Genomic DNA, 57,671 nt, shown 5'->3' on the forward strand with positions numbered 1-57,671 from the left:
AAACTTTAGAAAGGGTGATTTTATGTCTAAATTTAAGTCATTAGTAGACAGTTCTGTAAAACAAGCAGAAGCAGAAGTTTCTAAGTATTGGAATGAAGTAAATATACTTGAGAAAACTTTAGAAAAAGGTAAAAATGATCCAAGTTTCGTATTTTATGAAGGACCTCCAACTGCAAACGGAAATCCTGGAATACACCATGTTATAGCTAGAACTTTAAAGGATTCTGTTTGTAGATATAAAACTATGAACGGGTATCAAGTAAAAAGAAAAGCTGGATGGGATACTCATGGTTTACCAGTAGAAATACAAGTAGAGAAAGAATTAGGATTATCAGATAAGCAACAAATAGAAGCTTATGGAATCGATAAGTTTAATGAAAAATGTAGAGATTCAGTATTCTCTTTTGAAAAGCAATGGAGAGAAATGACTGAAAGAATGGCTTATGAAATAGATTTAGATAATCCATACATAACTCTAGATAATAACTATATAGAATCTGTATGGTGGATACTAGATAAGTTTAATAAAGAAGGATATATCTATGAAGGTCATAAGATACTTCCATACTGCCCAAGATGTGGGACAGGACTAGCTTCACACGAAGTTGCTCAAGGATATAAAGAAGTTAAAAATAATACAGTAATAGCTAAATTCAAGAGAGTTGATGCAGATGAGTATTTCTTAGCATGGACAACTACTCCTTGGACTTTACCATCAAACGTTGCATTAACAGTAGGTCCAGAAGTTGATTATGTAAAAGTTAAGCAAAATGATGAAGTATACTATGTTGCTAAAGCCTTAGCTAACAAAGTATTAGGTGAAGACTATGAAGTATTAGCTGAAATGAAAGGTAAAGATTTAGAACATGTTGAGTATGAACAATTAATGCCTTTCGTTACAACTGAAGAAAAAGCATTCTTTGTAACTTGTGGTGATTATGTTACAACTGAAGATGGTACAGGTATAGTTCATACTGCACCAGCATTTGGTGAAGATGACTATAACTTAGGTAGAAAATATAACTTACCAGTTTTACAACCAGTTGATGAAAGTGGTAAATTTACAGCAACTCCATGGGAAGGTAAATTCGTTATGGAGGAAGGCGTAGACGTTGAGATAATAAAATGGTTAGCTCATGAAAATAAATTATTCTCTAAAGAAAAAGTAGCTCATAACTACCCACACTGCTGGAGATGTCAAACTCCACTTGTATACTATGCTAAGCCAAGCTGGTATATAGAAATGACTAGATTAAAAGACCAATTAATAGCTAACAATAACACTGTTGAATGGTATCCAAACTTCGTTGGTGAAGGTAGATTTGGTAACTGGTTAGAAAACTTAAATGACTGGGCTATATCTAGAAGTAGATATTGGGGAACTCCACTTAATATATGGAAGTGTGAATGTGGTCATAAGCAATCAGTTGGTTCTAGGGCAGAACTTGCAGAGAAGGCTATAGAAGATGTAAATCCAGAAACTGTAGAACTTCATAGACCATATGTTGATGATATACACTTAAAATGTGATTGCTGTGGAAAGCCAATGACAAGAGTAACAGAAGTTATAGACTGTTGGTTCGATAGTGGATCTATGCCATTTGCACAACACCACTACCCATTTGAAAATAAAGAAAACTTTGAAGAATTATTCCCAGCAGACTTTATATGTGAAGGAATAGATCAAACTAGAGGATGGTTCTACTCATTACTTGCTATATCTACATTCGTTATGGGTAAAGCTCCATATAAGAGAGTTTTAGTTAATGACCTTGTACTTGATAAAGAAGGTAAGAAAATGAGTAAGTCTAGAGGAAATACTGTTAACCCATTTGAGTTATTTGACCAATATGGAGCAGATGCTTTAAGATGGTACTTATTATACGTATCTCCACCATGGACTCCAACAAGATTTGATGTTGATGGATTAAAAGAAGTTCAAAGTAAGTTCTTAGGAACTATGAAAAACGTATATAACTTCTTTACGTTATACGCAAATACAGATGAAGTAAATCCTAAAGATTTCTTCGTTGATTACAAAAATAGACCGGAATTAGATAGATGGATATTATCTAAGTTTAACAACTTAAAGAAAGAAGTTGAAGAAAACTTAGAAATATTTGAATTAAATAAAACGGTAAGAATGATACAAGATTTCATAAATGAAGACTTATCTAACTGGTATATAAGACGTTCAAGAAGAAGATTCTGGGCTACTGAATTAACAGAAGATAAGAAATCAGTTTACAACACAACTTATGAAATATTAACAGAGCTTTGCCAACTTATAGCTCCATTTGCTCCTTATATATCAGAAGAAATATACAGAAACTTAACTGGTGAAGTATCTGTACATTTAAGTAATTATCCAAAAGCTAACTTAGAATTAATAAATCCAGAATTAGAAGAAAAAATGGATTTAGTTAAAAACTTAGTTACTTTAGGTAGAGCATCTAGAGAAGCTACAAGAATAAAAGTACGTCAACCAATACAAAAAGTATTAGTAGATGGTAAATTTAAAGATACTATAAGTGATGTAGTAGATCTTATAAAAGAAGAACTTAACGTTAAGGAAGTTGTATTTGCTAAAGATTTAGGTGAATATATGAACTTTAGCTTAAAGCCGAACTTCAAAGTATTAGGACCTGTACTTGGTGCTAAGATGAAATTCTTTGCTGGAGCTTTAAATAAATTAAATTCTAATGAAGTTGCTCCAAAGCTTGAAGCAGGAGAAACTTTAACTGTAGATATAGATGGAGAAAACTTTGAATTTAACAAAGATCATGTATTAGTAAATATATCTGCTAAAGAAGGATTTAATGTATCTATGGAAAATAACTTATTCGTTATATTAGATACTACATTAACTACAGAGTTAATAGAAGAAGGATATGCAAGAGAATTTATATCTAAAATACAACAAATAAGAAAAGCAAGTAACTTTGATGTATTAGATAATATCGATATAGATTTCTGCGGTGATGATGAAATAGCTCAAGCTGTAGAAAACTTTAAAGATTATATAAAATCAGAAACTTTAGCTTTAGAAATAAATAGAGTAGATGATGAATCTTTAGAAAAACACAATTTAAATGACCATATGACTGGCATAAAGGTTACTAGAAAATAATTTTATAAACACCTTATGGAAATTTCCATAAGGTGTTTTATTTTTTACCTTTAAGGGAATTATATAGCTTTTTAATAGCTAGGATAAGTTAGAAAATACAGTTATATAAATATATATTAATTTACATAAAATTAATTTAAAGAATTAATAAATTAAAGCAAATTTAATAATAAATTAAGAAGTTTTAGAAAGTATGTTAAAATACTATCAAAATATGATAAAATATATACAAAGGGAAAATTTAATAGATATTAGGAGGCAATATATGGACGTAGGAGTAAAGTCACAGTCGAAACAAAAAAAATCTAAAATCCAAGGATTTATGGATAAGATTGAAATGCTTGGAAATAAATTACCGCATCCAGTGTTAATGTTTATATACATTTCTATATTTGTATTATTAGCATCAGCAGTATTAGGTAGTTTAGGGGTTGTAGCACATACAACACTGGGGGATTTCCCAATAAATAACTTACTAGGTCAAGAACCAATAGAAGTTTTAAAAGTTGGAGCTAGTGGTGCTACTGTATCAGAAAGATATTCAAATGGTCTTTCTTACATAATAGGAACAGCTATAAATAACTTTATGGATATGAAAGCTATAGGTTCTATACTTATAATAATGTTAGCTATAGGTCTTATGGAACATAGTGGATACTTATCGATAGCAATGAAAAGTGTAGTTAAAGCAACACCAGTAAAACTTGTTACACCAGTTGTTATTTTCTTAGGAGTTATGTCAAATCTAGCATCAGATGCAGGGTATGTTGTTCTTATACCACTTGCAGCTTTAATGTATTATACCTTAGGTAGACATCCACTTGCAGGTCTTGCAGCAGGATTTGCTGGAGTTTCGGGAGGATTTAGTGCAAATCTTTTTGTAAGCTCAACTGATGCATTATTATTACCATTTACGCAAGCATCTGCTGAAACTGGGGATGCACTTGCAGGAACTAATTTAGCAGGAAGTCTATCAGTAACTAGTAACTGGTTCTTTATGATGGCATCTACTGCAGTTATAATGTTATTAGGTACTCTAGTTATAGATAAGTTTGTAGAACCAAGATTAGGTAAATACAATAAAAGTGAAGCTAGCATAGATCAAAATCACAATGAAACTGAAAAGGAAATAAAAGCTTTTAAATTTACTAATAAAGTAATGTTAGTAGTATTAGGACTTATAGTATTAGCAGCTTTACCTTTAGATAATGGAAATAAGATATTCTTATTAGGAGATTTATCAACTAATGTACCTTTATGGGGAACTAATGCTGAAGGATTACCAGCATTAGTAGAAGTAGATGGATTCTTAAATTCTATATTCTTCCAAGGTGACATAGTAATGATGATAATGTTCGTTATATTTGCTGCTAGTGGATTAGTTTATGGATTTAAGTCAGGTAAATTTGCTAAACCTGCAGATGTAGTTCCAGCAATGGTTAAAGCTATGGCAGATATGGCACCTATAATAGTTATATTATACTTTGTTGCACAGTTCTTAAATTATTTTAATGATTCTCACATAGGTATATTAATAGCATCAATGGGAGCTAAATTAGTTGAAATGATACCACAAGGTAATATGTTTATGACTATAGTACTAATGGTTGCATTTATATTTTTAACAGCATTTGTTAATCTATTTATGGGTGGAGCATCTTCTAAATGGGGCTTACTTGCACCAATATTTGTACCAATATTAATGGTTGCAGGATTTACACCAGCAGGTGTTCAGTTAATATATCGTATAGGAGATTCAGCTACAAATGTAATATCTCCACTTATGAGCTATTTAGGAGTTATAGTAGTATTTGGTCAAAAATATAAAAAAGAATTTGGTGTTGGTAACTTAATATCAACAATGATGCCAATATCTATGGCGTTCTTATTTGGATGGACTGCATTTGCTATAATTTGGGCATTATTAGGATTCCCAATAGGTCCTGGGACAACATTCTTTATATAATTAATATTGATAAATAAAAAATTATATTTATATAATTTAGAATATATATTATATAAATTGTATATAAAAATTGCGAATATAATTATTCGGCACGAGATTAGTAAATTAGTCTCGTGCTTTATTTTTGTAAAAAATTAAATTTAAAATATATTTATAAGTATGGTTGACAAAATATAAAATGGAACATAATATAAATAATATAAATTAATAATTAAATCCAGTGAAAAGGATTAGTAACTAAACAAACTTTAATACAGAGAGTTAAGAGTGCTGAGAACTTAACATAAAGAATTTAGTGAATGGACCTTGAAGGAGTTAGGTGAAATATAGTAGCCAAGACGTGTCTGCACGTTATAGCAGAATTAAGTGATATACATTAAATTGTATATAATTTAGGTGGTACCGCGGAATAATCCGTCCTATATTTTTATAGGACGTTTTTTTATTTCAATTAATATTAACTAAAATATAAATTGAAAATTTTATAAAATTATATTAAAACAAATGACAAATATAAAGTAGGAGGACGTTATGAATAGAATAGGAATAATAGGAGCAATGGACGAAGAAGTAGATATATTAGTTGAGCTTATGGATATTAAAGAAACTATAGAAAAAGCTAGCTTAAAATTCTACAAAGGAACATTAGAAGGAAAAGATATAGTATTAGTAAGATGTGGTATAGGTAAAGTTAACTCTGCACTTTGCGCACAAATATTAATAAGTGAATTTGATGTAGATGCAGTTGTTAACACTGGTGTTGCAGGTGCCCTACATTCAGAATTAGATGTTTTAGATATGGTAATTTCAACTGATGCTATACAATATGATGTAGATACAACTGCATTTGGAGACCCAAAAGGAACAATACCAAGAATGGAAAGTTCTGTATTTGTGGCAGATGAAAAACTTATAAATGCAGCGTATGAATCTTCTATAAAAGAAATGAAATCGAATAAAGTATTAAAAGGAAGAGTGGCTACAGGAGATATATTTATAAGCTCTAAAGAGTTAAAAGAAGAATTAGTAAATGATTTTAATGCTTATTGTGGGGAAATGGAAGGTGGAGCAATAGCTCACGTTTGTACTTTAAATAAAGTTCCATTTGTAATAATAAGAGCTATGTCAGATAAGGCTGATGGAAGTGCAGATGTTACTTATGATGAGTTTGTTAAAGTTGCAGCTCATAATTCTAAGGATATAGTATTAAATATGTTAAAAGCATTATAGGGGTGAAATAAATGAGTGAAAAGAAAATAATATTTAGTGGAGCTCAACCATCTGGAAAAATGACTTTAGGAAATTATCTAGGAGCTATACAAAACTGGACTAAGCTTCAAGATGAATATGATTGTTTTTACAGCGTAGTTGATTTACATGCAATAACAGTACCACAAGAATCAAAAAATCTAAGAGCAAATACAATGCAATTATTAGCTCAATACTTAGCTTGTGGACTAGATCCAGAAAAAAATACTATATTTATACAATCTCATGTAAGTGCTCATGCAGAACTTATGTGGATATTAAATACAATGACTTATATGGGTGAGTTAAGTAGAATGACTCAGTTTAAAGATAAATCACAAAAAAGTGAAGCAAACTTAAATGCAGGATTATTTACATATCCAGTATTAATGGCAGCAGATATATTATTATATCAAACAGACTTAGTACCAGTTGGAGAAGATCAAAAGCAACATTTAGAATTAGCTAGAGACTTAGCTGCTAGATTTAATAATAGATACTCACCTACATTTAAAATACCAGAGCCATATATACCAAAAGAAGTAGGTAGAGTAATGAGCTTACAAGAACCTACAAAGAAAATGAGTAAATCTGATGAAAATGAAAATGCATTTATACTTTTAGCAGATGATGCAGACACTATAAGAAGAAAAATAAAAAGAAGTGTTACAGATTCATTAGGAGTAATAAGTTATAATGATGAACAACCAGGAATAAAAAACTTATTAGAAATATATTCTAAATTAGGTAACAAATCTATAGAAGAATTAGTGGCTATGTATGAAGGTAAAGGATACGGAATATTCAAAGAAGATGTAGCCGAAGTTATAGTTGAAAGTTTAAGACCTATAAGGGAGCAGTATAATGATCTTTTAAATAATAAAGATTATTTAGAAAAAGTATATGCTATAGGTGCGGAAAAAGCTGAAAGACAAGCTAGAAAAACTTTAAGAAAAGTTTATAAAAAAGTTGGATTAATAGAAAGAAAATTTTTATAAGATGTGATAAAAGGGAGTTGAAATGATAATATTTCAACTCCTTTTTCTATTACATAAAAAGTTACTGAAAATATGAGCTAAGTGAATTTTTTACTCAGATGCACATACAATGATTAACTTTTTCACATAATATTTACGTATTATCTTTTTACAAAAAAGGAAGTGAGGCATATTAAATATAAAGAAGATAATAACCTAGAAAATCAAAATCCTATAAATATGAAAGACCTTGATAAAGTTATGAATGAATTAAATTTATGTGAAATAACATCAGAAGATTTAGGACTTATAAGAAGGTATTTAGAAAGATTAATTTTAATAATTGAGAGAAGTAGAATTAGAGAATATATGATGCTAACAGATAGTAAAAGAAGGTTATTTTTAATAAATTTTGTAGCAGGATTAGGGAAAGGATTTGGCCAAGCGATAGGTTTTACAGTCTTAGCAGCGTTAGTGCTTTACTTATTAAGTACATGGGTAGATTTGCCTGTAATAGGTGCATTTATAGCAAAACTTATAAATATAGTAGATCAATATAGAGAGGGTAGATAAATATGAATATAAATAAATATAAGGAAAAACTTTTAAAGGAAAAAGAAAAATTAACTGGATTAATAAGTGAAATGAGGGATAATACAGTTTTTGGGAATATAACTAATCATACTAGTGAAAGATATACTTCAGGTGAATTATCAAGCTATGATAATCATCCAGCAGATATAGGAACAGAGGTATATATGCAGGATATGCAAAATAGTCTAACTAATCATGAAGAAGGAAAGTTAAATAATATTGAAGACGCACTATACAAAATTGAAAATGGAACTTATGGTATATGTGATATTTGTCATCAGCAAATAGATAAAGATAGATTAGATATACTCCCTGAAACTAACTTATGCTCTAATTGTGCAAAAAATCAACCAGATTTACATTTAACAAGTAGAGAAGAAAATCAAAGATTAATAAATAAAGGATATATGTTTTATGATGAAACAGTTATGAAGTTAAATGAAATGAATAAAATGCCTAAAGATGAGTCAGATAGGGATTAGTCTGAAGAAAAGAGGTGTCTATCATGAAAAAGATTATTATTCAGTTTTCGGTAGCCTTACTTTTAATTACAGGTATTTATGTTTATAAATACAATAATGAGAAAGATTTAGAAGTTTCAAATATAAGTCAAGATATAATGAATGATTATGAAGATATAATTATAAAACATGGAAATGAAGATGAAAAAGTAATCGCATTAACTTTTGATGACGGTCCAGATAAAGATTTTACTCCACAAGTTTTAGATATATTAAAGAAAAATAATGTAAAAGCAACATTTTTTGTAGTAGGAGAAAATGTTGAATGGAATGCTGAAATTTTAAAAAGACAACATGAGGAAGGCCATGAAATAGGGAATCATACCTTTACACATATAAATGTTTCTAAAAAAGGATATAACGATATATATAAAGAAATAAATAATACACAGCAAGCAGTGAAAAAGGTTATAGGGGAAGAACCTAAACTATTTAGACCTCCATATAGAGCAATAAGCAAAGCTATGTGTAACATAGTAAAAGAAAAGGATATGAATATAGTTTTATGGTCTAATTTAGATCCAAGAGATTGGTCAAATCCAGGTGTTTATTACATTGTAGATACAATAACTTCTAAAGTTCAAAATGGGACTATAATACTTTTACATGATTACAATAACTTAAGAAATAAAAAATCTCAAACAGTACAAGCACTAGAGATTGTTATACCAAAGTTAAAAGAAATGGGATATAAGTTTGTTACAGTATCAGAGCTTATAGAAAACCTAGAGAAAGAGCAAACAATGCAAAAACAATAATAGAGGCTTCCAATTAGGAAGCTTTTTTTTGTATAATAATAATATATATTTATCAGGGAGGAAAAAATATTGATATATGAATTGATAATAATTTTATTAATAGGTATAGATCAAATATCTAAATTATTAGCACTAAATTACTTAAAAGATATAAGGAGTATACCTATAATACAAAATGTATTCCATCTTACATATGTAGAAAATAGAGGTGCAGCATTTGGAATGTTCCAAAATAACCAAATAATATTTATAATCGTAGCGCTTGTAGCATCTATATATGGATTATACTATTTACATACAAAAAAAGTAGATACAGTTGGAAAAGTTGGAATACTCCTTATAATATCCGGTGCTATAGGGAATCTAATAGATAGAGTAAGGCTTGGGTTTGTAGTTGATTATTTTGACTTTAGAATAATATGGGAGTACGTATTTAATATAGCAGATATATTTGTAGTTTTAGGTACAATACTTTTATGTATATACATATTATTTTATGATGACAATAAAGAAAAGCAGAAGTAGGTGTAAAAATGGATGAAGTAAAAGAGTTTATAGTAATAGAAGAGGAAGAAGGAGATAGATTAGATGTATATCTTTCCGAGCAATTAGGAGATATGTCTAGAAGTTATATACAAAAACTAATAAAAGATAAAAAAGTAACTGTTAATGATAAAATAGAAAAAGCAAAGTACTTAGTAAAAGAAGATGACAAAATAGTTATACAAATACCAGCACCGAAGCTTTTAGAGGTAATACCTCAAGATATACCGATAAACATAGTATATGAAGATAAAGATGTGCTTATAGTAAATAAACCTCAAGATATGGTAGTTCATCCTGCTCCAGGAAATTATGAGGGAACATTAGTAAATGCTATATTATATCATTGTAAAGAAAATTTATCATCTATAAATGGAGTAATAAGACCTGGAATAGTTCATAGAATAGACAAAGATACTTCTGGACTTTTAATGATAGCTAAGAATAATAATGCACATAATAGTTTAGCAGAACAGCTAAAAGAACATTCTATTACAAGAGAATACCAATTTATATGCCATGGTGTAGTTAAAGAAGATAAAATAACAGTAAATAAACCTATAGGAAGAAATCCTAAGGATAGATTAAAAATGGCAGTTGTTAAAGATGGTAAAAATGCAATAACTCATTTTGAAGTTATTAAAAGGTATGAAAACTTTACTCATATGAAGGCAAGGCTTGAAACAGGAAGAACTCATCAAATAAGAGTTCATGCATTATCAATAAATCATCCTTTATTAGGAGATGAAGTATATGGACCTAAAAATAATAAATTTAAGTTAAAAGGACAAACTTTACATGCTAAAAAATTAGGATTTATACATCCTACAACTAAAGAATATGTTGAATTTGATTCGGAGCTACCAAAGTATTTTCAAGATATATTAAATAAGTTGAAATAATGCTTGAAATATATATATGTTGAATATATAATGATTATAATGAAAGTATACCTTTAAATGATACAGAGATATCATAAGGCAAGAAAAAATACTATTAGTATTTTATTAAGCATATTTGTATATATAGCTTCTTGTCTTATGATAAGAAGCTTTTTAGATTTTACAAAAATTACTAGGAGGTCACAGATGAAAGAAAAGGCCCAATTAATGGATGAAAAAGCAATTGGAAGAGCTATAACTAGAATCAGTCATGAGATAATAGAAAGAAACAAAGGTATAGAAGATGTTGTTTTAGTAGGAATAAAAACTAGAGGTGTTCCTATAGCCGATCGAATAGGTAAAAAAATACAACAAATAGAAGGAGCATCAGTAAATACTGGCGAAGTAGATATAACTCTATATAGAGATGATTTAAAAAAGATAGATGTTGACCCAGTTATAAACGGTTCAAATGTACAATTTAGTATAGATGATAAAATAGTAATACTAGTTGATGATGTACTGTATACAGGAAGAACAGTGAGGAGTGCATTAGATGCTATTATAGATATAGGTAGACCTAAGGCTATACAGTTAGCGGTTTTAGTTGACAGAGGTCATAGAGAGTTACCAATAAGAGCTGATTATGTAGGAAAGAATGTTCCGACATCAAAAGGTGAAATTATATCAGTAAAGCTATCAGAAATTGATGGTGAAGATTCAGTAACAATTAATGAATAAGAGCATAAATTTATAAATATAGTGCCTTTTAATTCAGTACAGAGATGCTGAAAAAGGGAGAATAATTTCTCCCTAAAAAATTTACGGGAGGTTTTTTTATGCCTGAATTGTCAATTTAAATCAGACAAATTACTTATGAATCACTAAGCAAATGTAAGTAAGCTTTCAAATCCAGTTGCTTCTTTTATAACCTCATTTGGTGTTTTATAGTCTAGTGATTTTCTAGGTATAGAATTCCATTTATACGCAATCATATTTAATTCTTCTTGAGAATATGCAGATAAATCTGTAGACTTAGGTAAATCTTTTCTAACTATTCCATTTGAATTCTCATTTAGCCCTCTTTGACCTGGTGATCCAGGGTCTCCAAAGTAGATTTCAATATTAACTGAACTATCTTTTTCTATGTCTGACCATTTTGAAAACTCTTTACCTCTATCAAATGTAATAGTAGATATACACGACTTATGTAAAGATGATAGCCATTTGCAAATTGCTTCTTTAACATCCTCACTCTTTCTACTTGCTTTAAGTAATACAATATATTTTGAATACTTTTCTACTAAAGTAACTATAGCTGATTTTCTAGCTTTTCCTACAATAGTATCTCCCTCAAAATGGCCATATTCTATACTAGTTTTAGCATTAGGATACTTTTCATCTCTTTCATGAATTGTTTTACATGTATTAATTTTACCTCTTGTTTCGTTATGACCCTTCGGGTTATTTTTACCCTTACGTCTCAACTTATTTATATCTATTACACCTTGTTTTGCTAATTTGTATAATGTTTTTGTTGATATTTTTTCATCTTTTCCATCTATTTTATCTCTTCCTGCGATAGCATCTAAAGACCAATCATTTTCTAGCTTATTATTGATATCATCTAATTTTTCTTTGCTTAATACAATGGGCTTTCTTCCACATCTAGATTTATTTATTAGGTATTGATTATATATTTCTTGAACAGTAAGTCCTTGCATAAATAGCTTGTAATATCTGTAAACTTTATCTTTTCCAATTTTCATTCTTTGAGCGCAAGCTCTTGCTTTCACGCCTAAATAGTAATTTGCTTCTAGATTTGTTAGCTGATTTATGTTAATATGATTAAAAGACATTTTTGGTACTCCTTTTGTTGATTTTAGTAGGTTAACTAAGTATATCATAAGTGTCTTTTTTTGTTTATATATTTGTCTGATTTAATTATACAATTCAGGATGAAAAAAACAGTATTATCAATACAACATTTATTAGCAATGTTTGGAGCCACAGTATTAGTTCCAATATTAACAGGATTTAATCCTTCAGTTGCAATTTTTTGTGCAGGTATAGGTACATTAATATTCCATTTCTGTACAGAAGGAAAAGTACCAGTATTTTTAGGTTCAAGTTTTGCATTTATACCATTGATATTATCAGTTAAAGAAGCATTTAATGGTGACTTAGCTTATGCTCAAGGTGGTATAATGGTAGCTGGTTTAATTTATGTTATATTATCTTTTGTAATAAAGATGGTTGGAGTAGATAAGATAAAAAGATATTTCCCACCACAAGTTACAGGAGCAATGATAGCTGTTATAGGTCTTAATTTATTACCAACAGCATTTGATATGGCATCAAATAATATTATGATAGCAATGATAACATTAGCTATAGCGCTTATTATAAATAACTTTGGTAAAGGATTTATAAAGCAATTAGGGATATTAATCGCAGTTATTATAGGATATATATTAAGCTTAGTATTAGGAGTGGTAGATACAATTACTATAGCACAAGCTAGTTTATTTGAAATACCAAAGTTTACGTTACCAAAGTTCAGTTTAGAAGCAATTGTTATAATAGCGCCAGTTGTATTAGCAGTTTTTATGGAACATATAGGAGATATGACAACAAATGGAGCAGTAGTAGGTAAAAACTTCTTAGAAAATCCAGGTTTAAATAAAACATTACTTGGAGATGGATTAGCTACTATAGTAGCAGGGTTTCTAGGAGGTCCAGCAAATACTACTTATGGAGAAAATACAGCGGTACTTGCACTAACTAAAAACTATGATCCATCATTACTTAGACGTACAGCAGTATTTGCAATATGTTTATCTTGTATAGGAAAGTTTGGAGGATTTTTACAAAGTATACCAACCGCTGTTATGGGTGGTATAAGTATATTATTATTCTCTATGATAACTTTAGTTGGAGTAAAAACTGTAAAAGATAGTGGATGTATAAAAAACAAGAAAAATATAATTATAATATCAACAATAATGGTGATAGGTTTAGGAACTACTTACTTAAGTGATAAAGGTATAGTTATAGGTATACCAGTTACACAGGATGTAACAATAACAGGACTTAGCTTAGCAGCAATAGTAGGTATAGTATTAAACGTATTATTAAACAATTCAAATACAGATTCAAAAGAAGATGAAGAAGCAGTTAAAGTAAGAACAACAACTGCATAAATAAATTAAGATGCCTATGCATAGAATAAAATATTGATCTATGTATAGGTATTTTTTACGTATAATGAAATTATATAATGAAAAAAATGTGGATGACCTATGAATATGAGCAATATCAATAACTTTATAAAAGTAAAAAATGATATTTTGAGCAACGGATGTATCCATAGCGTAAGCAAGGATATATCGTTGGCGAAATGAGCGAAGCGAATTTTTTATTACAGGAAAACTATATTGTATAAAAATTCAAAGGAATTCATTATTTTTAAATAAACATATATTAGTAAGTAAAAATTTAATAAGAAAAATTAAGTAAAAAGTATAGACAAATTTAAATAAAAATTATAAAATAGAAATCTATTTGCGAACAAAAATAAAAAGTATATAAAAAAAGTTCACAAAAATTATAGGAGGGCAATTATGAAATTTAAAAAATTATTATCACTATCAACAGCCTTTTTAGTATCAGCATCTATATTAACTGGATGTGGATCAAATAAAGGTACAGAGAAAAATGATATTTCAGTAGGAATAGTATTAGGTGCTGGGAGTATAAATGATCAATCATTTAACCAATCAACTTGGGAAGGGTTACAAAAAGCTAAGGATGATTTTGGAATAGAAATAAAATATTTAGAATCAAAACAAGAAAGTGATTACATACAAAATATAGAAACACTTATGGATGAGGATACAGACCTAATAATAGGTGTTGGATATCAGTTAAAAGATTCTATAGAGGAATCAGCTAAGAATTATCCAGAACAAAAATTTGCAATATTAGATGAAACATATGATACAATACAAGAAAATGTCATTCCAGTTGTATTTAAAGAAGAAGAATCTGCATATTTAGTAGGTGTAATGGCTGCGAAGATGAGCAAAACTAATAAAGTTGGATTTATAGGTGGATTACCAGCACCATCAGTAGTTAGATATCAATATGGATATAAATATGGAGTTACAAACACAAATAAAGATACTCAGATATTAGAACAATATGTAAATTCATTTACAGATCAAGCAAAAGGAAAATCTATAGCTAAACAAATGCAATCATCAAATGCAGATATAATATTAGCTGCAGCAGGTGATTCGGGAACAGGGGCTATAGAAGCAGCAAAAGAAGCTAATAAATATGCTATAGGTGTAGATAGAGATCAAAGTGATCTAGCACAAGAGAATGTATTAACTTCAGCTGTTAAGAAACTAAATGTTGCATCTTATGACTTAGTTAAGGATTTAGTAGAAGGAACATTCAAAGGTGGAGAAGAGAAAGTATATGGACTTAAAGAAGGTGGAGTTGGAATAGTAGAAAATACTAAAAATTTAATACCACAAGATGTAATGGATTATGTTAATAAAGAAGCTGATAAAATAAAAAATGGTGAAATAAAGATACCTAAAACTGAAGAAGAATATAATCAACTTATAAAATAAATGTAAAAAGAGTTAATCTATATTATGAGATTAACTCTTTTTATATTATGAGATTTTATAATAATATATCTTAATTAATTTGATTATTTACTTATTATATATTAATTATCGAACTTAGATTTTAATTTAACTACTAATTCTTCTGTAGGAGTTACGTAGATAGTGTTGTTAGTATCATAAATAACCATTCCAGGTTTTGCTCCATTAGGTTTTTTAACATTTTTTTTCTTAGTATAATCGACTGGTACCTGTGAAGACATCTTTGATTTACTAAAGAATGCAGCAAGCATTGCACCTTCAAATATAGTTTCATCTGGAACTTCTTTTCCTTCGGTCTTTATGATAACATGTGAACCAGGTATATTTTTAGTATGCATCCAGATATCTTCATTAGAAGCTACTTTTAGAGTAAGATGATCATTTTGTTTATTATTTTTCCCTACTAAAATTTTAAAACCATTAGAACTAACAAATTCATGAGGTTTAGTAGTTAATTTAGTTTCTTTTTTACTATTATTTTTAGATCTTAGGTATCCAACTTTACCTAGTTCCTCTCTTATATCCATTAACTCAGCTAAGTTTTCACAGTTTTCTATACTAAGCATAATATTTTCTAAATAGTCTATTTCTTCTTTAGTTATTTCCATTTGAGAGGTAATTTCTTTTTTTGCAGTTTTTAATTTATTATATTTTTTAAAGTATTTTTGAGCATTTTCTGAAGGTGTAAAGTTTGTATTTAATGATATTTTTATATTTTTATATTCTGGATCATAGAAATTTGCAACCTCAACACTTTCCATACCTTTTTCAATCATATATATGTATGATGTAATAAGTTCGCCCTTTATTTTATATATGTCTGCATTTTCAGATTCTATTAATTCTTTTTCTTGTTTACTTAATTTATTATAAAGTCTATCAAGTTTTATAGATATACTTTTTCTAAGGTCTGAAGAACGTTGATGAATTCTATCTTTTATATCTTTAGTTGCATAGTAATTTTCTAATATTTTAGATATACTATCATCATTTATAATTGATAAATTACTGAATAAACTTAAATTTATACAACTAAAATCTAAAACCTTATCTATTGATGTATCTATAACCATACAAGGGTTATAAACATTGTCTTTTATATATTTAAATAAATTATGAAATTCTCTGTAAATTTTAGATATATCATCAGAAGAAATTTCACTTACCAATAAATTCTCATCTATATTAGCTCTAAAACATATTTCCTTTGCTATAACAGGGCTTATTCCTAAAAACTTAGAATATATAGCTTTAAAAATAGGACCATCAAAAGAACTTAAAGTATCTACAAATGAATTTAAACTTATATCAGTAATAGGATTTAATTTATCCTGTTTTGGTGGTAATACATAAGTTTGACCAGGAAGTATTTGACGAACTCTACTTACACTTGGAGGTATTCTTTTTGCAGAATCTATAATTTTATTATTAGATGAGTGAGTAAGTATTATATTACTATGTCTTCCCATTATTTCTATTATAATATCCTTAGTTGTTTTTTCTTTTAACTCATCAAAAGATTCAACGCTAATTTTTATTATCCTCTCAAAATCAACTTGAGAAACATTTACTATATTTCCTCCTTGTATATATTTTCTAAATAACATACAAAACATAGGAGCATTTATAGGATTTTCTTTTTTATAGTCACTAGCTAGGTAGACTCTAGGATTAGAAGCGCTACAACTTAAAACTAGCTTAAAATTTTCTTTATTATTTCTTATATGTAAAACTATTTCATCATTTTCAGGTTGATATACTTTATCAATTTTTCCACCTAAAAGTTTTTTATGTAATTCGTCTACTATAGAATGTATAACTAAACCATCTAAAGCCATAATATTTCTCCCTTCTATATAAACTTTTAATAAATTAATTATTACACAATATACATATATTGTGAATAGGAGGATTTAATTATATATTTATAATTTCCTTTTATTATTAAAATATTGTATAATTATAAGTTAGGAATTGAAATTTATAAGGGGGCTAAATTATGAAATTTTGGAAATTACATGGAATAGGAAATGATTTCGTAGCTATAGATGGAAGATTTGACAATAAAGATGCATCAGATTACTCTGAATATGCTAAAGCAGTATGTCATAGAAAATTTTCTGTAGGAGCAGATGGATTGCTTGTTGTTAAAAATTCTGATAACTGTGATGTAGAAATGGTCTATTATAATGCAGATGGAAGCAGAGCAGCTATGTGTGGAAATGGATTAAGATGTTTTGTTAAGTTCGTTTATGATAATAATATAGTTAGAAAAGAAGAATTTAGTGTTAATACATTAGATGGTGTAAAAAAAGTTAAAATAAATCTTAAAGGTGAAGAAATAGATACTATAAAAGTTAATATGGGAAATGGAAGTTTTTTATGTGAAGATATTCCTGCTATATCTAATAACAAAGTATTTATAGGTGAGAATATAGATGTCTTAGATAAAAACTTTGAAGTAAACGCTATGCTTATGGGTGTACCACATGTTGTTATATTAGTTGATGATATAAGTATAGAAGAAGTATGTAAATATGGACCTTTATTAGAAAAAAATAAAAATTTCCCAAAAGGAACTAATGTAAATTTTGTGAAAATAGAAGATAATAATAACATTATAGTTAGTACATGGGAAAGAGGATGTGGATACACATTAGGATGTGGAACTGGAATGACAGCATCAGCAATAATATGTAATTATTTAGGAAAAGTAAATAAAAGTGTAAATGCAAAATCTGAAGGTGGATGTGTGAAAATAGATATAGATGATTTTGTTTATATGACAGGACCTGCTGTTAAAATATGTGAAGGAACTTTGGAGGTATAGTAAATGGCAATAAGTATGACAGGATTCGGAAGAGGAGAGTATAAGGATGATAATTATCAGTTCTTAGTTGAATGTAAGACTATAAATCATAAGTATGCAGATATAAATATACGTCTTCCGAGAAAATTATCATTTTTAGAGGATAAGGCAAGGATATTAGTTAAAGACTATATAAAAAGAGGTAGAGTTGATTTATATATAAAGCTTGACTTATTAGGTAGTGAAGATGTAAACTTAAAGTTTGATAAAGAGCTAGCAACTCAATATGTATCAATACTAAAACAAATAAAAGACAAGTTTGACCTAGTTGATGATATAAGTGTAATGAATATTGCAAAGTTTCCTGATGTTATAAAAACTGAGGAAAAAGAAGATGATGAAGATAAGTTATGGTCAATGTTAAAAGTAGCTTTAGAAAATGCATTACTTAAGTTAAAAGAAATGAGAAGTGAAGAAGGTAAAAAGTTAGCAGAGGATATACAAAATAGATGTGATCTTCTTAAAAATTATATTGAAGATATTGAAAAATACTCATATAATGTTGTTATTGATTATAAAGAAAAATTAAAAAATAGAATAAGTGATATGTTAGAAGATCCTAGCATAATAGATGAAAGTAGATTAGCTCAAGAAGTTGCTATATATGCGGATAAAAGCAGCATAACAGAGGAAATAGTAAGGTTTAAAAGTCATATAGAACAATTAAAAAATACTGTTGTAAAAAATGAATCAATAGGTAGAAAAATAGACTTTTTAATCCAAGAGATGAATAGAGAAACAAATACTATAGGCTCTAAATCTTCTGATTTAAATATAACTAACTTAGTTGTGGAAGTAAAAAGTGAATTAGAGAAAATAAGAGAACAAATACAAAATATAGAATAATTATAAATTATTAAATAGATTTTAAGACATAATTATATGAACAAATAGAAAGGAAGAGATTGATGCTTAATAGAAAAGGTCTATTATTAGTTGTATCAGGTCCATCAGGTGCAGGAAAAGGTACGATATGTAAAGCGTTATTAAACAAAAATGATCAGATAAAATTATCAGTATCAGCTACAACTAGAAAACCAAGAAATGGAGAAGTTCATGGTGTTAACTATTTCTTCATAGAAAAAGAAGAATTTACTAAAATGATAGAAAATGGTGAATTCTTAGAATATGCTCAAATATATGATAACTTCTATGGAACTCCAAAAGCTGCTATAATAGAATGCTTAGAAAAAGGGCAAGATGTTATATTAGAAATAGAAATGCAAGGAGCAAGACAAATAAAAGAAGTTTATCCTGAAGGAGTATTTATATTTGTGCTTCCACCATCGTTAGAAGAACTAAAAAGTAGAATTGTTGGAAGAGGTACAGAAACTCAAGAAGAGATAGAAAAGAGATTTAGCTGTGCTTTTGAAGAAATAAATCAAATAGTTAACTATGATTACTTTATAGTTAATGAAGATATAGAAAAATCAGTTAGTGATGTTGAAGCTATAATATGTGCTGAGAAAAACAAAGTTACTAGATATAAAAATAACATTATAGATAAATTTAAGGAGGAATTATAAAATGTTAAAGCCATCAATAAATGAAGTATTAGATAAAATAGACAACAGATATTACTTAGTAGGAACTGTTGCAAAGAGAGCAAGAGAGATAATAGATGGAGCTGAAGTTTATGTTTCAGCTAAAAATAGAGATAATAATAAGCCAGTAACTATAGCTACTCAAGAAGTTGCTGATGAAAAAATAACATTTAGATTATTAACTCAAGAAGAAATAGATAAAAAAGAAGAAGTAATAATAGAAGAACATGCTACAGAAGAGGAGTAAGTTCTATGTTAAAGGATAAGACTGTTGTAATAGGAGTAAGTGGTGGTATAGCTGTATACAAAACTTTAGATGTTGTTAGTAGATTAAGAAAACTTGGCGTAAATGTTAATGTAATAATGACAAAATCTGCAACGGAATTTGTTACACCATTATCATTCCAATCATTAAGCCAAAATTATGTAGTTTGTGATATGTTTGAAGATCCTAAAACTTGGGATGTAGAACATATATCTCTAGCTAAAAGAGCTGATGTATTCTTAATAGCACCAGCTACAGCTAATGTTATAGGTAAAATTGCAAATGGAATAGCAGATGATATGCTTACTACAACAGTTATGGCTACAAAGGCAAAAGTATTAATAGCACCAGCTATGAATACTAATATGTATGAAAATCCAATATTACAAAGAAATATAAATACATTAAAAGAATTAGGATATAATTTTGTAGATCCTGAAAGTGGTAGACTTGCTTGTGGAGATACAGGTAAAGGAAAATTAGCATCTCCAGAAACTATAGTGGATGAAGTTGTTAAATTGCTTTCAAAAGGGCAAGATTTAAAGGGAAAAAGTATAATAGTAACAGCTGGACCAACAGTTGAGAGTATTGACCCAATGAGATACATAACTAATAGATCTACTGGAAAAATGGGTTACTCTATAGCTAAAGAAGCTATAGAACGAGGAGCAGATGTTACCCTTATAACAGGTCCAACAAATTTAACTCCACCACAAAATCTGAAAAAACTAGTAAAAATAGAATCTGCAAAAGATATGTACGAAGCTGTTTTAGCAAACTTGGATGAAAATGATGTGGTTATAAAAAGTGCAGCAGTAGCAGATTATAAACCTAAAAACTACTCTAATAAAAAAATAAAAAAATCAGATGATGATTTAGTTATAGAATTAGATAGAAATAAAGATATAGCACAAGAAATAGGAAAAATAAAAAATAATAAAATCTTAGTTGGATTTGCAGCTGAGACAAATGACCTTATAGAAAATGCAAGTCTTAAAATAAAAAAGAAAAATCTAGACTTCATAGTAGCTAATGATTTGACTAAAGAAGGTGCAGGATTTGGTGTAGACACTAATATAGTTAAAATCATAGACAAAGAAGGTAATATTACAGAATATCCTAAAATGAAAAAAGAAGAGGTAGCAAATATTATTTTAGATAAGATAAAAGAGCTACTTAGTGTATAAGCATCTATTAATATAGATGCTTATATTTTTACGTAACAGGATATAATTTAACTAAAAGATATAAATAAAAAATAGAGGTTAGAATATGGAAAAATACGCAAAAGTCATAGTAAGAAGTAATACTTTCCACACTGACAACTTATTTACATATAAAATACCGGAATTTTTAAAAAATCAGATATATGTTGGTCATAGGGTTTTAGTACCATTTGGAAAAGGAAATAAACCTACAGAGGCTTTTGTATTTAAAATATCTGATACTTTAGAAGAAGATATGAAGCTTAAGGAAGTAGTAGATGTATTAGATGAAGAACCTATTTTTAAATTAGAGGATTTAGAACTTGTAAACTGGATGAAAAATAGATATCTTTGTACTTATATAGATTGCATAAATTTAATATATCCTAAAGGATATAAAGTAAATAACTATAAAGTTGTAAGTTTAAGTGATGAAGTATTGAATTTAAATGAAAATGAGTTTACAGATTTATTATCATCATTAGATGATATACAAAAAGATATTATTAGTAAAATAAATATATCAAAGGGAAAATTAAAAACTGAAAAGTTAAAGAAAATACCTAATATAAATTATATATTAGATAAAATGAGTAAAAAAAATATAATTAATTTAAAATGGGAATATAAAAATCATAAGAATGAAAAAAACTTGTGTTATATATCACTTTCAATAGAAGCTGATGAAGTTGATGACTATTTAAAGAAAAATAAAATAAACTTAGGTGCAAAGCAAAAGGAAATAGTAAATTTCCTAAAAAATAATGATAGAGTAGAAATTAATGATTTGATTGATATATTAAAGGCATCTAAACAAAGTATATTATCACTTCAAAATAAGAATTTGATAGATATTAAATTAGAAGATTACTATAGAAATCCAGAAAATGCTTATACTTTAGAGCAAAAAGAAATATATTTAAATGAAGAACAAAAAAATGCATGTAACAAAGTTATATCGGAAATGTTTGACCAAAATAAAAAACCTTATATGTTACATGGAGTAACAGGTAGTGGAAAAACTGAAGTATATATGGAGATAATAGATTATGCTTTGAGTCAAGGGTTAGATAGCATAGTATTAGTTCCAGAGATCGCTTTAACACCACAGACTATAACTAGGTTTAAAAATAGGTTTGGAGACATTGTAGGTGTTTTTCATAGTCAATTATCTGAAGGACAAAAACATGATGTTTATAAAGCTATTAAAGCTGGTAATATAAGAATATTAATAGGAGCAAGATCTGCTTTATTTGCGCCTTTTAATAGTTTAGGAGTAATAATAATTGATGAGTTTCATGAAACTTCTTATAAATCAGAAAAGAATCCTAAATTTAGTGCAATAGAAGTTGCAAAATTTATTTCTAATAAAAATAATATATCATTAGTATTAGGTTCTGCAACTCCATCTATAGATGAATATTATAAAGCAAAAAATGGAGAATATAACCTTATTGAAATAAAGCAAAGGGCTAATAAAAATCCACTTCCTAAAATTGAAGTTGTAGATATGAAAGAAGAGTTAAATAAAGGAAATAAAAGTATCTTTAGTTTCAAGCTACAAGATGAAATAAAACAAGCTATTAAAAATAACAATCAAGTAATATTATTTTTAAATAGAAGAGGATATGCGAGTTTCGTATCATGTAGAAGTTGTGGATATGTGTTTCAATGTGAAAATTGTGATATATCTCTTACATATCACAAGGGCAAAAATATAGGAAGATGCCATTATTGTGGTTATGAAAGAGAGATACCAAAGGAATGTCCAGAGTGTAGTAGTATATATGTTAAGCCTTTTGGAGTAGGTACTCAAAAAATAGAAGAAGAATTAAAAGTAATTTTTCCAGAACTTAAGGTTCTTAGAATGGATAAGGATACAACTTCAAAAAAAGGATCTCTTGAAGAAATATTAAATAAATTTAAAAATAAAGAAGCAGATATATTAATCGGAACACAAATGTTAAGTAAAGGTCTAGATTTTGATAATGTAACTTTAGTAGGTATCTTATCTGCAGACATGATATTAAACTTCCCAGATTTTAAAAGTTTTGAAACTACATTTCAATTAATAACTCAGGTTTCAGGACGTGCTGGTAGATCAGATAAAGAAGGAAAAGTAGTGCTTCAGACATATGATACAGATCACTACTCAATAAGACGAGCTATTAATTATGACTTTGAAGGTTTTTATGAAGATGAAATAAAAATAAGGAAAGCATTTGGATATGCTCCATTTAACAATATGATAAGTGTAGTTGTAAGTGGAGAAAATGAAAACTTAGTAAAAAAGAATATTCAAAATATGTACGATTCTATTATATATTTACTAAAAGGAAGAGGTATAACTGATTTTGAATTTATACTAGGACCAAATCCTTGTTCAATTTCTAAGATAAATCAAAATTATAGATGGCAAATATTATTTAAAGATGATAATATTGAAATTAATTTATTAAAGGGTATAATAAAGTATATATGTATAACAAAAAGAGATGTTGTGTTTAGCAAAGAAATAAACATATCAATAGATATTAACCCAAATAGTGTATTATAGGAGGAATAAAAAATGGCATTAAGAGAAATAGTTCAAATAGGAGAACCAGTTTTAAGAAAGAAAGCAAAAAAAGTTGAAGTAATCGATGAAAAGATATTACAAATATTAGATGATATGGCAGATACAATGTATAATGCTGATGGAGTAGGACTTGCTGCACCTCAAGTTGGTATATTAAAAAGAATAGTAGTTATAGATATCGGAGATGGACTACTAGAACTTATAAATCCTGAAATAATAGAAACATCTGGAGAGCAAATAGGAGAAGAAGGATGTTTAAGTGTTATAGGAGAATCAGGAATAGTTAGAAGACCAAATATTGTAAAAGTAAGAGCTTATAATAGAAAAGGTCAATTATTTGAAATAGAAGGAGAAGAGCTTTTAGCTAGAGCATTCTGCCACGAGATAGATCATTTAGATGGTATACTATACGTAGATAAAGTAGAAAAATAATAGGAGATGATAAAATGAGAGTACTATTTATGGGAACGCCTGATATAGCTACAGGGTGTTTGCAAAAACTGATAGATGAAAAATATGACATAATAGGTGTTGTAACTCAACCTGACAAGCCACAAAATAGAGGTAAAAAATTAGGTATGCCACCTGTTAAAGAATTAGCTTTAAAATATGATATACCAGTATATCAACCAATAAAAGCTAGAGATGAAGAATTTGTAGCAACTTTAAAAGAACTAAATCCAGATATAATAGTAGTAGTTGCATTTGGTCAAATACTTCCAAAGTCAATATTAGATATACCTAAATTTGGATGTATAAATGTTCACGTTTCATTATTGCCTAAGTATAGAGGAGCAGCTCCAATAAACTGGGTAATAATAAATGGAGAAGAAAAGACTGGAGTTACTACTATGTATATGGATGAAGGTCTAGATACTGGAGATATGATATTAACAGAAGAATTTGATTTAGATGATGAAATAACAGCAGGTGAACTTCATGACAAAATGAAAGATAGAGGAGCGGATGTTTTAATAGAGACATTAAAACAAATAGAAAAAGGAACTGCCCCTAGAATACCTCAAAATCATGAAGAGTTTACATATGCTCCAATGATGAATAAAGCCTTAGGAGAAATAAACTGGTCAAAATCAGCAAGAGAAATACATAATCTTGTAAGAGGTGTAAATCCATGGCCAAGTGCTTATACAACTTATGAAGGATCGACTATGAAGGTATGGAAAACTGAAGTTTTAAATGAAACTAGTGATAAAGAGCCAGGAACAATACTTAAGGTTGATAAAGATGGTATAAGAATAAGTACTAAGGATAATGTAGTTTTAGTTAAAGAAATTCAAATGCCAGGAAAGAAAAGAGTACTTGTATCTGAATATATAAAAGGAAATAATATAAACACTAATACAATATTAGGTTAGGTATGAATATGATAGATATCAAAAAATACATAACTACGATAGGGATATTAATAGCAATACTTATTTTAGGTACTGCTATTATAAATATATTTATATCTAGTTTAGTTAATATATTTGGATTATTAATTAATATTTTAGTATTAACTATAATAATAATTATAATTTTTTCAACAATAGTTACTTATAATATAATTAAAGATAAAAAAGTTAATTCTAGTTTAATGAAAATTAACTTAAAAATTGCAAACTTATTATTTAATCCAGTTATTTTTATAGCTTCATCTATAGGTATACCTAAAAATGAAATGAGAAAAATATATGTAAAGTTAAATAATAGCTATATATATAGCAACAAATATAATTTTAATTCTAAAGATATAATGATACTTATACCTCATTGTGTACAAAAAAATAGTTGTAAATTAAAAGTAACTAATAAAATAGAAAATTGTGCAAAATGTGGGTTATGCAATGTAAGTGATTTAGTTAAACTAAAAGAAAAAACAGGAATAAACATATTCATAGCTACAGGTGGAACATTAGCTAGAAAAGTAATTATAGAAAATAAACCTAAAGCTGTTATAGCTGTAGCTTGTGAAAGAGATTTAACATCTGGTATTCAAGATATGAAGCATATACCAGTGTTAGGTATATTTAATAAAAGGCCAAATGGTCCGTGTGTAGATACTTTTATAGATATACACGAAGTTGAAGATGCAATAAATTTCTTAACTAATAAAAAATAAATACTAAGGGAGAGTGGTTTTAATGCCATATTATGGTTACGGAGGTTATGGATATTATGGATGGGATCCTACATTTATAATCTTAGTTCCAGCTATACTTTTTACTATTTATGCTCAGTTTAAAGTAAGTTCTACAACTAGTAGATTTTTAAGAGTTAATACTCAAAGAGGATTTACAGGAGAACAAGTTGCAAGAAGAATATTAGAATCAAATGGATTATATGATGTTAGAATTGAAATGGTAAGAGGTCATTTAAGTGACCATTATGACCCAAGAAATAAGGTATTAAGACTATCACAGGATATATACTATGGAACATCAGTAACATCAGTAGCTGTTGCTGCTCATGAATGTGGCCATGCGATTCAACATGCTAAAGGATATGTGCCTCTAAATTTAAGAAGTAGTTTAGTTCCGGTAGTAAACTTTGCATCAAATATATCATGGCTTTTAATCGCGTTAGGATTTATTATGAGAGGTCCATTTTTAGAAATAGGTATACTTTTATTTTCAGCATCAGTTTTATTCCAAATAATAACTTTGCCTGTTGAGTTTAATGCTTCTAGTAGAGCATTAGTTCAGCTTGGAAATTTAGGTATTGTAGAAGGTAAAGAGTTAAACCAAAGTAGAAAAGTACTTACAGCAGCAGCATTAACATATGTTGCAGCGGCTTTAACATCAGTACTTCAATTACTTAGATTAGTAGCAATAGCTAACAGAGATAATGATTAAATGGAGATTGTCCTAGAGTTTCTAGGACTTTTTCTGTGTAAAATAGAAGGAGACAACATATGAAGGCAAGAGAGATAGCATTTAAAATTCTTTGCGATATAGAAGAGAATAACAATTATTCTAATATAGCAATAAATAAACATTTTAAAAATTTAAAAATATCAAATCAAGATAGAGGACTAGCTACAGAAATTGTATATGGAGTAGTTGAAAATAAATACTATTTAGACTATGTTATAAATAAACTTTCAAAGATAAAGACGCAAAAATTATCAATCTGTGTTAAAATATTACTAAGAATGGGGATTTATCAGATTGCGTTTTTAAATAGTATTTCGGATTACGCAGCTGTAAATGAAACTGTTAACTTAGTTAAGAAGTATGATAAAAGATCTAGTGGATTTGTAAATGCCATACTTAGAAATATTATAAGAAATAAAGATGAGATATTAAATGTAGATATAGAAAATGACGATATAATGTATCTATCTACTAAATATTCATATAGTCCTTGGATGATAAAAAACTTTATTAATAGTTTTGGAAAAGATTTTACAGAAGACTTAATAGAAGCTAATAATGAAAAGCCTAGTATATATTTAAGAACGAATACATTAAAGATTAGCAGAGATGAGCTTATAGAAAAATTAAAAGAAAATGGTTTAAAAGCTTATAAAGTATCTATCATAGATGAAGCTATAAGGGTTGAAAATCTTAAAGATATAGAAAATAATGAATTATTTAAAGAAGGATTATTTACTATACAAGATATAAGCTCTATGATGGCATCAAAGGTATTAAATCCTAAAGAAAATTCAAATGCATTAGATGTATGTAGTGCTCCTGGAGGAAAAACTACTCACATAGCAACACTTATGAACAATACTGGTAAGGTTATTTCTAGAGATGTATTTGAACATAAATTAAAACTTATAAATAATACGGTAAATAGATTAGGTCTTACAAACGTAGAAGTTCAAAACTTTGATGCATCAATTTTAGATGAAAATAGCGTAGATAAATTTGATTATGTTCTAGCTGATGTTCCTTGCTCAGGTCTGGGTATAATAAGAAGGAAGCCAGAAATAAAATATAAATCAAAGGCAGAAATAAAAGATTTACCAGTTTTACAAAGAAAGATTTTAGAAAATGCATCTAAGTATGTTAAGGTAGGTGGAAGTCTTTTATACAGTACATGTACTATATTAGATAGTGAAAATATAGAAGTAATAAATAATTTCTTAAAAGAAAATGACAACTTTGAATTAGTACCTATCGATGAAGTAAATGTAGATTTAGATAATCAAGAAAAAGGATACTTAAAAATATATCCTAATATTCACGGTATGGATGGATTCTTTATAGCAAAATTAAAAAGAGTAAGGTAGTGATAATATGAGTCAAAATAAAGTAGCATTAAAAAACTTTACAGAAGAAGAATTAAAAGAATTTGTAAAATCCATAGGGGAGCCAGCATTTAGAGGTTCTCAAATATATTCTTGGATATACAAAGGAGCAAAGACTTTTGATGATATGAAAAATATACCAAAGTCTTTAAGAGAAAAGCTTGAAGAAGTTTCGTTTATTGGAAATTTAAAAATAGAATTAAGCTTAAAATCTAAGGTAGATAAAACTAGAAAATATCTATTTGAATTAAATGATGGTAATATAATAGAATCTGTAATGATGGATTATGAAGATAGAGTTACTGTTTGTATATCAAATCAAGTTGGTTGTAGAATGGGATGTAGATTCTGTGCATCTACATTAGAAGGATTAATAAGGAATCTAGAACCATGGGAAATTATAGATCAAATACTTAAGATACAAGAAGATATAGGAAAGAGAGTTTCAAATTTAGTTTTAATGGGCAGTGGAGAACCATTAGATAATTTTGAAAATACTAAGAAGTTCTTAAGAATTGTTAATGATAAAAATGGTTTAAATATAGGCTATAGACACATAACATTATCTACATGTGGAATAGCTCCGAAGATGAGGGAATTAGCTGATTTAGAAATTCCTATTAACTTAGCACTTTCTCTTCATTCTCCGTATGATGAAAAAAGAAAAGAAATAATGCCTATAGCAAATGCTTATCCAATAAAAGATATATTAGATGCATGTAAATACTATATTAAAAAAACAAATAGAAGGGTCACTATAGAATACTCTTTAATAAAAGGTGTAAATGATTCGGAAAAAGAAGCACAAGAACTTATAAGATTATTAAAGGGAATGTTGTGTCATGTAAATTTAATTCCTGTTAATAATGTTGAAGAAAGAGATTTTAAAAGACCAGATAAATCTCATATATACAGATTTAGAGATATACTAGAAAAAAATAATATACCAGCTACAGTTAGAATATCTATGGGCTCAGATATAGGTGGAGCTTGTGGACAATTGAGAAGAAAACATAAGTAGCTTTAAGGGGGTATTTTTGTGATTTATAACTGTGCATCCCATATAGGTAAAGTCAGAAAAAATAACGAAGACTACTGTAAGGGTGAGATAATAGACACAGATTTTGGATCTGTTGGAATATTCGCATTAGCTGATGGAATGGGTGGACATAACAAAGGTGAAGTAGCAAGTAAACTAGCAGTAGAAAATATAATTGAGTTTCTTAAAGAAAATTTATTACAAAGTAGTAATATAAAGATTGATTATATTGATGATATTATTAAGCAAGCTTATCATAATGTTAATAATATAATATATGAAAAATCTATGAGCAGTTTAGAATTTGAAGGTATGGGAACTACACTTGTAATAGCAATTATATATAAAAATAATTTATATGTTGCTAACGTAGGAGATAGTAGATGTTATTTACTTAATGAAAATGGCTTTAATAAAATAACAATAGATCATTCAGTTGTTGAAGAACTTGTAAAAGCAAATATTATTACTGAAGAAGAAGCAAAAACACATCCAAGAAGGAACCATATAACTAGAGCTATAGGAACAGATGAAATGGTTATAGTAGATATATTTAAGAAGCAAATAGATGCAGGTAACAAGATATTATTAACAAGTGATGGATTAACTGGATTTGTAGATGATAATACTATAAAAGATACACTATTAAAAGATGAGGATGTAAATGATTTAACAAAAGAATTGATAAACGCTGCAAATGACGTTTCTGGAAGGGATAATATTTCAGTTATATTGATAGAAGAGAAATAGGATGGTGATAAAGTGGGAGAGACTGTTTTAGGAAACAGATATGAAATCATCAAAAAAATTGGTGATGGAGGTATGGCTTTTGTATATAAAGCTAAAGATATTTTATTAAATAGAATAGTTGCAGTTAAAGTATTAAGGCCAGAATTTGTAGATGATGATGAATTCTTAGGTAAATTTAAAAGGGAAGCAGAGGCAGTTGCAAGTCTTTCACACCCTAATATAGTAAACGTATATGATGTAGGAGAAGATGGAAAAGTTCATTATATAGTAATGGAATACATTGATGGGCAAAATTTAAAGGAAATAATAAAGAATGAAGGAACATTAGATGAATATACAGCCCTTGATATAACAAAGCAAATAGCTATGGCTCTTAGTGCAGCTCATAAAAAGGGTATAATTCATAGGGACATAAAGCCTCATAATATACTTATATCTAATGAAGGTAGAGTAGTTAAGGTTGCTGACTTTGGTATAGCAAAAGCTGTTTCAAACTCAACTATGACTAATATTGGTAGCATAATAGGCTCTGTACATTATTTTTCACCAGAACAAGCAAAGGGTAAATTTGTAAGTAATAATGCAGATCTTTATTCGTTAGGAATAGTTTTATATGAGATGATAATCGGAAAAGTTCCTTTTAGAGGAGATAGTCCAATATCTATAGCATTACAACATATAAACGATGAAATTGAATTTACCTCAGAAGAACAGATAAATATACCTCAAAGTGTTAGAACTATAATCAAGAAACTAACTGAAAAATCTAGTGTTGATAGATATCAAAGTGCTGAGGAAGTTATAGAAGATATAGAGTATATAGAAAAGAACATAGATTTAGATTTTATAAAAGAGTATGATAACTATGTTACGAAAAATATAGATATTAAAGATTTAAATAAACAGATAAATATAGAAAAAAATAGACATGATGAAGAAGTCGTTTATGATGATGAAGACGATGATGATTACTATGAAGAAGAAAAGCCTAAGTATAAAAAGAAGCAAAAAAATAAAAAATCGCCTAACAAGAGTAGAAAAAGATTAAAGATAGCTTTAGCTATATTAATTTTAATTTTAGTTACTCAAATATTTATATTTGCTAAATTCTTTTTAGGTGGACCAGGGAATAAAGAAGGTCAGATAAGTGCACCAGATTTATACAATTTAACATTAGATGAAGCTCAAAGAAGTCTTGATAAGCTAAATCTAAATATAAGAGTTAATATAGAAGATGAATATAGTAATGAAGTTGAGAAAGGTAAAATAATATCTCAACAACCTATGTCAGGTGCTACTCTTCAAGAGGGTGATACAGTAACTTTAGTATTGAGTAAAGGTCCTATGAAAGGATATATACCTAATGTAGTAGGACTTACTTTAGGAGAAGCTGAAAATATTCTAAAAGAAAATAAGCTGTCTTTAGGTAATATAAAGTATGAATATAGTGATACATATAATAATGGAATCGTTATAGCTCAAGATCCTAAGTCAGGCAGTGAAAGTAACCAGGAGTGGGGAACTGTAAATGTAGTTGTTAGTAAAGGTAAGAAAGAAGAAGTAGTTCAACCGCCAGAAGAAGATGATGAAGAGGAAGAAGTTCAACCACCAAATGTAGCTCCTATTAATCCAGGTAGCCCTAATAGTGGAAATCAAAATGGAAGCAACGATAATCAATCACAGGATTCAAATACTGGGGGAAATGATAATCAACCAGGACAAGGAAATGGTGAACAAGACACAGAAATTGATGCAGGAGGAACAATAGAACCTCCACAAGCCGAAGTCCCTCAATCACAAGAGAATTAATTAAAAATAGTAAAATCTAAATATTTAGATTTTACTATTTTTTTACTAAAATACCGAACTAAAAGTTATATTTAAGGATAATATACTATTAGTAATATGAATTATTAATTAAATTTTATATAAATTTTAAAAAGTTATTAGGATATTGTTTAAAAATAGGATAAAATAGTTATATTAGTTAAAATTTTAAGGAGGCAATTAATGATAAATGGAAAAATTATAAAAGGAATAGGGGGATTTTACTACGTAGATACAGAAAAAGGGCTTTATGAATGTAGAGCTAGAGGGATATTTAGAAAAAATAAAATAACGCCTTTAGTTGGAGATAGAGTTAGTATAAGTGTAGTTGATGAAGAAAACAAAAAAGGTGTTGTAGAGGAAATTGAAAAAAGAGATACAGAACTTGTAAGACCACCTATAGCAAATGTAGATAAGGCTTTAATAGTATTTGCTATAAAAAATCCAGCACCAAATTTATCACTATTAGATAGATTTATAGTTTTAGCAGAAAAAGAAAATTTAGAAATAGTTATAGTATTTACTAAAGTTGATTTAGATGCTGATGGTGAACTTTTAGAGGAATTAAAAAGTATATATGAAGTAAGTGGATATAAGGTAATACCTGTTAGCAATAAACTTAAATTAAATATAGATAAAATAAAAGAAGAGTTAAAAGAAAATACTGTTGTTTTTGCTGGGCCATCTGGCGTAGGAAAATCTAGCTTATTAAATGAAGTAGATAAAAATTTTGAATTAAAAACTGGAGAAGTTAGTGATAAAATAAAAAGAGGTAAGCACACTACTCGCCATGCAGAGCTTTTAAAATTAGAGTGTGGAGGAATGGTTGCAGATACTCCTGGATTTAGTTCATTAACACTTGATGATATAGATGAAAGTGAATTAAAAGAATACTTTATAGAATTTGATAAGCACGATGATTGTAGATTTGGATCTAGATGTATTCATGAAAATGAACCAAGTTGTGCAGTAAAAGAAGCAGTAGAGAATGGGGAAATATCTAAAAAAAGATATGAAAGCTATATTCAATTATTAAACGAAATAAGATCAGGGAAGAGGAGATATTAAAATGATTAAATTAGCACCATCGATATTATCGGCAGATTTTGCAAGATTATTAGAAGATGTTAAAAAAGTAGAAAATGCAGGATGTGAATATTTACATATTGATGTTATGGATGGACATTTTGTTCCAAATATAACATTAGGACCTAACGTAGTTAAATCTTTAAGAAAAGATGTAGATATGGTATTTGATGCTCATCTTATGATAGAAAATCCAGACCAATATATAAAAGAATTTGTTGATGCAGGGTGTGATATAATAGTAGTTCATCAAGAAGCTTGTAGACACTTACATAGAACTATACAAAACATAAAATCATATGGAATAAAGGCTGGGGTTTCATTAAATCCTGCGACTCCAATAGAAACTATAAAACATATAATAAGAGATGTTGATATGGTACTTATTATGACTGTGAATCCTGGTTTTGGAGGTCAATCATTTATAGAAAGTATGATACCTAAAATAGAAGAATTAAAAATGCTTATAGATAGTGAAGGTTTAAATATAGACATACAAGTAGATGGTGGAATAAAACCTGACAATGTAGACAAAGTGGTAAGAGCTGGAGCAAACGTAATAGTGGCTGGATCTGCAATATTCAATAGTGATGACATAAAATCTACAGTAGATTTATTTAGAAAAAATGCATTTGCGGTGAAGTAGATATATGAAAATTTGTATTATATTAAATGGTGAAATTAAAAATTACGATTATATAAATAGCGTAGTAGTAACAGGTAGTTATGATTATATAATATGTTCAGATGGAGGCGCAAATCACGCTTATAGTATGAATATAGTACCAGATTATATAATAGGGGACCTAGATTCTGTAAATGAAAATATTATTGAGTACTATAAAAGTAAAAAAGTTAAATTTGAGAAATTTCCTACTAAAAAAGATGAAACAGATACAGAGTTGTGTATAGAGCTTTCAGATAAATTAAAAGCGAAAGAGATACATTTGATAGGAGTTCTAGGAGGAAGAATAGATCATACTATTGCAAATATAAACCTTCTTTATTATATAAGAAAAAGAGGTATTACACCTAAGATAATTTCTGATAAAGAAGAAATATATATAGCTATGGATGAAGAAATAACTATATATGGAGAAATAGGAGATATAATATCTATATTACCTATAAAAAATGATGCAAAGGGAGTAACTTTAAATAATTTAGAATATCCACTAGAAGATTATGATATGGAGTTTTCTAGACCATTAGGTATATCTAATGTTATGACTGATGTTAATTGTAGTATAAAAGTAAAAGAAGGAAGTCTGATTATAATAAAGAATATATAAAAGGTGGCTATTGCCATCTTTTTTTATATAAACTATTGAATAAATTAAATGAAGGATGTATGCAATTTAGGTTGTATATTTATAAAATTAATAAATGGGGGTATATTATGGAAAATAAGATTGCAGTTATATATAAATCTAAATATGGAGCCACAAAACGTTATGCTGGATGGATAGCATTAAAGCTAGATGCAGATTTATATGAAGTATCAGATATTAGGAGGAAAGATTTAAAGGCTTATGATACCATAATTTATGGAGGGCCATTATATATTGGAAAAATAAAAGGGATAAAATTTATAATAAATAACTATGAATATATAAAAGATAAAAAATTATCTGTATTTATGGTAGGTATGAGAGAATTTGATGAGGACTATATAAATTCTATTTTAGAAGATAATATACCTAAGCAAGTTATTAATAATATAAAAACATTTTATTTTAGGGGGAAAATGAATTATCAAGAGTTAAGTCTTAAGGATAAAATTTTAATGACTGGATTGAGAGTAAGTATATCAAATAAGAAACAATCAGATATATCTAATGATGAGAAAATGATTTTAGAAGTGATAGATAAGCCTATAGACTATATAGATAAAAAGTCTATAGATATATTGTTAAATAATGTATCTAGCAATGGTTAAGGATTATAAGATGTATGTATTACATCTTATTTTTTTACCTATAAAGAGAATTATTATGGATATGATATGTACCAAAGTAAGAATAATATATTGAATTAAAATAAGGATAAATCTTTAAGGAAGTGATTTAGCAGTATAGGAAGCAAGGATATATCGTTTTTGATATGAGTGAAGCGAAAATTTTTATTTAAATTATAGGACAGGTCTAATTATATAACATTTCGCATAAATTTAAATATAGAATGTAACTAGGAGATTAAATACATACTGGAGGTATTTATGAAAAATAGCAGCTTAAGAAGGTTATTTGGGATTCTATGCTTTTCTGTAGGTTTAGCTATAATACTATCTATGATATTACCTAACTGGATATGGACGTCTCTTATAGCATTTACCCTTATGGGATGCGGGGTTTTATTCTTTTTATACTAGTTATAAGGTTTTATAAATATAATATTAATATATGCATTAAAGAATCCTATATAAGTTAAATTCTATCGATAATAGAATGAATCTAAAATTAAATGTTAAAAAAGTAGGGGGGAGTACTTTATGAAGATGGTTACAATAAAATTGCCAAAATGGCTTTCTAATATAGTTTTAAGATTCATGAAAAGTTCTAAAAAAGGATAAAAGAAAAGCCTACTATTTAGTAGGCTTTTAAAAAGAACATATTAAGCTCTTTCTATTTTTCCAGAACGTAAACATCTAGTACAAACCTTAACTCTCTTAGGAGTACCATCTATTATAGCTCTAACGCTTCTTAAGTTAGCAGACCAAGTTCTTCTGCTGTGTCTATTTGAGTGTGATACTTGGTTTCCAGAAACCTTTCCTTTACCACATACGCTACATACCTTTGCCATTTACGTACACCTCCTTAAAATGATAACTATATTTAAAGACTAAAAACATATTTATATTAACATAAATATTAAAAACGTGCAACAGAAATATATATTTGCTTTACACATATTGAAGAATTTGTTGTTATCATATAAAATTATATATATAATTCTGTATAAAGTAAATATTAAAAAAAGAAATACTAAATTTTTTCTTTTTTTATATCCAAATTTTTATAATTTAAACTATAATAAATTTGGGTAGATTTAAATTATAACATATTTATAATATTATAGGATATACAAATTTGCATAATACTATAAATATATATAATATTAATTACACAGAAAAGTTAAATTAAAAAATAAATAAACTTAAGGGGGTCAACCATGAGTGCAAAAATAGTTAATCAATATGGAAGTATAGAAATAGATAAACAAGTTATATCACAAGTTGCGTATAGAGCAGCAATGGAAAGTTACGGACTAGTAGGATTAGGATATAAGTCTAAAGGTATAGTAGAACTATTAAAAGGTGAAAATGCTTTTAAAGGAGTAGTAGTCGAAGAATTAGAAGATAATACTATATCTATAGAATTATATGTTATATTACAATATGGGACAAATATATCAACAGTTGCTAACAACATAATAGATAGAGTAAAATATACAGTTGAGAAGATTACATCAATAAATGTAAGTAAGATAGATATAAACGTGCAAGGTATAAGAGTTAAGTAATTAGGAGGAAAAATATGATTCAATATATAGAAGGTAAGATGTTAAGAGATATGTTTGTATCAGGTGCAAACAATCTTCAAAATCATAAAGAATTAGTAGATAAGCTAAATGTATTCCCTGTTCCAGATGGAGATACAGGTACTAACATGTCGCTTACTATATCTTATGCTATGAAAGAATTAGCTAAAGTTGAAAATGATAGTATAACAGAGATAGGAAAGTCTTTATCAAAAGGTTCTTTAATGGGAGCTAGAGGTAACTCAGGAGTTATATTATCTCAAATAATAAGAGGATTCTCAAAGTCTATAGAAGGTAAAGAGCAAATAAGTACTGAAGATTTAGCGAAGGCTTTTAAAAATGGATCTGACACAGCTTATAAGGCTGTTATAAAGCCAATAGAAGGAACAATATTAACAGTAGTAAGAGAAAGTGGAGAGTACGCTATAAAAGCAGCTAAAAAAGAAAAAGATTTATTAAAGTTCTTAGAAATGGTTATAGATGAAGCTAATAAATCTTTAGAAAGAACTCCGGAACTACTTAAGAATTTAAAAGAGGCTGGTGTTGTAGACTCTGGAGGTAAAGGATTAGTTCTTATATATGAAGGAATGTATGAAGCATTAAAGGGGAACCCTATAAAAGCAAAAGACTTAAATGATTCTAATGTTTCTGAAGTTAAACAAGCTGGAACTTCTATAAATACAGAAGATATAAAATTCTGTTATTGTACAGAGTTTATACTAGAAAGTAACTCTATAAGTGATACTGAAATAAGAGATATAATGTTAAAGTACGGAGATAGTTTAGCAGTTGTTGGTGATGAAGGTATAATAAAAGTACATGTTCATACAAATGATCCAGGTCTTGTACTTCAAGATGCTTTAAAACACGGTCAATTAGTAACAATAAAAATAGAAAATATGAAACTTCAACATGAAAATACATTAGTAGGTGATACTGATGAAATAGCTCAATCAGTAGAAGAAAAAGAATATGGATTCATAGCAACATCTATGGGAGAAGGTCTTGCAAAAATATTTAAAGACTTTGGAGTTGACTATATAATTGAAGGTGGTCAAACTATGAACCCAAGTACAGAAGATTTTATGAAAGCTATAGACAGTATAAATGCTAAAAATATATTCATATTCCCAAATAACAGTAATATAATAATGGCAGCAAACCAAGCTAAAGAATTAAGTGATAAGAATATAATTGTAATACCAACTAAAAATACTCCACAAGGATTTACAGCTTTAGTTAACTTTAATGCCGATGCTAGTGTAGAAGAAAATGAACAAGCTCTTATGGAATCTTTAACTATGGTTAAATCAGGTCAAGTAACATTTGCAGTTAGAGACACTGTTATGAATGATGTTGAAGTTAAAGAAGGTAACATAATAGGTATAGCAGAAAGTAAACTTATGGATGCTGGAGATAGCGTAGATGAAATAACTACATCTTTAGTAGAAAAATTAGTTGATGAAGATAGTGCTATAATCACATTATTCTATGGTGAAGATGTAACTGAGGAAGATGCAAATAATCTTCGTGATGAATTAGAAGAAAAGTTTGAAGACCTAGATATAGAATTATATTACGGTGGTCAACCTCTTTACTATTACTTAATATCAGTTGAATAATTATCTAAGTAACGAACATATTTTAGTTCGTAGGATAGATTAATAAAGTTAATTTTTAAAGTCCTGTATAATAATATTATTTGTACAGGGCTTTATTTATAGGTGATAAAAATGATTGATTTAGAGAAAGACATACAATATGTAAAAGGTATAGGTCCTAAAAAAGCATATAAGCTTAATAAGTTAGGAATTTTTACATTAAAAGATTTATTATTTTATTTTCCAAGACAATTTGAGGATAGAAATAATTTAAAAAAGATAGCGCAGTTACAAAATGATGAAAAAGCTACTATAAAAGCTGTAATAGTATCGGTAAATACAACAAATCCTAAAAAAGGAATGACACTTACTAAAATAGATATAAAAGATGAAACAGGATATGCAAAACTTGCATTCTTTAATCAACCACATATAAAAAATTTATATAAATGTGGAGATACTGTATTAGTATTTGGTAAAGTTAAAAAAGAATTTAAAACTATAGAGTTAAGTTCTTGTGAGATAGAACATCTTACAAATGCTCCTAAAAGTACATGTAAAGTTATGCCTATATATCCATTGACTTATGGAGTAACTAACAAAGAAATAATAAGTATTATAAAGTCTGTTTTAAATAATGAAGAACTAAGAATAAAAGAATATTTACCTCAGAGAATAATAGAAAAGTATAAGTTATGTAGTATAGATTATGCTATAAGAAATATTCATAATCCTACTAGTAAAGAAGCATTAAAAATAGCTTTATATAGAATTGTATTTGAAGAATTTCTAATTCTTCAGTTAGGTTTATTTATGTTTAAAAATGGGACGACCGAGGTTGAGGGTATAAAATTTAATAGAGATGAGAATTTAGACAATATATTAAAGGCACTACCATTTAAACTTACTAATGCTCAAAATAGAGCCCTAAATGAAATAATAGAGGACATGCAATCTAATAAGGTTATGAATAGATTAGTACAAGGGGATGTAGGTTCTGGAAAAACTGTAGTAGCCCTTTTGGCACTAGCAAATTGTGTTTTAAATGGATATCAAGGTGCATTAATGGCACCAACAGAGATACTAGCAGAGCAACATTATATATCATTATCTGAAACGTTAAAGCCATTTGGTATGGAAATTGAATTATTAGTTGGAAGTCTTACTAAAAAACAAAAGGAGAAAGTTTTAGAAAGAGTAAAGAATAAAGAAATTGATATATTAATAGGAACACATGCATTAATAGAAGATAAAGTAGAATTTAATAATCTAGGTATAGTTATAACAGACGAACAGCATAGATTTGGTGTAAGACAAAGAAGTAAGCTTTCAGAAAAAGGTATAAATCCAGATATACTAGTAATGACTGCAACACCAATACCAAGAACATTGGCGCTTATACTTTATGGAGATTTGGATATATCTATAATAGATGAGCTTCCTCCAGGGAGACAGCCAATAGAAACACTAGCTGTAGATAAAGGAAAAAGAGATAAAGCTTACAACTCTTTAGTAAGAAGAGAGGTTGAAAAGGGTAGACAAGTATATATAGTATGTCCATTAGTTGAAGAAAGTGAAGCTATAGAAGCAAAAGCTGCCACTGAACTAGTAGAAGAATTAAAGTTGGAGTATTTTAGTGACCTGAGAGTAGGTCTTTTACATGGAAAAATGAAGGCTAGTGAAAAAGATGAAATAATGAAAAGTTTCAAAAATAAAGAAATAGACATATTAGTATCAACAACAGTTATAGAAGTAGGAGTAAATGTTCCAAATGCAACATTAATGATAATAGAAAATGCTGAAAGATTTGGACTTGCTCAACTTCACCAATTAAGAGGGCGTGTAGGTAGAGGAAGTCATAAGTCTTATTGTATTTTAATATATGCATCAAAGAGTGACGTTTGTAGACAAAGAATGTCTATAATGGAAGAAACGAATGATGGCTTTAAAATATCAGAAAAAGATTTAGAAATAAGAGGACCAGGGGAATTTTTTGGAACTAGACAACATGGACTTCCGGAACTTAAAGTTGCTAATATATTTAAGCATATGAAGATATTAAAGCTAGCTCAACAAGAGGCTAGATATATTATAGGATTAGATTATAAATTACAAAATAATGAGAATAAGATGCTGAAAAGAGAGATTATGACAAAATTTGAACATTCTATTAAAGAAATTTCATTAAATTAATTAAAATTATGTTAAAATATACAAAGAGGTGAAGTTTGTTGAGAGTAATATCAGGAAAAGTGAGAGGGCTAAAATTAGATACTCCCAAAAATGAAGATGTAAGACCTACTACAGATAGAGTTAAAGAGTCTTTATTTAATATAATAAATCCATATATAATAGATAGTAATGTATTAGACTTATTTGCAGGTACTGGTTCACTAGGGATAGAATGCTTATCTAGAGGTGCATTATCTGCTATATTTGTAGATGTTAGTAAAGAAAGTATAAATATAGTAAAATCTAATATAAAGAAAGCTCGTGTAGAAAATGAAAGTACTATTTTAAATTTAGACTTTAAAAATGCAATAGACAGATTAAAGATTCAAAATAAAAAATTTGATATAATTTTTATGGATCCTCCATACTATAAGAATATGTTTATAGATGCTCTTTCAAGTATAGACGAAGCAGATTTATTATGTGATGATGGGATAATAGTTGTTGAACATGATACAAAAGATAAATTTGTAGATAAAATAGGCAGACTAGAAAAAACTAGAGATAAAAAATATGGAAATACAACTTTGACATTTTATAAGCTGGAGGAATAAAATGAAAAGTAAAAAAAGAAAAGCTATATTTGCAGGAAGTTTTGATCCTATTACAAATGGTCATTTGGATATAATTTGTAGAGCATCAAAACTATTTGATGAATTACAAATAGGTGTACTTTATAACCCAAATAAAAAAGGTTTATTTAGTTTTGATGAAAGAGTAGAATTAATTAAATCTTGTACAAAGCACCTAAAAAATATAAAAGTAGTTAGTTTTGATGGACTTTTAGTAAATTATTGTCAAGATCATGGGATAGGTACTTTAATAAGAGGTGTGAGAACAGGCGCAGATATAGAGTATGAACTACAGATGGCTCATATGAATAGAGAGCTAAATTCAAATATAGAGACTATTATGCTACCTACAAAAACAGAATATTCATTTATAAGTTCATCACTAATAAAAGAAGTATTAACAGTTGGCGGAGATGTTAAAAATTTAGTGCCAAAAAATGTTTTAGATGAACTAGAAAGAAAAACTAATGGGGGGAACGAAAAATGTATGTAGATTTAGAAGTTATGGATAGATTTGAAGAATTAGAATGTATAATAAGCAATGCTTCTTCAATACCATTTTCACATAAGAGTGGTATTGATAAGGAAGAAGTATTAGAATTAATAAATAATATAAAAGCATCATTACCAGAAGAATTAAAACAAGCACATTGGGTTAATCAAGAAAGACATAAAATAATAAATGATTCTAAACAAGAAGCTCTTGAAATAGTTGAACAAGCTAAAAAAGAAGCTGAAAGAATAAAGGAAGAATATGAAAATAATATAGAAGAATTAAAGAAAAATTCTCAAGAAATATTAGATGCATATTTAGAAGCTAGTGAGCCAGTTGTTAAGGCTGAAGAAAAAGCAAATGAAATGATTTCAAGAGCTGAACTTCTTGCGAAAGAAATAAGACTTGGATCAATAGAATATGCAGAGGATGTATTAACTACTGTAGAGCATAACTTAAAAAGTATATTACAAGAGGTTGAAAGAAATAGAATTGAACTAAATCCTGGAAAATAAAAGAAAGCTAAGATTAGCTTTCTTTTTTTATATTATAACTAGTTTTTTCTAATATTAATAATATCATAAATATGTAAAGGATTATAAATATAGGCAGAAGTATAGTATAATTTCTTGAGTAAAAATTCCATATTGAATTATCATAAATTAAATTATACATTGCATTAAAATTAGATACAAATAAATCTGATTTTAATATTGGATATAATAAAAAAGTAAATATGCTGGCTAAAGAACCGTGTAAAAATTTACTAAAAATATATATTTTTGTACTTATATCGGTCTTAGCTATAAAATTACAACATTGAGCGAGTATAGATAATCCACTAAAGCCAATTAAAAAACTAGAAAGAGAAGCCCTTAAAACTTCAGGTGTTGATAATACAGAAGATATTCTATCGCATCCTATAGTAATTTCGAATAATCCACTTATGAATGCATGACAAAGTTCTTTGGTAACACCAAATAATGAAAGAGGAACATAAAGTATTGATGAAATTAAAGAAATTATATTAAAAAGTGAAAATATTTCAAAAACTACAGAAAATACAATTACAAATCCTCCAATAGAGAGCAACGTATTAACACCATTAAATACAGCACTTCCAAATAAAACAAAAAATCCTCTATCATCTTTGTATCTATTATTTATAGTATTTAATACATTTGTTTTTAATGAAGACTTTTTATTACTTAGAGATTCTTTACCATAATTTCGAAATAACAGTCCTACAGATATAGAGCCCAAGTAATGACAAATAAGCATTAAGTATCCTAATGAAGGATTTTTAAACATTCCTGTTGCTACAGATCCAACTATAAATAAAGGACCTGATGTAGAACAAAATGAAACTAATCGTTGACCTTCAAATTTAGATATTTGATTGTTATTTCTAAGTTCTGATGCTAGCTTTGCACCTACAGGGTAACCAGATACAGTAGAGATAACAAATACTAAAGCACTTTTACCTGATACATTAAAGATAAATTTAGTAATAGGATTAATTATATATCCAATTATATCTACAACCTTTAAGTCTACAACTAAATTTGCTCCTATTATAAAAGGTAAGAGTGAAGGTATTAATACATTAACCCAGATAGATAAACCTTTTTTGGCTGCTAAAATAGATTCGTTTGGAAAGCTTACAATACCAAATATTAAGGTAACAACAATTAAAATAGGAAAGAAAAAGTTGATAATTTGTTTTTTATTAATTTTGATCACCTACCATCCATCTAATATAGGATTATTATATTAGATGGGATAGGCATATATGATAAAAGGTTGTATACTTATTTTACATATTTAGGTGATATGTAAAAGTCCATAGGACCTTTTAATAGGTTTTTGTTATTTTTATAATAGATAAGGTTATATATATTACTTGCTTTTATATCATAATCTATTAATGTTTTGAATACCTCATCATCTTTAGAAAATGAAATATTAGAAAATTTATTTATAATATTTATATCAGAATTAGTTTTTATATTTTTTATTATTTCACGGCCTTTATCATTAAAAGCTAATATTCTTATATAAGGTATATTATTAACATTTTTTATTTTGTTCATATCATTCTTAGTAATTCCAAGTAATATGTTATTTAGAGTTCTTTTAATTTTTGTCATAGTGTATCTTTTAGATTTTATAGATTCTTTTAAATCATCTAGTGTTAAAGATGTAAAAACACTTTGATATATTTTATTTTCTATTCCTTCATTTACATCAAAGTATGTATTTAAAATATTTTTATCTCTAATTATTATTGATGATAGAATTTCAAAGTAATTATCATCGAACATAGGGTAGAAGTCATCATCAATTTTGCTTTTTAGCACATCGAATGTATTATTAGGCACAACTTTAGATATGGAAGAAATATCATTTAAATCTTTTAGCTGTTTTCTAATTGCAGTTGCAGAACAAATATTACTTTCTATAGTTTCGCTATTGTAATCTGATTGAACTCTAGTTATAGTGTAAGGTTTTATTTTACTATTTAACTTTAATATACTTTTAATATATTCTAAACCTAATATATTATTTGATGAATTTAATATATTTAAAAGTTTTTCTTTTGAAATATCTAAAAGTTTAAAATCATTAATATAGTCAAATAAAGCTAAGCTTCTAGCTGTTGGAAATAGCATTCCATCACTTAGATATTTCTTTAGAGAAATTTTAAATTCTTCAGGTTCATCTACTAATATTTTAGAGATTGTATAAAGGATATCAACATCTCCTTCTTCGCTTCCAAAACAAATGGCATCAACACAATTTAATGAATTTAGAGTAGTTATTGCGCCATGAGAAAATATTTCAGCACTTTGGCAAGCAAACATTGTAGGAAGCTCAATAACTAAATCAACTCCATTTTTAACTGCGGCATGAGCTCTTGTATATTTATCAAATAAAGCAGGTTCTCCTCTTTGCAGAAAATTACCACTCATAATAGCTATAGTATGAGTAGCTTTAGTTTTTTCTATGGATTTTTGTAAATGATATAAGTGACCATTGTGAAAAGGATTATATTCAACTATAAGTCCAAGTATCTTCATGAAAAATTCTCCTTTTGTATTTATATAATAAAGGTTATTAACAAATTATCAAGAAATATTATTTTATATTAGAAATAAATTTGTTAATTATATTATAATATTATAACAAATTGAGAAAAATAATGTAGGCTAATATAAATATCTTAAATTATATATACTTTTATGAAAAAAAGTGGTATATTAATTATTGTCAAAATGTTTAATGTATACAATATATATTTAGCATATTTTAAGCCTAAGGCTTATTACATATTATCTTTGAAATTTTAAGGAGGTATACTAATGAAAATATTAGTATTAAACTGTGGTAGTTCTTCATTAAAATATCAGTTAATAGATATGTCAAATGAAGAAGTTTTATGTGTAGGATTAGTTGAAAGAATAGGTATAGAAGGTTCTGTACTAAAGCAAGAAAAAGATGGTGTTGAAGGAAAACTTATAGTTGAACAACCAATGAAAAACCATCAAGATGCTATAAAGTTAGTATTAGACGCTGTAGTTGACCCACAATACGGTGGAGTTAAAGATATAAAAGAAGTTGAAGCTGTAGGACACAGAGTTGTTCACGGTGGAGAAAAGTTCGCTGGATCAGTATTAATAACTGATGAAGTTAAGGCTGCTTTAGAAGAGTGTATAGAATTAGCACCACTTCACAACCCAGCTAACATAATGGGAATAGAAGCTTGTGAAGCTATACTTCCAGGGGTACCAATGGTAGGAGTATTCGATACTGCTTTCCATCAAACAATGCCTAAATCATCTTACTTATATGGATTACCTCATGAGTTATACACTAAGTACGGTGTAAGAAGATACGGATTCCATGGAACTTCTCATAGATATGTATCTCAAAGAGCTGCTGCTATGTTAGGTAAAAACATAGAAGATTGTAAAATAATAACTTGTCACTTAGGAAATGGAGCTTCTGTAGCTGCAATTGATGGTGGTAAGTCAGTTGATACAAGTATGGGATTCACTCCACTTGAAGGATTAATAATGGGAACTAGATGTGGGGATATAGACGCAGCTATATTACCATTCTTAATGGAAAAAGAAGGATTAGATGCTAAAGGATTAAGCGACTTAATGAACAAAAAGTCAGGAGTATACGGAATGACTGGTATATCTTCAGACTTCAGAGATATAGAAGATGCTGCTGCTCAAAATAATGAATTAGCTCAAGTAGCTTTAGAATCATATGCTAAAAAAGTTAAGAAATATATAGGATCTTACGCTGCAGAAATGAACGGTGTTGACGCTGTTGTATTCACTGCTGGTGTTGGTGAAAATGGTATAGACATGAGAGCTGATATAATGGCTAACATGGACTTCTTAGGGATGAAGTTAGATGAAGAAGCTAACAAAGTAAGAGGTAAAGAAAGAGTAATATCTACTGAAGATTCAAAAGTTAAGATATTATTAATACCTACTAACGAAGAATTAATGATAGCTAGAGATACATTAGAATTAGTAAAATAATTATAAATGGATATAATATTTTATAAGGTAGGGTAAAACCTACCTTATATTTTGCAAATATACAATGTTAATGGCAAAAATATCTATCAAGTAAAAATACTTGACAAACAAAGGCCAAATTTGTATAATAAATTGGTAATGTATTGAGGTGAATCTGATGAAAATAAGTCTAGATAAACTAATTAGAAGAGAAACTAACAAATTAGACTTGAATTTTTCTCAAAAAATTGATACTATTAATTATTGTAATAATAATTATAAATTATCCTCACCTATAAATATAGAAGGTAAAGTATCTAACACTAATAAAGGTTTATACCTAGATGTAGATGTTGACTTTACACTTGTTGACAATTGTTCAAGATGTTTAGATGAGGTAGAAGTACCAATAGAATATTCTATACAAGGTTTTTTAGTTAAAGAAGGCTTTGATGAAGATGAGTTTGAAGAAGATGATGCAATAATATTTGATGGACAAGAGTTAGATCTTGTTGATATAATAGAGCAGACATTAGATTTCAAAATACCTGCAAGTGTTCTTTGTAAAGAAGATTGTAAAGGACTTTGTCAAGGATGCGGAGCAAACTTAAATATAGAAGCTTGTTCTTGTAATGAAAGTGCGAACGACGAGGAGATCATAGATCCCCGTTTTGCTAAATTAAAAGATATATTTAAAAATGACTAAGGAGGTGGCGTAAATGGCAGTACCAAAGCGTAAAACATCTAAATCAAAAACTAAAATGAGAAGAGCAGCTAACTCTAAAATGGTAGCAACTGGATTCGTAAGTTGTCCACAATGTCATGAGCCAAAATTACCACATAGAGTATGTCCAGATTGTGGATATTATAAAGGTAAAGAAGTTGTATCTGAATAATAACTTCTAAAACATGTAGAATATATTCTACATGTTTTTTTTGCATTAATACAAATAATATGTTGATAAATTTATAATAATATAGCATACTACTATTAGTATTTACCGATAATTAAAATATATTTTATAAAATAAATAGTTATTTGTATATAAATTTAGTTAGGAGGAATATCTATGAAAATTGTAGTAGATGGTATGGGTGGAGATAATGCACCAAAGTCAAATGTGGAAGGTGTAGTAAATGCTATAAAAGAATACAATGTAGATATAATAATAACTGGAGATAAGGATTTACTTGAAAAAGAATTTTCTAATTATGAATTTGATAAAAGTAAGTTAGAAATAGTACATACTACTGAAGTTATTGAAAATGAAGATAAGCCAGTAAAAGCAATTAGAAGCAAAAAAGACTCGTCTATGGTAGTTGGGCTTAAGCTTGTTAAAGAGGGTAAAGCACAGGCATTTATATCAGCTGGAAATACTGGTGCAGTACTTGCTGGTGGTGTATTTGTAGTAGGAAGAATTAAAGGTATAGATAGACCATGCTTATGTCCAGCAATACCAAATGTAAAAAGAGGTATGACTCTAATTGCAGATAGTGGTGCTAATGCAGATTGTAAACCTATAAACTTAGTTCAATTTGCAGGTATGAGTAATATATATGCAAGTAAAGTATTAGGAATAAATAATCCTAAAATAGCTCTAGCTAATATTGGTATAGAAGAAGGCAAAGGAAATGACTTAGTTAAAAAGTCTTATGAAGAATTAAAGAACTTGGATTTAAACTTTATCGGAAATGTAGAGGCAAGAGATGTTATAAATGCATATACTGATATAATAGTTTGTGATGGATTTACAGGAAATATACTTTTAAAATCAACAGAAGGTGTAGCTATGTCTGTAATGAATCTTATAAAAGAAACACTATTAGGTAGCACAAAAGGTAAATTAGGTGCAATGCTTATAAAAGACGATCTAAAAAAATTAAAGAGTTATATGGATTACTCTGAATATGGTGGAGCGCCACTTTTAGGAGTTAACGGTGGAGTAATAAAAGCTCATGGAAGTTCAGATTCAAAAGCTATAAAGAATGCTATAAATCAAGGTATAAAGTTTGCCAAAGGAAATGTAGTTAAAGAAATAGAAGAATTCTTAGAAAGAAATCAAACTGAAGATAAATAGTATATACTTAGACTAAGTAGTCAAATAATGTGCAATAAAGTAAAAGATTTAAATGAATATAATATAAATACTTAAATATAAAGAAAGCCTAGTAATTTGTCTAAATTACTAGGCTCAGAGCGTAGACAAAGTCTACGCTTTTTTATTTTTTAATACAATACTTATTTTGAATTTATTCAATGAGGAAAGTAATTAGATAATAAAAAGGAATATTTATAAAAAATATTTTATAAAACTCTTAAAGATATATGCATGTAATATATATAAACTTATAATCGAGTAAAATTTTATAAAAAAAGTAATATTTTACTTATATCATAAATACAATGATTATATAAACAAGAGAGGAGGACAAGATATGAGTAAAATTTCAGAAGAAGTTATAAACTCACTTTCGATTAACTTAAGAGAAATTATAAAAAGTATATCAAGAGATAATTTAAACATAGAAGAAATAAGACTAAGATCTTTAAAGCCATTAATAGTAAATTCAAATAATAAGGACTATTTTTATAACACTAAACTAAATAAGTTAGATTTAAATATGAATAATCCATATATAGTTAGTAAAGATGATATAGAGCAAACATTTCAAATAATGTGTAAATACTCAATTCATTCTTTTATTGATGATATAAAAAAAGGTTTTATAACTCTTAGAGGAGGTCACAGAGTCGGACTAGTTGGAAAAACGATTATAGAAGATGGACAAGTTAAGAATATAAAACATATATCATCGTTAAATATAAGAATTTCAAGAGAAGTTTTAGGATGCTCAGATAAAGTTTTAAGTCATATTATAAGAGGCAAGAATCAAATTAATAATACTTTAATAATATCACCTCCTCAATGTGGTAAAACAACTTTAATAAGAGATATTGTAAGAAATATAAGTAATGGAAATAAAGAATTTGCATTTAAAGGTATGAAGGTTGCTTTAATAGATGAACGTAATGAGATATCAGGATCTTACTTAGGGATACCTCAAATGGATGTAGGTATAAGAACTGATGTAATAGAAACATGTCCTAAGGATATAGGTATCATGATGCTTTTAAGGTCTATGTCTCCTAATGTTATAGTTACTGATGAAATAGGAAACATCGATGAAATAAAAGCTTTATATACAGCTTTAAATGGTGGTGTAAGTTTAATAACCACAGTCCATGGAGATTCAATTGAAGATATAAGAAATAGAAAAGAGTTAAGTAATTTATTAGATAGTGAATTATTTAAAAAAGTTATAATACTATCCGCTAAAAAAGGACCAGGAACAATTGAGAAAATATATGATTTAGAAGAAAAGAGATGGTATTTTGCAAATTAAAATTTTTATAATTGGTATTTTGATAGCCTGTAGCTATTTAATAGGAGAATATATACATAAAGCATATACAAAAAGGCATAAAGAGGTAAATGACCTCATAAGAATATTAGAGATAATGAGGATGGACTTGTCGTTTGGGTTATATACATTGGAAGAAATTTTTAAAAGGTTAGGGGATAAAGAAGAATTTTGTACTTCTAATTTTTTTAAAAGGTTAGAAAATGAATTACATAATAATACATATAAAGTTTTAGATGACGTATTAAATGATAGCATTCATATATTAATGAAGGAAACTTATTTACAAAATAAAGAGATTGATGAATTAAAAAAACTTATATTTACTCTGGGAAAAAGTGACATAGAGTCTCAATCAAGAATGATAGATTTATCTATTGAAAACTTAAAAAAAATAACTGGAGAGACTAAAGAAGATATAAATCAAAAGGGTATGGTATATAGAAAATTAGCGACTATTGTAGGGTTAATAATAGGAATAATTTTAATTTAGGAGGATGAGTATGGATATATCTTTGATAATAAAAGTTGCTGGAGTAGGAATATTAATATCTATTCTTAATATGCTTTTAGAAAAAACAGATAGAAAGGACTGGGCAACATTTACTACATTAGCAGGTGTAATAATAGTTTTAAGTATGGTATTAACTGAGATAAGCGCTTTATTTACTACAGTAAAAACTATGTTTCAACTTTACTAAAAAGGGGGAGATATATTGGAAGTAATGCAAATTATAGGTATTGCGATTATATCAACCGCACTTTGTTTAGTAATAAAGAAAGATAGACCAGAGATAGCTATGTTTATAGGCATACTTACAGGAGTAATTATATTAACATCGGTAATATTTAAACTAGGTTTTATAATTGAAAGTATAAATGATTTAGCAAATAAAGCTAATATACCAAGTGTATATATAACATTAATAATAAAACTAATAGGAATAGCATATCTTATGGAATTTGCAATACAGCTTTGTAAAGATTGTGGGGAAGGAAATATAGCATCTAAGCTTGAGTTTGGAGGGAAGATAATAGTAATGACAATGTCATTCCCTATACTTTTATCCATAGTAGAAATGGTGTTAAATATTATCCCATAGGAGAATGATAACTTATGAAAAAAATATATTTTAAAATACTAGTTATTATTTTAATAATAATAGGATCTTTTTCTGTATCTTTTGCAAACGAAGATGAGGACGCAGATTATAATGAAACTAAAAAAAGCATCGATTCATATATAGACAATCAGTTAGAGAAAATAGATTTAAAAGAAATACAAAAGTATATAAATGATTCATCTACTATAGATGATATAGATTTAAAAATATTTATGAAAGACTTGATAAAAGGTGAAAAGAATATATTAGACTTATTTGATAAAGAAAATATAAAGATGCTTTTCTTTGATGAGTTAAAGGGAAGTATAAAAGTAGCCATGACTATATTGGTTTTAGCATTACTATCATCTATTTTAAAAAGTTTAGATAATTCATTTTCATCAAATGCAGTAAGTCAGATAACAACGTACATAGTATTTATAACTATGGTTTCACTTACACTAATTGGGTTTAAAGATGTATTAGAAATTTGCAATAACACTATAGATTCAACCATAGGTATTATGCAGGTTATAATGCCTATACTAATAGCGTTACTTGCACTTATGGGATGCCCTATAACATCAGCCGTATTAAATCCTATATTTATAGGAGGAGTAGCATTTATAAATATTATTTTCAAAAAATTCATATTTGTATCAATATCTATTGCTTTTGCAATATTAGTAGTTAACAACATATCTAAACATATAAAGCTTAAAAAATTATCATCATTTATAAAGCAAATAAATTTAGTCTGTATAGGAGCTATGTTTACCATATATTTAGGATTAGTATCGATTCAGGGCCTATATGTAACTAGTGTTGATAATTTCACCGTAAAAACAGCTAAATTTGCAATAGGAAACTTTATTCCAGTAGTTGGAGGATTTGTATCAGATTCTGTAGATATTTTATTATCATCATCTCAGCTTATAAAAGGGGTATTCGGTGGAATAGGCTTAATAGTCTTAGTAGGAATATGCCTAGTTCCAGTTACAAAAATAGCATCAATAATATTAGTATATAAAGTATCAGCAATAGCTGTAGAGCCTATAGGTGAAGATAGTATATCAAGTTTTTTAAATGAAGTTGCAAATTTAATGATGATATTACTTGCATGCATAATAGCTATAACAATAATGTTTTTTGTAACATTAGCTATATTAACATCTATAAGTGTAGTTTCGGGAGGATAGGTGATAATTTGTTAGAAAGTATAAAAACATGGATTGTAACGGTTTTGATAGGAGCATTTATAGTCAATATAGTTGATATGATTTTACCTTCTTCTAAAATAAAACCATATATAAATTTAGTTGTTAATTTCATATTTGTATTTATAATTTTAACTCCAATAGCAAATTTTTTTTCTAAAGATATGTCTTTAGAAGATAAAATACTAAAATATATGAGTGAATATAATAAGCAATATGTAGACAGTGTGAATGGATTAGCAGATAAAACGGGAAATAACAGTTTATCTAAAGGGTATGAGGATGGACTAAAAGAAGTCTTAAAATTAAAATTAAATGAATACGGATATGAATTAGATGAAATAGAACTTGAAGGGAATAAAATTGGAAAAATAACTGTAAAGGACAAAAATAATAGTAATAAAAGTGAAAATGAGGACATACAATCTAAAGAAAATGAAAAATCAAAACAGGTATTCAATGAAAAAGATGAACAAAAAAATACTAAACATAGTCTGGACTTAAGCGAAGATAAACTAAAGGAGGATTTAGTAAAAATACTTGATGTATCAATTGAAACTATAGAAATTGATTAATAGGGGATGAGGAGATGTTTAAGAATCTAAACGAAAAAGATAAGAAAAAGATATACTCGCTATTAACCTTGGCAGTAATTTGTGGTATTGCACTTATAGCTATGTCAGGCTTAGAAGATAAGGCGATATCAAGTAAAGATGAAGTTAATAATAAAATAACTCAAGAAGAGTTAAGTAATGAATCATCAAAAGCTACATTGGAAGAAAAGCTTAAAAATATATTATCACAAATTGAAGGTGCTGGAGAAGTAGACGTTATGATTACATATGAATCAAGTGAAGAAATTCAACCAGCTTTTAATACTAATACAACAACAGAAGAAACAAAGGAAGTAGATCAACAAGGTGGAGAGAGAACAGTTACAACCTCTAGTGAAAATAAAACAATGATAACATCAAGTTCTAATGAGCCTATAGTAATAAAAACTAATCAACCTAAAATTAATGGTGTAATAGTAGTAGCAACTGGAGCTAAAGATCTTACTGTAAAAGAAACACTTTATAGCGCAGTACAAACAGCATTACAAGTACAAGGTCATCAAGTAGAGATATATACTAAATAAAAATATTAAAATAAACTTGGGGGGATAAAAATGAAATTTAATTATAAGGGAAGAGGATTTGTAGTAGTAACTTTAGCGGCAATGTTAGTTGTGGTAGGAACTGTAAATTACCAATTAAGTAGAAAATCTTTATTAGAAACTTCTAAAGAATTTACAGCCTATGAACAAGCTCAAAATGAGAAAAATACAGATACAGATGATAAAGAAGAGGTTAAAGTAGTTGATAGTAAAGAAAATCAAGTTGAAGAAAAAGTTACAGAAGCTAGTAAACAAATAGAAAAGCAACTTACATCAGAGAAGAATATGAAAAAAGCTACTTATATATTAGATATGAAAATGACTAGAGAAAAACAAAGAAATAGTTTAACTCAAGATTTAAACGAGATGATAAATAATCCATCTACATCTGAAGAAGCTAGAAAAGAAGCATCTGCAATGAAGTTACAATTAGTTAAAGATCAAGAAGCAGAATTAAAAATAGAAAATATATTAAGTACTAAAGGTTTTGAAAATGCTTTAGTGTACATAAGTGAAGGAAAGGTTAATGTAGTTGTAAGTGAAGAAAAATTAGATGAGTCAGATGCTGCTAAAATATTTGATTTAGTTGCAGAACAAGCTGATGTAAAATATGAAAATATAAAGTTAATGAATAATAATAAAAACTAAATGATATATTATACATAATAGCCTCAGAAAATAACTGAGGTTATTTTCTTGCAAAGTAGAGTTGTATTTGGTATTATTATATATATAAATATAAATATAGTTCCTTAAAATAAGGGGGTAGTATTTGCAATGGAAAATAACAATTTTGGACAAGTAAAAATATCTAATGATGTAGTTGCTACAATAGCAGGTCTTGCGGCTTTAGAAGTAGAAGGTGTAGAGACTAATACAACATTTACAGATAAAATACTTAAAAACAATGGTGTAAAGATACAAATAGAAGAAGAGGAAGTTAGCTTAGACGTAATGGTTATGATAGATTATGGTGTATCTATACCAGAGATAGCTTTAAAAATTCAAGAAAATGTAAAAAATACTGTTGAGACAATGACAGGTCTTAAAGTTTCTCAAGTAAATATACATGTTCAAGGAATCAGCTTTAAAAAAGAAAAAGCTGAAAAAGAAGAAGCTAAACAATCTAAAAAAAGTTAATAAAAAACCTCTGAAAAATCAGAGGTTTTTTTATTGTTTAATATGTGCATAATAAACCTGAAGGAGGATTACAACTAATGAAAAGTGATAAGGCGAGAAAAGTAACTAGTAGAGAATATATTATGAAATTAATATATCAAATAGAAATGAATAAAGAGGATATAGAAAATATAGAGGAAAGATTAGATATATTTTTAAATGATAACCTTGAATATATAATAAATAGATATGAAGAACTTAGATTACAATACTCAAATAACCCAAATATAGAATTAGATAACATAGAATTAGATGATGCGGTAGATAGAGAATATATGAATATCATATGTAAAAATTTAAAAGAAAATAAAGATAAGATAGATGAATTAATAAATAAATATGCAAAGAACTGGTCAGTAAATAGAATGCCTAAGGTAGATTTATCTATATTAAGACTTGCTATATGTGAACTAGTATTTATAGAAGAAATACCAAGTAAAGTTTCTATAAATGAAGCTATAGAATTAGCTAAGCTTTACTGCGATGACAAAGCTCCTAAGTTTATAAATGGAATATTAGGTAGTGTTGTAAATGAATTTGAAACAAAATAATATAATAATTGGAATTGATACTAGCTGCTATACAACTTCTATAGCAGCTATATCTTTAGAAAAAAGCATTATTTTAAATGAAAAAATAATGTTAAATGTTAAAGAAAATTCAAATGGATTAAGGCAAAGTGAGGGAGTATTTCAACACATAAATAACTTAGGAGAACTTAGCGAAAAATTAAATTATCTACATGATAATTATAATATAGTAGGAGTTTGTGTATCAAAAAAGCCAAGACCAATAGAAAATTCCTATATGCCAGTATTTACAGTAGGTTATAACTTTGGAAAATTTATGGCTAATTCATTAAATTGTAAATTTTATGAGACTACTCACCAAGAAAATCATATTGAAGCTAGTTTACTAAATAGTAAAATAAATAACAGAGATAGATTTTTATCTGTACATATGTCAGGTGGAACAACAGAAATACTATTATTAAATAGAAATAAAAATTCTACTGAATACAATATAGAAATAGTTGGAGGTACTAAAGATATAAGTTTTGGTCAACTTATAGATAGAATAGGTGTTAAATTAGGGTATAGATTTCCAGCAGGTAAGTATATAGATAAAAATGCTATATCTTGTGAAAGAAAGATTTTAAATGGACTTAAAACTTCAGTAAAAGATGGATATATGAATTTATCTGGACTTGAAAATCAAATAAATAAGATAATAGACTCCGAGGATTGTAAATATATATCTAAATTGCTTCTAGATGCGGTAGTTAGAAATATGTATAAGTCTTTAATTTATATAAGTAAGTTGTACAATATAAATGAAGTAGTATTTTGTGGAGGAGTTGCAGCAAGTGAGTATGTACGTACTAATTTAAGTATAAAATTAAGAAGAGAGAAGATATATTCACACTTTACAAAGTCAGAGTACTCAACAGATAATGCATGTGGATGTGCTATAATAGGGGTTGATAAATATGAAATTGAGAGCTTTAGAAATAAGTGAAGTTAACTCATATATAAAGAGAGTATTAACTAATGATGCAATTTTATATAACTTAAAGGTAAAAGGAGAAATATCAAACTTTAAGGTACATAGTAGTGGTAATGTTTATTTATCTTTAAAGGATGAAAAATCTAAGATAAATTGTGTTATATTTAAGAGCAATTATAATAAGGATTTACAAGTAGATAACGGTTCAAAGGTAATAGCTCATGGATATATATCACTTTATGAAAGAGATGGATCATATCAATTATATATAAATGATATTGAAATTGAAGGTTTAGGTGATTTATATATTGAATTCAATAAACTTAAAGAGCAATTATCTAAAGAAGGTTTATTTGATGTTAAATATAAAAAGACTATACCCAAAATACCTAAATCTATAGGAGTTATTACATCTGAAACAGGAGCAGTCATAAGAGATATTATTAATGTTATTAAAAGAAGATATCCAAAAGTAAATATAAAACTATATCCAGTTAAGGTACAAGGACAGCAATCAAAATACGATATATGTGAGGGTATTAAATTTTTTAATAAGGAAAAAAATGTAGATACAATTATAGTTGGTAGAGGTGGAGGTTCTATAGAAGAACTTTGGTCATTTAATGAGGAAATGGTAGCTAGAGAAGTTTTTAACTCTAAAATACCGATAATATCTGCAGTAGGACATGAAACAGATTTTACTATATGTGACTTTGTAGCAGATATGAGAGCTCCAACACCATCAGCCGGGGCTGAAATAGCTACACCAAATTTAGTTGACTTAGAATATAAACTTGAGAATATAAAAAATAGACTTACTAGGTCAATGATTAATCAAGTTAATTTTGATAAGAATAGAATTGATTATGTGTTTGAAAAGATAAACAACTATTTAAAATTATACACAATAAAAGATAAAATAACACAAATAGACAAGATATATGATAAAATAAATTTTGAAATAGAAAATACTATAGGTATAGAAAGTGAAAGATTAAAAAATATAGGAATAATACTACATAACTTAAGTCCTTTGGCCACATTAGACAGAGGCTATAGTATAGTTCATAAAAATAATGAAATTGTAAATAGTATAGAAAATATTAAATTAAAAGAAATTTTAGATATAAAATTAAAAGATGGAAATATAAAGTGTAGTGTAGAAAGTATAGAAGGTAAAGAGGTGTAAATATGAATTTGACATATGAAGAAGCCTATAATAAGCTAGAATCTATTTTAGAAAGATTAGAATCTAAAAATACTAGTTTAGATGAATCACTTAGTTTATATGAAGAAGGGATAAAGCTTTATAAACATTGTAATAAACTTTTAGAAAATGCAGAACTTAAAATAAGTAAATTTAGCCAGTTAGGTATAGAAGAAGATTTTAATACTATGGAGGAATAATTATGGAATTTAAACAAACCTTAAAACAAAGAGCAAATCAAGTTGAGAGTTTATTAAAAGAATATATGCCATCTGAAGAAGGTTACCAAAAAACTATAATGGAGTCTATGAATTATAGTCTAAGTGCAGGTGGAAAAAGATTAAGACCGATATTAACAATGGAGGCTTGTAAAGTAGTAGGTGGAAATGTAGAAGATGCCATACCTTTTGCTATGGCAATCGAAATGATACATACATATTCACTTATACATGATGACTTGCCAGCACTAGATAATGATGATTTAAGAAGAGGTAAAAAAACAAATCATATAGTATACGGAGAAGATATGGCAATACTTGCTGGAGATGCTCTTTTAAACTATGCTTTTGAGGTTATGTTATCAAATTCAATAGACAAAGAAAATCCAAATAAATATTTAAAGGCTATTAATGAAATTGCCAAAACTTCTGGTATATATGGTATGATAGGTGGACAAGTTGTTGATATTCAAAGTGAAAATAAACAAATATCAAAAGAAATGTTAGACTATATACATAATAATAAAACTGCAGCTATAATAATTGGATGTATGAGAGCAGGAGCTATAATAGGTGATGCTACACAAGAACAATTAGAAAAAATAACTAAGTATGCAAAAAACATAGGTTTATCATTTCAAATCGTAGATGATATATTAGATATAGTAGGAGATGAATCTAAATTGGGCAAAAAAGTAGGAAGTGATATAGAAAATCACAAATCTACATATCCATCATTAATTGGTTTAGATGAATCAAAGAATATAGCATATGAATTAATACAAGAAGCTAAAGAAAGTATAAATTCAATAAATAAAGAAACTAAGTTTTTAAGTGATTTAGCAGATTATATAATAGACAGAGAGTATTAAGGAGGAAAAATGAACTTTTTTTCGCAAATTTTTAGTAATAAAGTCCTAGGAATAAGTATGTTTGCTTGTTTTCTAGCACAATTTATTAAA

The 57,671-nt window shown here is 27.8% G+C and carries 61 protein-coding genes and 1 other annotated feature (1 of these 62 only partly in view); of the genes, 56 read left to right on the top strand and 5 right to left on the bottom strand.

What is annotated here, in order from left to right; translation table 11 throughout:
- Nucleotides 1–22: 22 nt before the first annotated feature.
- The 10 genes from ileS (at nt 23) to pyrR (ending at nt 11,359) form a co-directional block, all read left to right on the top strand.
- Nucleotides 23–3,130, top strand: coding sequence for an isoleucine--tRNA ligase (gene ileS, locus BN7997_RS04280; protein WP_071119632.1), 3,108 nt, complete (start codon nt 23–25; stop codon nt 3,128–3,130).
- 265 nt (nt 3,131–3,395) lie between these two features.
- Nucleotides 3,396–5,096 carry an AbgT family transporter gene (locus BN7997_RS04285; RefSeq protein WP_071119633.1) on the top strand — a complete coding sequence of 567 codons (1,701 nt, stop codon included), beginning with the start codon at nt 3,396–3,398 and terminating at the stop codon, nt 5,094–5,096.
- A 211-nt stretch (nt 5,097–5,307) separates the two neighbouring features.
- Nucleotides 5,308–5,521 (top strand) — a binding site (T-box leader).
- A 106-nt stretch (nt 5,522–5,627) separates the two neighbouring features.
- Nucleotides 5,628–6,326, top strand: a complete 699-nt coding sequence (locus BN7997_RS04290) for a 5'-methylthioadenosine/adenosylhomocysteine nucleosidase (RefSeq protein WP_071119634.1) — start codon at nt 5,628–5,630, stop codon at nt 6,324–6,326.
- A gap of 11 nt (nt 6,327–6,337) precedes the next feature.
- Entirely contained in the window at nt 6,338–7,342 is a 1,005-nt protein-coding gene (trpS, locus tag BN7997_RS04295; protein WP_071119635.1) for a tryptophan--tRNA ligase, read from the top strand.
- Between the two features lie 162 nt (nt 7,343–7,504).
- A complete protein-coding gene (locus tag BN7997_RS04300; RefSeq protein WP_083335009.1) occupies nt 7,505–7,894 on the top strand; it encodes a DUF5665 domain-containing protein in 390 nt (129 codons plus the stop codon).
- A 2-nt stretch (nt 7,895–7,896) separates the two neighbouring features.
- Complete coding sequence (locus BN7997_RS04305) at nt 7,897–8,397, top strand: TraR/DksA C4-type zinc finger protein (protein WP_071119636.1); 501 nt, start codon at nt 7,897–7,899, stop codon at nt 8,395–8,397.
- A 23-nt stretch (nt 8,398–8,420) separates the two neighbouring features.
- Nucleotides 8,421–9,194 carry a polysaccharide deacetylase family protein gene (locus tag BN7997_RS04310; protein ID WP_071119637.1) on the top strand — a complete coding sequence of 258 codons (774 nt, stop codon included), beginning with the start codon at nt 8,421–8,423 and terminating at the stop codon, nt 9,192–9,194.
- A 69-nt stretch (nt 9,195–9,263) separates the two neighbouring features.
- On the top strand, nt 9,264–9,719 hold the full coding sequence (lspA, locus tag BN7997_RS04315; RefSeq protein ID WP_143023164.1) for a signal peptidase II: 456 nt from the start codon (nt 9,264–9,266) through the stop codon (nt 9,717–9,719).
- A gap of 8 nt (nt 9,720–9,727) precedes the next feature.
- On the top strand, nt 9,728–10,639 hold the full coding sequence (locus BN7997_RS04320) for an RluA family pseudouridine synthase (protein ID WP_071119638.1): 912 nt from the start codon (nt 9,728–9,730) through the stop codon (nt 10,637–10,639).
- 186 nt (nt 10,640–10,825) lie between these two features.
- On the top strand, nt 10,826–11,359 hold the full coding sequence (gene pyrR, locus BN7997_RS04325; protein ID WP_071119639.1) for a bifunctional pyr operon transcriptional regulator/uracil phosphoribosyltransferase PyrR: 534 nt from the start codon (nt 10,826–10,828) through the stop codon (nt 11,357–11,359).
- 143 nt (nt 11,360–11,502) lie between these two features.
- Here pyrR and BN7997_RS04330 read toward each other — a convergent pair whose 3' ends face one another.
- Nucleotides 11,503–12,477 carry an IS30 family transposase gene (locus BN7997_RS04330; RefSeq protein ID WP_071119190.1) on the bottom strand — a complete coding sequence of 325 codons (975 nt, stop codon included), beginning with the start codon at nt 12,475–12,477 and terminating at the stop codon, nt 11,503–11,505.
- Between the two features lie 99 nt (nt 12,478–12,576).
- Here BN7997_RS04330 and BN7997_RS04335 point away from each other — a divergent pair, with 99 nt between their 5' ends.
- Both BN7997_RS04335 and BN7997_RS04340 read left to right on the top strand, forming a co-directional pair.
- Nucleotides 12,577–13,821: a uracil-xanthine permease family protein gene (locus BN7997_RS04335; protein WP_071121354.1), complete on the top strand. Its 1,245-nt coding sequence runs from the start codon at nt 12,577–12,579 to the stop codon at nt 13,819–13,821.
- A 420-nt stretch (nt 13,822–14,241) separates the two neighbouring features.
- A complete protein-coding gene (locus tag BN7997_RS04340) occupies nt 14,242–15,261 on the top strand; it encodes a BMP family lipoprotein (RefSeq protein WP_071119640.1) in 1,020 nt (339 codons plus the stop codon).
- 101 nt (nt 15,262–15,362) lie between these two features.
- Here BN7997_RS04340 and BN7997_RS04345 read toward each other — a convergent pair whose 3' ends face one another.
- The gene (locus tag BN7997_RS04345; protein WP_071119641.1) at nt 15,363–17,138 is read right to left on the bottom strand and encodes an Rqc2 family fibronectin-binding protein; all 1,776 of its coding nucleotides are present in this window, start codon (nt 17,136–17,138) and stop codon (nt 15,363–15,365) included.
- A gap of 161 nt (nt 17,139–17,299) precedes the next feature.
- Between BN7997_RS04345 and dapF the strand changes: the two genes are divergently transcribed.
- The 19 genes from dapF to BN7997_RS04440 all read left to right on the top strand — a co-directional run bounded on the left by dapF (nt 17,300) and on the right by BN7997_RS04440 (nt 35,095).
- Nucleotides 17,300–18,130 (top strand): diaminopimelate epimerase, encoded by an 831-nt coding sequence (dapF, locus tag BN7997_RS04350; protein ID WP_071119642.1) that lies wholly within the window; start codon nt 17,300–17,302, stop codon nt 18,128–18,130.
- 3 nt (nt 18,131–18,133) lie between these two features.
- Nucleotides 18,134–19,015: a YicC/YloC family endoribonuclease gene (locus BN7997_RS04355; protein ID WP_071119643.1), complete on the top strand. Its 882-nt coding sequence runs from the start codon at nt 18,134–18,136 to the stop codon at nt 19,013–19,015.
- A 62-nt stretch (nt 19,016–19,077) separates the two neighbouring features.
- The gene (gene gmk, locus BN7997_RS04360) at nt 19,078–19,695 is read left to right on the top strand and encodes a guanylate kinase (RefSeq protein ID WP_071119644.1); all 618 of its coding nucleotides are present in this window, start codon (nt 19,078–19,080) and stop codon (nt 19,693–19,695) included.
- 1 nt (nt 19,696) lies between these two features.
- Nucleotides 19,697–19,960 carry a DNA-directed RNA polymerase subunit omega gene (gene rpoZ / locus BN7997_RS04365; RefSeq protein WP_071119645.1) on the top strand — a complete coding sequence of 88 codons (264 nt, stop codon included), beginning with the start codon at nt 19,697–19,699 and terminating at the stop codon, nt 19,958–19,960.
- 5 nt (nt 19,961–19,965) lie between these two features.
- Nucleotides 19,966–21,165, top strand: coding sequence for a bifunctional phosphopantothenoylcysteine decarboxylase/phosphopantothenate--cysteine ligase CoaBC (gene coaBC, locus BN7997_RS04370; protein ID WP_071119646.1), 1,200 nt, complete (start codon nt 19,966–19,968; stop codon nt 21,163–21,165).
- An 85-nt stretch (nt 21,166–21,250) separates the two neighbouring features.
- Nucleotides 21,251–23,740 carry a primosomal protein N' gene (gene priA, locus BN7997_RS04375; RefSeq protein WP_071119647.1) on the top strand — a complete coding sequence of 830 codons (2,490 nt, stop codon included), beginning with the start codon at nt 21,251–21,253 and terminating at the stop codon, nt 23,738–23,740.
- 12 nt (nt 23,741–23,752) lie between these two features.
- Nucleotides 23,753–24,193 (top strand): peptide deformylase, encoded by a 441-nt coding sequence (def, locus tag BN7997_RS04380; protein ID WP_071119648.1) that lies wholly within the window; start codon nt 23,753–23,755, stop codon nt 24,191–24,193.
- 14 nt (nt 24,194–24,207) lie between these two features.
- Entirely contained in the window at nt 24,208–25,137 is a 930-nt protein-coding gene (gene fmt, locus BN7997_RS04385; RefSeq protein WP_071119649.1) for a methionyl-tRNA formyltransferase, read from the top strand.
- Between the two features lie 8 nt (nt 25,138–25,145).
- Nucleotides 25,146–25,883 (top strand): DUF116 domain-containing protein, encoded by a 738-nt coding sequence (locus BN7997_RS04390; RefSeq protein WP_071121355.1) that lies wholly within the window; start codon nt 25,146–25,148, stop codon nt 25,881–25,883.
- Nucleotides 25,884–25,905: 22 nt separating this feature from the next.
- Nucleotides 25,906–26,616: a zinc metallopeptidase gene (locus tag BN7997_RS04395; protein WP_071119650.1), complete on the top strand. Its 711-nt coding sequence runs from the start codon at nt 25,906–25,908 to the stop codon at nt 26,614–26,616.
- 59 nt (nt 26,617–26,675) lie between these two features.
- On the top strand, nt 26,676–28,004 hold the full coding sequence (rsmB, locus tag BN7997_RS04400; RefSeq protein ID WP_071119651.1) for a 16S rRNA (cytosine(967)-C(5))-methyltransferase RsmB: 1,329 nt from the start codon (nt 26,676–26,678) through the stop codon (nt 28,002–28,004).
- Between the two features lie 7 nt (nt 28,005–28,011).
- Nucleotides 28,012–29,043, top strand: a complete 1,032-nt coding sequence (gene rlmN / locus BN7997_RS04405; RefSeq protein WP_071119652.1) for a dual-specificity RNA methyltransferase RlmN — start codon at nt 28,012–28,014, stop codon at nt 29,041–29,043.
- An 18-nt stretch (nt 29,044–29,061) separates the two neighbouring features.
- A complete protein-coding gene (locus BN7997_RS04410) occupies nt 29,062–29,811 on the top strand; it encodes a Stp1/IreP family PP2C-type Ser/Thr phosphatase (RefSeq protein WP_071119653.1) in 750 nt (249 codons plus the stop codon).
- A 12-nt stretch (nt 29,812–29,823) separates the two neighbouring features.
- Nucleotides 29,824–31,620: a Stk1 family PASTA domain-containing Ser/Thr kinase gene (gene pknB, locus BN7997_RS04415; protein ID WP_071119654.1), complete on the top strand. Its 1,797-nt coding sequence runs from the start codon at nt 29,824–29,826 to the stop codon at nt 31,618–31,620.
- A gap of 201 nt (nt 31,621–31,821) precedes the next feature.
- Nucleotides 31,822–32,706, top strand: a complete 885-nt coding sequence (gene rsgA / locus BN7997_RS04420; protein ID WP_071119655.1) for a ribosome small subunit-dependent GTPase A — start codon at nt 31,822–31,824, stop codon at nt 32,704–32,706.
- A 1-nt stretch (nt 32,707) separates the two neighbouring features.
- On the top strand, nt 32,708–33,370 hold the full coding sequence (gene rpe, locus BN7997_RS04425; RefSeq protein WP_071119656.1) for a ribulose-phosphate 3-epimerase: 663 nt from the start codon (nt 32,708–32,710) through the stop codon (nt 33,368–33,370).
- Between the two features lie 4 nt (nt 33,371–33,374).
- Nucleotides 33,375–34,016 (top strand): thiamine diphosphokinase, encoded by a 642-nt coding sequence (locus tag BN7997_RS04430; protein ID WP_071119657.1) that lies wholly within the window; start codon nt 33,375–33,377, stop codon nt 34,014–34,016.
- A gap of 107 nt (nt 34,017–34,123) precedes the next feature.
- Entirely contained in the window at nt 34,124–34,663 is a 540-nt protein-coding gene (locus tag BN7997_RS04435; RefSeq protein WP_071119658.1) for a flavodoxin domain-containing protein, read from the top strand.
- 279 nt (nt 34,664–34,942) lie between these two features.
- Complete coding sequence (locus BN7997_RS04440; protein ID WP_071119659.1) at nt 34,943–35,095, top strand: 2-oxoglutarate translocator; 153 nt, start codon at nt 34,943–34,945, stop codon at nt 35,093–35,095.
- A gap of 242 nt (nt 35,096–35,337) precedes the next feature.
- Here BN7997_RS04440 and rpmB read toward each other — a convergent pair whose 3' ends face one another.
- The gene (gene rpmB, locus BN7997_RS04445) at nt 35,338–35,526 is read right to left on the bottom strand and encodes a 50S ribosomal protein L28 (RefSeq protein ID WP_071119660.1); all 189 of its coding nucleotides are present in this window, start codon (nt 35,524–35,526) and stop codon (nt 35,338–35,340) included.
- A gap of 369 nt (nt 35,527–35,895) precedes the next feature.
- Between rpmB and BN7997_RS04450 the strand changes: the two genes are divergently transcribed.
- The 6 genes from BN7997_RS04450 to BN7997_RS04475 all read left to right on the top strand — a co-directional run bounded on the left by BN7997_RS04450 (nt 35,896) and on the right by BN7997_RS04475 (nt 41,677).
- The gene (locus tag BN7997_RS04450; RefSeq protein ID WP_071119661.1) at nt 35,896–36,246 is read left to right on the top strand and encodes an Asp23/Gls24 family envelope stress response protein; all 351 of its coding nucleotides are present in this window, start codon (nt 35,896–35,898) and stop codon (nt 36,244–36,246) included.
- A 14-nt stretch (nt 36,247–36,260) separates the two neighbouring features.
- Entirely contained in the window at nt 36,261–37,886 is a 1,626-nt protein-coding gene (locus BN7997_RS04455) for a DAK2 domain-containing protein (RefSeq protein WP_071119662.1), read from the top strand.
- A gap of 111 nt (nt 37,887–37,997) precedes the next feature.
- Complete coding sequence (recG, locus tag BN7997_RS04460; RefSeq protein ID WP_071119663.1) at nt 37,998–40,058, top strand: ATP-dependent DNA helicase RecG; 2,061 nt, start codon at nt 37,998–38,000, stop codon at nt 40,056–40,058.
- Between the two features lie 38 nt (nt 40,059–40,096).
- Nucleotides 40,097–40,651 carry a 16S rRNA (guanine(966)-N(2))-methyltransferase RsmD gene (gene rsmD, locus BN7997_RS04465; protein ID WP_071119664.1) on the top strand — a complete coding sequence of 185 codons (555 nt, stop codon included), beginning with the start codon at nt 40,097–40,099 and terminating at the stop codon, nt 40,649–40,651.
- A 1-nt stretch (nt 40,652) separates the two neighbouring features.
- A complete protein-coding gene (coaD, locus tag BN7997_RS04470; protein ID WP_071119665.1) occupies nt 40,653–41,162 on the top strand; it encodes a pantetheine-phosphate adenylyltransferase in 510 nt (169 codons plus the stop codon).
- On the top strand, nt 41,153–41,677 hold the full coding sequence (locus BN7997_RS04475; protein WP_071119666.1) for a hypothetical protein: 525 nt from the start codon (nt 41,153–41,155) through the stop codon (nt 41,675–41,677). The genes coaD and BN7997_RS04475 overlap by 10 nt, the downstream gene beginning before the upstream one ends.
- A gap of 13 nt (nt 41,678–41,690) precedes the next feature.
- Here the strand turns inward: BN7997_RS04475 and BN7997_RS04480 are convergent, their stop codons facing one another.
- Complete coding sequence (locus BN7997_RS04480; RefSeq protein WP_242873384.1) at nt 41,691–42,905, bottom strand: sporulation integral membrane protein YlbJ; 1,215 nt, start codon at nt 42,903–42,905, stop codon at nt 41,691–41,693.
- A gap of 68 nt (nt 42,906–42,973) precedes the next feature.
- Nucleotides 42,974–44,242, bottom strand: a complete 1,269-nt coding sequence (locus BN7997_RS04485; RefSeq protein WP_071119667.1) for a nucleotidyltransferase — start codon at nt 44,240–44,242, stop codon at nt 42,974–42,976.
- 282 nt (nt 44,243–44,524) lie between these two features.
- On the opposite strand from BN7997_RS04485, the gene BN7997_RS04490 reads away from it, so the two are divergent.
- The 19 genes from BN7997_RS04490 to BN7997_RS04580 all read left to right on the top strand — a co-directional run.
- The gene (locus BN7997_RS04490; protein WP_071119668.1) at nt 44,525–45,721 is read left to right on the top strand and encodes an acetate/propionate family kinase; all 1,197 of its coding nucleotides are present in this window, start codon (nt 44,525–44,527) and stop codon (nt 45,719–45,721) included.
- A gap of 157 nt (nt 45,722–45,878) precedes the next feature.
- The gene (locus tag BN7997_RS04495) at nt 45,879–46,406 is read left to right on the top strand and encodes a YceD family protein (RefSeq protein WP_071119669.1); all 528 of its coding nucleotides are present in this window, start codon (nt 45,879–45,881) and stop codon (nt 46,404–46,406) included.
- A gap of 13 nt (nt 46,407–46,419) precedes the next feature.
- A complete protein-coding gene (gene rpmF, locus BN7997_RS04500; protein ID WP_071119670.1) occupies nt 46,420–46,596 on the top strand; it encodes a 50S ribosomal protein L32 in 177 nt (58 codons plus the stop codon).
- Nucleotides 46,597–46,770: 174 nt separating this feature from the next.
- Nucleotides 46,771–47,778 (top strand): phosphate acyltransferase PlsX, encoded by a 1,008-nt coding sequence (gene plsX, locus BN7997_RS04505; protein ID WP_071119671.1) that lies wholly within the window; start codon nt 46,771–46,773, stop codon nt 47,776–47,778.
- A gap of 358 nt (nt 47,779–48,136) precedes the next feature.
- Nucleotides 48,137–49,105 carry a stage III sporulation protein AA gene (gene spoIIIAA / locus BN7997_RS04510; RefSeq protein WP_071119672.1) on the top strand — a complete coding sequence of 323 codons (969 nt, stop codon included), beginning with the start codon at nt 48,137–48,139 and terminating at the stop codon, nt 49,103–49,105.
- A complete protein-coding gene (locus BN7997_RS04515) occupies nt 49,095–49,616 on the top strand; it encodes a stage III sporulation protein AB (RefSeq protein ID WP_071119673.1) in 522 nt (173 codons plus the stop codon). Before spoIIIAA ends, BN7997_RS04515 begins: the two co-directional genes overlap by 11 nt.
- 10 nt (nt 49,617–49,626) lie before the next feature.
- On the top strand, nt 49,627–49,824 hold the full coding sequence (spoIIIAC, locus tag BN7997_RS04520; protein WP_071119674.1) for a stage III sporulation protein AC: 198 nt from the start codon (nt 49,627–49,629) through the stop codon (nt 49,822–49,824).
- 24 nt (nt 49,825–49,848) lie between these two features.
- Nucleotides 49,849–50,226 (top strand): stage III sporulation protein AD, encoded by a 378-nt coding sequence (gene spoIIIAD, locus BN7997_RS04525; protein ID WP_242873430.1) that lies wholly within the window; start codon nt 49,849–49,851, stop codon nt 50,224–50,226.
- A gap of 14 nt (nt 50,227–50,240) precedes the next feature.
- Complete coding sequence (spoIIIAE, locus tag BN7997_RS04530) at nt 50,241–51,425, top strand: stage III sporulation protein AE (RefSeq protein ID WP_071119676.1); 1,185 nt, start codon at nt 50,241–50,243, stop codon at nt 51,423–51,425.
- Nucleotides 51,426–51,433: 8 nt separating this feature from the next.
- On the top strand, nt 51,434–52,018 hold the full coding sequence (locus BN7997_RS04535; RefSeq protein WP_071119677.1) for a stage III sporulation protein AF: 585 nt from the start codon (nt 51,434–51,436) through the stop codon (nt 52,016–52,018).
- Nucleotides 52,019–52,032: 14 nt separating this feature from the next.
- Nucleotides 52,033–52,581, top strand: coding sequence for a stage III sporulation protein AG (locus BN7997_RS04540; protein WP_071119678.1), 549 nt, complete (start codon nt 52,033–52,035; stop codon nt 52,579–52,581).
- A gap of 30 nt (nt 52,582–52,611) precedes the next feature.
- Entirely contained in the window at nt 52,612–53,247 is a 636-nt protein-coding gene (locus BN7997_RS04545; RefSeq protein WP_071119679.1) for a SpoIIIAH-like family protein, read from the top strand.
- 129 nt (nt 53,248–53,376) lie between these two features.
- Nucleotides 53,377–53,739, top strand: a complete 363-nt coding sequence (locus BN7997_RS04550; protein WP_071119680.1) for an Asp23/Gls24 family envelope stress response protein — start codon at nt 53,377–53,379, stop codon at nt 53,737–53,739.
- A 77-nt stretch (nt 53,740–53,816) separates the two neighbouring features.
- Nucleotides 53,817–54,329, top strand: a complete 513-nt coding sequence (nusB, locus tag BN7997_RS04555) for a transcription antitermination factor NusB (RefSeq protein WP_071119681.1) — start codon at nt 53,817–53,819, stop codon at nt 54,327–54,329.
- Nucleotides 54,310–55,296, top strand: coding sequence for an O-sialoglycoprotein endopeptidase (locus BN7997_RS04560; protein ID WP_071119682.1), 987 nt, complete (start codon nt 54,310–54,312; stop codon nt 55,294–55,296). Before nusB ends, BN7997_RS04560 begins: the two co-directional genes overlap by 20 nt.
- Complete coding sequence (gene xseA / locus BN7997_RS04565) at nt 55,268–56,473, top strand: exodeoxyribonuclease VII large subunit (protein WP_071119683.1); 1,206 nt, start codon at nt 55,268–55,270, stop codon at nt 56,471–56,473. The genes BN7997_RS04560 and xseA overlap by 29 nt, the downstream gene beginning before the upstream one ends.
- Nucleotides 56,474–56,475: 2 nt before the next feature.
- Nucleotides 56,476–56,691 (top strand): exodeoxyribonuclease VII small subunit, encoded by a 216-nt coding sequence (xseB, locus tag BN7997_RS04570; protein WP_071119684.1) that lies wholly within the window; start codon nt 56,476–56,478, stop codon nt 56,689–56,691.
- Between the two features lie 2 nt (nt 56,692–56,693).
- Nucleotides 56,694–57,581: a polyprenyl synthetase family protein gene (locus tag BN7997_RS04575; protein WP_071119685.1), complete on the top strand. Its 888-nt coding sequence runs from the start codon at nt 56,694–56,696 to the stop codon at nt 57,579–57,581.
- A 9-nt stretch (nt 57,582–57,590) separates the two neighbouring features.
- Nucleotides 57,591–57,671: the start of a divergent PAP2 family protein gene (locus BN7997_RS04580; protein WP_071119686.1), read on the top strand. It continues 357 nt past the right edge of the window; the window shows 81 of its 438 coding nt (coding positions 1–81); its start codon is at nt 57,591–57,593; its stop codon lies off the right edge, out of view.

The organism is Romboutsia timonensis, from assembly GCF_900106845.1.
Lineage (GTDB): Bacteria > Bacillota > Clostridia > Peptostreptococcales > Peptostreptococcaceae > Romboutsia > Romboutsia timonensis.

Coding starts and splice junctions, on each gene's coding strand:
- BN7997_RS04355 (WP_071119643.1), top strand. CDS start 18,134: ATGGCAATAAGTATGACAGGATTCGGAAGAGGAGAGTATAAGGATGAT.
- BN7997_RS04435 (WP_071119658.1), top strand. CDS start 34,124: ATGGAAAATAAGATTGCAGTTATATATAAATCTAAATATGGAGCCACA.
- BN7997_RS04305 (WP_071119636.1), top strand. CDS start 7,897: ATGAATATAAATAAATATAAGGAAAAACTTTTAAAGGAAAAAGAAAAA.
- gmk (WP_071119644.1), top strand. CDS start 19,078: ATGCTTAATAGAAAAGGTCTATTATTAGTTGTATCAGGTCCATCAGGT.
- BN7997_RS04340 (WP_071119640.1), top strand. CDS start 14,242: ATGAAATTTAAAAAATTATTATCACTATCAACAGCCTTTTTAGTATCA.
- spoIIIAA (WP_071119672.1), top strand. CDS start 48,137: ATGAGTAAAATTTCAGAAGAAGTTATAAACTCACTTTCGATTAACTTA.
- rsmB (WP_071119651.1), top strand. CDS start 26,676: ATGAAGGCAAGAGAGATAGCATTTAAAATTCTTTGCGATATAGAAGAG.
- xseB (WP_071119684.1), top strand. CDS start 56,476: ATGAATTTGACATATGAAGAAGCCTATAATAAGCTAGAATCTATTTTA.
- coaBC (WP_071119646.1), top strand. CDS start 19,966: ATGTTAAAGGATAAGACTGTTGTAATAGGAGTAAGTGGTGGTATAGCT.
- BN7997_RS04345 (WP_071119641.1), bottom strand. CDS start 17,138: ATGGCTTTAGATGGTTTAGTTATACATTCTATAGTAGACGAATTACAT.
- BN7997_RS04335 (WP_071121354.1), top strand. CDS start 12,577: ATGAAAAAAACAGTATTATCAATACAACATTTATTAGCAATGTTTGGA.
- spoIIIAE (WP_071119676.1), top strand. CDS start 50,241: ATGAAAAAAATATATTTTAAAATACTAGTTATTATTTTAATAATAATA.
- ileS (WP_071119632.1), top strand. CDS start 23: ATGTCTAAATTTAAGTCATTAGTAGACAGTTCTGTAAAACAAGCAGAA.
- BN7997_RS04490 (WP_071119668.1), top strand. CDS start 44,525: ATGAAAATATTAGTATTAAACTGTGGTAGTTCTTCATTAAAATATCAG.
- spoIIIAC (WP_071119674.1), top strand. CDS start 49,627: ATGGATATATCTTTGATAATAAAAGTTGCTGGAGTAGGAATATTAATA.
- BN7997_RS04395 (WP_071119650.1), top strand. CDS start 25,906: ATGCCATATTATGGTTACGGAGGTTATGGATATTATGGATGGGATCCT.
- dapF (WP_071119642.1), top strand. CDS start 17,300: ATGAAATTTTGGAAATTACATGGAATAGGAAATGATTTCGTAGCTATA.
- BN7997_RS04575 (WP_071119685.1), top strand. CDS start 56,694: ATGGAATTTAAACAAACCTTAAAACAAAGAGCAAATCAAGTTGAGAGT.
- BN7997_RS04310 (WP_071119637.1), top strand. CDS start 8,421: ATGAAAAAGATTATTATTCAGTTTTCGGTAGCCTTACTTTTAATTACA.
- spoIIIAD (WP_242873430.1), top strand. CDS start 49,849: ATGCAAATTATAGGTATTGCGATTATATCAACCGCACTTTGTTTAGTA.
- BN7997_RS04430 (WP_071119657.1), top strand. CDS start 33,375: ATGAAAATTTGTATTATATTAAATGGTGAAATTAAAAATTACGATTAT.
- rlmN (WP_071119652.1), top strand. CDS start 28,012: ATGAGTCAAAATAAAGTAGCATTAAAAAACTTTACAGAAGAAGAATTA.
- BN7997_RS04450 (WP_071119661.1), top strand. CDS start 35,896: ATGAGTGCAAAAATAGTTAATCAATATGGAAGTATAGAAATAGATAAA.
- BN7997_RS04290 (WP_071119634.1), top strand. CDS start 5,628: ATGAATAGAATAGGAATAATAGGAGCAATGGACGAAGAAGTAGATATA.
- BN7997_RS04540 (WP_071119678.1), top strand. CDS start 52,033: ATGTTTAAGAATCTAAACGAAAAAGATAAGAAAAAGATATACTCGCTA.
- BN7997_RS04560 (WP_071119682.1), top strand. CDS start 54,310: ATGAATTTGAAACAAAATAATATAATAATTGGAATTGATACTAGCTGC.
- pyrR (WP_071119639.1), top strand. CDS start 10,826: ATGAAAGAAAAGGCCCAATTAATGGATGAAAAAGCAATTGGAAGAGCT.
- BN7997_RS04495 (WP_071119669.1), top strand. CDS start 45,879: ATGAAAATAAGTCTAGATAAACTAATTAGAAGAGAAACTAACAAATTA.
- BN7997_RS04320 (WP_071119638.1), top strand. CDS start 9,728: ATGGATGAAGTAAAAGAGTTTATAGTAATAGAAGAGGAAGAAGGAGAT.
- rpmB (WP_071119660.1), bottom strand. CDS start 35,526: ATGGCAAAGGTATGTAGCGTATGTGGTAAAGGAAAGGTTTCTGGAAAC.
- nusB (WP_071119681.1), top strand. CDS start 53,817: ATGAAAAGTGATAAGGCGAGAAAAGTAACTAGTAGAGAATATATTATG.
- plsX (WP_071119671.1), top strand. CDS start 46,771: ATGAAAATTGTAGTAGATGGTATGGGTGGAGATAATGCACCAAAGTCA.
- BN7997_RS04550 (WP_071119680.1), top strand. CDS start 53,377: ATGGAAAATAACAATTTTGGACAAGTAAAAATATCTAATGATGTAGTT.
- BN7997_RS04330 (WP_071119190.1), bottom strand. CDS start 12,477: ATGTCTTTTAATCATATTAACATAAATCAGCTAACAAATCTAGAAGCA.
- BN7997_RS04390 (WP_071121355.1), top strand. CDS start 25,146: ATGATAGATATCAAAAAATACATAACTACGATAGGGATATTAATAGCA.
- recG (WP_071119663.1), top strand. CDS start 37,998: ATGATTGATTTAGAGAAAGACATACAATATGTAAAAGGTATAGGTCCT.
- BN7997_RS04455 (WP_071119662.1), top strand. CDS start 36,261: ATGATTCAATATATAGAAGGTAAGATGTTAAGAGATATGTTTGTATCA.
- BN7997_RS04475 (WP_071119666.1), top strand. CDS start 41,153: ATGTATGTAGATTTAGAAGTTATGGATAGATTTGAAGAATTAGAATGT.
- rpoZ (WP_071119645.1), top strand. CDS start 19,697: ATGTTAAAGCCATCAATAAATGAAGTATTAGATAAAATAGACAACAGA.
- def (WP_071119648.1), top strand. CDS start 23,753: ATGGCATTAAGAGAAATAGTTCAAATAGGAGAACCAGTTTTAAGAAAG.
- BN7997_RS04545 (WP_071119679.1), top strand. CDS start 52,612: ATGAAATTTAATTATAAGGGAAGAGGATTTGTAGTAGTAACTTTAGCG.
- rpe (WP_071119656.1), top strand. CDS start 32,708: ATGATTAAATTAGCACCATCGATATTATCGGCAGATTTTGCAAGATTA.
- BN7997_RS04440 (WP_071119659.1), top strand. CDS start 34,943: ATGAAAAATAGCAGCTTAAGAAGGTTATTTGGGATTCTATGCTTTTCT.
- xseA (WP_071119683.1), top strand. CDS start 55,268: ATGAAATTGAGAGCTTTAGAAATAAGTGAAGTTAACTCATATATAAAG.
- fmt (WP_071119649.1), top strand. CDS start 24,208: ATGAGAGTACTATTTATGGGAACGCCTGATATAGCTACAGGGTGTTTG.
- trpS (WP_071119635.1), top strand. CDS start 6,338: ATGAGTGAAAAGAAAATAATATTTAGTGGAGCTCAACCATCTGGAAAA.
- rsgA (WP_071119655.1), top strand. CDS start 31,822: ATGATAAATGGAAAAATTATAAAAGGAATAGGGGGATTTTACTACGTA.
- rpmF (WP_071119670.1), top strand. CDS start 46,420: ATGGCAGTACCAAAGCGTAAAACATCTAAATCAAAAACTAAAATGAGA.
- BN7997_RS04485 (WP_071119667.1), bottom strand. CDS start 44,242: ATGAAGATACTTGGACTTATAGTTGAATATAATCCTTTTCACAATGGT.
- priA (WP_071119647.1), top strand. CDS start 21,251: ATGGAAAAATACGCAAAAGTCATAGTAAGAAGTAATACTTTCCACACT.
- BN7997_RS04285 (WP_071119633.1), top strand. CDS start 3,396: ATGGACGTAGGAGTAAAGTCACAGTCGAAACAAAAAAAATCTAAAATC.
- coaD (WP_071119665.1), top strand. CDS start 40,653: ATGAAAAGTAAAAAAAGAAAAGCTATATTTGCAGGAAGTTTTGATCCT.